Annotated in this window: 58 protein-coding genes, 5 tRNA genes and 3 pseudogenes; 9 read left to right on the top strand and 57 right to left on the bottom strand. The window is 40.4% G+C overall.

What is annotated here, in order from left to right:
* Positions 1-6: 6 nt before the first annotated feature.
* The 5 genes from SORDD15_RS09615 to pbp2a all read right to left on the bottom strand — a co-directional run bounded on the left by SORDD15_RS09615 (position 7) and on the right by pbp2a (position 3,781).
* Positions 7-480, bottom strand: a complete 474-nt coding sequence (locus SORDD15_RS09615; protein WP_061416722.1) for a hypothetical protein — start codon at positions 478-480, stop codon at positions 7-9.
* 120 nt (positions 481-600) lie between these two features.
* Positions 601-1,137, bottom strand: a complete 537-nt coding sequence (nusG, locus tag SORDD15_RS09610) for a transcription termination/antitermination protein NusG (RefSeq protein WP_000376732.1) — start codon at positions 1,135-1,137, stop codon at positions 601-603.
* Positions 1,138-1,194: 57 nt separating this feature from the next.
* On the bottom strand, positions 1,195-1,371 hold the full coding sequence (gene secE, locus SORDD15_RS09605) for a preprotein translocase subunit SecE (protein WP_000505776.1): 177 nt from the start codon (positions 1,369-1,371) through the stop codon (positions 1,195-1,197).
* A gap of 9 nt (positions 1,372-1,380) precedes the next feature.
* Complete coding sequence (gene rpmG, locus SORDD15_RS09600; protein ID WP_001809375.1) at positions 1,381-1,533, bottom strand: 50S ribosomal protein L33; 153 nt, start codon at positions 1,531-1,533, stop codon at positions 1,381-1,383.
* Between the two features lie 52 nt (positions 1,534-1,585).
* Positions 1,586-3,781 (bottom strand): penicillin-binding protein PBP2A, encoded by a 2,196-nt coding sequence (pbp2a, locus tag SORDD15_RS09595; protein WP_061416720.1) that lies wholly within the window; start codon positions 3,779-3,781, stop codon positions 1,586-1,588.
* Positions 3,782-3,867: 86 nt separating this feature from the next.
* Here pbp2a and SORDD15_RS09590 point away from each other — a divergent pair, with 86 nt between their 5' ends.
* Positions 3,868-4,743 (top strand): RluA family pseudouridine synthase, encoded by an 876-nt coding sequence (locus tag SORDD15_RS09590; RefSeq protein ID WP_081102421.1) that lies wholly within the window; start codon positions 3,868-3,870, stop codon positions 4,741-4,743.
* Positions 4,744-4,809: 66 nt separating this feature from the next.
* Here SORDD15_RS09590 and gap read toward each other — a convergent pair whose 3' ends face one another.
* From gap to SORDD15_RS09490, 20 genes are all read right to left on the bottom strand, one after another.
* Entirely contained in the window at positions 4,810-5,817 is a 1,008-nt protein-coding gene (gap, locus tag SORDD15_RS09585; RefSeq protein ID WP_061416717.1) for a type I glyceraldehyde-3-phosphate dehydrogenase, read from the bottom strand.
* A gap of 320 nt (positions 5,818-6,137) precedes the next feature.
* Entirely contained in the window at positions 6,138-8,789 is a 2,652-nt protein-coding gene (gene adhE / locus SORDD15_RS09580; RefSeq protein WP_061416714.1) for a bifunctional acetaldehyde-CoA/alcohol dehydrogenase, read from the bottom strand.
* A gap of 294 nt (positions 8,790-9,083) precedes the next feature.
* Positions 9,084-9,497, bottom strand: a complete 414-nt coding sequence (locus SORDD15_RS09575; RefSeq protein ID WP_061416711.1) for an MORN repeat-containing protein — start codon at positions 9,495-9,497, stop codon at positions 9,084-9,086.
* A complete protein-coding gene (locus SORDD15_RS09570) occupies positions 9,484-9,927 on the bottom strand; it encodes a low molecular weight protein-tyrosine-phosphatase (protein ID WP_057488751.1) in 444 nt (147 codons plus the stop codon). Before SORDD15_RS09570 ends, SORDD15_RS09575 begins: the two co-directional genes overlap by 14 nt.
* Positions 9,928-9,974: 47 nt before the next feature.
* Positions 9,975-10,295: a preprotein translocase subunit YajC gene (gene yajC, locus SORDD15_RS09565; RefSeq protein ID WP_061416709.1), complete on the bottom strand. Its 321-nt coding sequence runs from the start codon at positions 10,293-10,295 to the stop codon at positions 9,975-9,977.
* Positions 10,296-10,412: 117 nt separating this feature from the next.
* Complete coding sequence (gene tkt / locus SORDD15_RS09560; RefSeq protein ID WP_061416708.1) at positions 10,413-12,389, bottom strand: transketolase; 1,977 nt, start codon at positions 12,387-12,389, stop codon at positions 10,413-10,415.
* Between the two features lie 113 nt (positions 12,390-12,502).
* Entirely contained in the window at positions 12,503-13,594 is a 1,092-nt protein-coding gene (gene ulaG / locus SORDD15_RS09555; protein WP_061416706.1) for an L-ascorbate 6-phosphate lactonase, read from the bottom strand.
* Positions 13,595-13,728: 134 nt separating this feature from the next.
* Positions 13,729-15,396 (bottom strand): BglG family transcription antiterminator, encoded by a 1,668-nt coding sequence (locus SORDD15_RS09550; protein WP_061416705.1) that lies wholly within the window; start codon positions 15,394-15,396, stop codon positions 13,729-13,731.
* Positions 15,397-15,545: 149 nt separating this feature from the next.
* A complete protein-coding gene (locus SORDD15_RS09545) occupies positions 15,546-16,244 on the bottom strand; it encodes an L-ribulose-5-phosphate 4-epimerase (RefSeq protein ID WP_061416703.1) in 699 nt (232 codons plus the stop codon).
* Positions 16,244-17,107, bottom strand: coding sequence for an L-ribulose-5-phosphate 3-epimerase (locus SORDD15_RS09540; protein ID WP_061416702.1), 864 nt, complete (start codon positions 17,105-17,107; stop codon positions 16,244-16,246). Before SORDD15_RS09540 ends, SORDD15_RS09545 begins: the two co-directional genes overlap by 1 nt.
* A 3-nt stretch (positions 17,108-17,110) precedes the next feature.
* On the bottom strand, positions 17,111-17,776 hold the full coding sequence (locus SORDD15_RS09535; RefSeq protein ID WP_061416699.1) for a 3-keto-L-gulonate-6-phosphate decarboxylase UlaD: 666 nt from the start codon (positions 17,774-17,776) through the stop codon (positions 17,111-17,113).
* 12 nt (positions 17,777-17,788) lie between these two features.
* Positions 17,789-18,274, bottom strand: coding sequence for a PTS sugar transporter subunit IIA (locus tag SORDD15_RS09530; RefSeq protein ID WP_061416697.1), 486 nt, complete (start codon positions 18,272-18,274; stop codon positions 17,789-17,791).
* A 57-nt stretch (positions 18,275-18,331) separates the two neighbouring features.
* On the bottom strand, positions 18,332-18,610 hold the full coding sequence (locus SORDD15_RS09525; protein WP_061416694.1) for a PTS sugar transporter subunit IIB: 279 nt from the start codon (positions 18,608-18,610) through the stop codon (positions 18,332-18,334).
* 23 nt (positions 18,611-18,633) lie between these two features.
* On the bottom strand, positions 18,634-20,091 hold the full coding sequence (locus tag SORDD15_RS09520) for a PTS ascorbate transporter subunit IIC (RefSeq protein WP_061416692.1): 1,458 nt from the start codon (positions 20,089-20,091) through the stop codon (positions 18,634-18,636).
* Between the two features lie 129 nt (positions 20,092-20,220).
* Positions 20,221-20,844, bottom strand: a complete 624-nt coding sequence (locus SORDD15_RS09515; RefSeq protein WP_061416691.1) for a hypothetical protein — start codon at positions 20,842-20,844, stop codon at positions 20,221-20,223.
* Between the two features lie 55 nt (positions 20,845-20,899).
* A complete protein-coding gene (gene jag, locus SORDD15_RS09510) occupies positions 20,900-21,886 on the bottom strand; it encodes an RNA-binding cell elongation regulator Jag/EloR (protein ID WP_061416690.1) in 987 nt (328 codons plus the stop codon).
* 14 nt (positions 21,887-21,900) lie between these two features.
* Positions 21,901-22,728, bottom strand: coding sequence for a membrane protein insertase YidC (locus tag SORDD15_RS09505; RefSeq protein WP_167747399.1), 828 nt, complete (start codon positions 22,726-22,728; stop codon positions 21,901-21,903).
* Complete coding sequence (gene rnpA, locus SORDD15_RS09500; protein WP_000748120.1) at positions 22,703-23,074, bottom strand: ribonuclease P protein component; 372 nt, start codon at positions 23,072-23,074, stop codon at positions 22,703-22,705. Before rnpA ends, SORDD15_RS09505 begins: the two co-directional genes overlap by 26 nt.
* Before the next feature lie 149 nt (positions 23,075-23,223).
* A complete protein-coding gene (locus SORDD15_RS09495) occupies positions 23,224-24,414 on the bottom strand; it encodes an acetate kinase (RefSeq protein WP_061416688.1) in 1,191 nt (396 codons plus the stop codon).
* Between the two features lie 49 nt (positions 24,415-24,463).
* On the bottom strand, positions 24,464-25,417 hold the full coding sequence (locus SORDD15_RS09490) for a class I SAM-dependent methyltransferase (RefSeq protein ID WP_061416686.1): 954 nt from the start codon (positions 25,415-25,417) through the stop codon (positions 24,464-24,466).
* A 271-nt stretch (positions 25,418-25,688) separates the two neighbouring features.
* Between SORDD15_RS09490 and SORDD15_RS09485 the strand changes: the two genes are divergently transcribed.
* A complete protein-coding gene (locus SORDD15_RS09485; RefSeq protein ID WP_081102420.1) occupies positions 25,689-26,276 on the top strand; it encodes an Ltp family lipoprotein in 588 nt (195 codons plus the stop codon).
* Positions 26,277-26,348: 72 nt separating this feature from the next.
* Positions 26,349-27,698 (top strand): annotated as a pseudogene (locus SORDD15_RS10145) (IS3 family transposase).
* Here the strand turns inward: SORDD15_RS10145 and SORDD15_RS09470 are convergent.
* From SORDD15_RS09470 to tgt, 12 genes and pseudogenes are all read right to left on the bottom strand, one after another.
* Positions 27,692-28,318, bottom strand: coding sequence for a class I SAM-dependent methyltransferase (locus SORDD15_RS09470; RefSeq protein WP_061416685.1), 627 nt, complete (start codon positions 28,316-28,318; stop codon positions 27,692-27,694). The pseudogene SORDD15_RS10145 and the gene SORDD15_RS09470 overlap by 7 nt on opposite strands.
* Before the next feature lie 32 nt (positions 28,319-28,350).
* Positions 28,351-28,764: a competence type IV pilus minor pilin ComGG gene (gene comGG / locus SORDD15_RS09465; protein ID WP_061416683.1), complete on the bottom strand. Its 414-nt coding sequence runs from the start codon at positions 28,762-28,764 to the stop codon at positions 28,351-28,353.
* Complete coding sequence (gene comGF, locus SORDD15_RS09460; protein ID WP_061416681.1) at positions 28,742-29,203, bottom strand: competence type IV pilus minor pilin ComGF; 462 nt, start codon at positions 29,201-29,203, stop codon at positions 28,742-28,744. Before comGF ends, comGG begins: the two co-directional genes overlap by 23 nt.
* A complete protein-coding gene (comGE, locus tag SORDD15_RS09455) occupies positions 29,166-29,468 on the bottom strand; it encodes a competence type IV pilus minor pilin ComGE (RefSeq protein WP_061416679.1) in 303 nt (100 codons plus the stop codon). Before comGE ends, comGF begins: the two co-directional genes overlap by 38 nt.
* A complete protein-coding gene (gene comGD, locus SORDD15_RS09450; RefSeq protein WP_061416677.1) occupies positions 29,431-29,865 on the bottom strand; it encodes a competence type IV pilus minor pilin ComGD in 435 nt (144 codons plus the stop codon). The genes comGE and comGD overlap by 38 nt, the downstream gene beginning before the upstream one ends.
* Entirely contained in the window at positions 29,828-30,151 is a 324-nt protein-coding gene (gene comGC, locus SORDD15_RS09445) for a competence type IV pilus major pilin ComGC (RefSeq protein ID WP_061416676.1), read from the bottom strand. The genes comGD and comGC overlap by 38 nt, the downstream gene beginning before the upstream one ends.
* A 1-nt stretch (position 30,152) precedes the next feature.
* Positions 30,153-31,058 (bottom strand): annotated as a pseudogene (gene comGB / locus SORDD15_RS10600) (competence type IV pilus assembly protein ComGB); the annotation flags it as partial.
* Between the two features lie 66 nt (positions 31,059-31,124).
* Positions 31,125-32,057, bottom strand: a pseudogene (gene comGA / locus SORDD15_RS10595) (competence type IV pilus ATPase ComGA); the annotation flags it as partial.
* A gap of 63 nt (positions 32,058-32,120) precedes the next feature.
* Complete coding sequence (locus SORDD15_RS09430) at positions 32,121-32,486, bottom strand: DUF1033 family protein (protein WP_061416674.1); 366 nt, start codon at positions 32,484-32,486, stop codon at positions 32,121-32,123.
* Positions 32,487-32,639: 153 nt separating this feature from the next.
* Complete coding sequence (gene nagA / locus SORDD15_RS09425; RefSeq protein ID WP_061416671.1) at positions 32,640-33,791, bottom strand: N-acetylglucosamine-6-phosphate deacetylase; 1,152 nt, start codon at positions 33,789-33,791, stop codon at positions 32,640-32,642.
* Positions 33,792-33,930: 139 nt separating this feature from the next.
* Positions 33,931-35,748 (bottom strand): acyltransferase family protein, encoded by a 1,818-nt coding sequence (locus tag SORDD15_RS09420; protein ID WP_061416669.1) that lies wholly within the window; start codon positions 35,746-35,748, stop codon positions 33,931-33,933.
* Between the two features lie 133 nt (positions 35,749-35,881).
* Complete coding sequence (gene tgt / locus SORDD15_RS09415; protein WP_061416667.1) at positions 35,882-37,024, bottom strand: tRNA guanosine(34) transglycosylase Tgt; 1,143 nt, start codon at positions 37,022-37,024, stop codon at positions 35,882-35,884.
* A gap of 116 nt (positions 37,025-37,140) precedes the next feature.
* Here tgt and SORDD15_RS09410 point away from each other — a divergent pair, with 116 nt between their 5' ends.
* On the top strand, positions 37,141-37,998 hold the full coding sequence (locus SORDD15_RS09410; RefSeq protein ID WP_061416665.1) for a DUF975 family protein: 858 nt from the start codon (positions 37,141-37,143) through the stop codon (positions 37,996-37,998).
* A 180-nt stretch (positions 37,999-38,178) separates the two neighbouring features.
* Here SORDD15_RS09410 and SORDD15_RS09405 read toward each other — a convergent pair whose 3' ends face one another.
* The 12 genes from SORDD15_RS09405 to SORDD15_RS09355 form a co-directional block, all read right to left on the bottom strand.
* Positions 38,179-39,297, bottom strand: a complete 1,119-nt coding sequence (locus tag SORDD15_RS09405) for a LysM peptidoglycan-binding domain-containing protein (RefSeq protein WP_061416664.1) — start codon at positions 39,295-39,297, stop codon at positions 38,179-38,181.
* Between the two features lie 168 nt (positions 39,298-39,465).
* A complete protein-coding gene (locus SORDD15_RS09400; RefSeq protein ID WP_061416662.1) occupies positions 39,466-40,083 on the bottom strand; it encodes an HAD family hydrolase in 618 nt (205 codons plus the stop codon).
* Between the two features lie 3 nt (positions 40,084-40,086).
* Positions 40,087-41,367 carry an MATE family efflux transporter gene (locus SORDD15_RS09395; protein ID WP_061416659.1) on the bottom strand — a complete coding sequence of 427 codons (1,281 nt, stop codon included), beginning with the start codon at positions 41,365-41,367 and terminating at the stop codon, positions 40,087-40,089.
* 60 nt (positions 41,368-41,427) lie between these two features.
* The gene (gene thrC / locus SORDD15_RS09390) at positions 41,428-42,912 is read right to left on the bottom strand and encodes a threonine synthase (RefSeq protein WP_061416657.1); all 1,485 of its coding nucleotides are present in this window, start codon (positions 42,910-42,912) and stop codon (positions 41,428-41,430) included.
* Between the two features lie 75 nt (positions 42,913-42,987).
* Complete coding sequence (locus SORDD15_RS09385; protein ID WP_061416656.1) at positions 42,988-44,268, bottom strand: glutamate-cysteine ligase family protein; 1,281 nt, start codon at positions 44,266-44,268, stop codon at positions 42,988-42,990.
* A gap of 360 nt (positions 44,269-44,628) precedes the next feature.
* Positions 44,629-44,805 carry a hypothetical protein gene (locus tag SORDD15_RS10225; protein ID WP_155718790.1) on the bottom strand — a complete coding sequence of 59 codons (177 nt, stop codon included), beginning with the start codon at positions 44,803-44,805 and terminating at the stop codon, positions 44,629-44,631.
* Complete coding sequence (locus SORDD15_RS09380) at positions 44,802-45,428, bottom strand: hypothetical protein (protein WP_061416654.1); 627 nt, start codon at positions 45,426-45,428, stop codon at positions 44,802-44,804. Before SORDD15_RS09380 ends, SORDD15_RS10225 begins: the two co-directional genes overlap by 4 nt.
* Positions 45,425-46,033, bottom strand: a complete 609-nt coding sequence (locus SORDD15_RS09375; protein ID WP_061416652.1) for a hypothetical protein — start codon at positions 46,031-46,033, stop codon at positions 45,425-45,427. Before SORDD15_RS09375 ends, SORDD15_RS09380 begins: the two co-directional genes overlap by 4 nt.
* A 10-nt stretch (positions 46,034-46,043) precedes the next feature.
* Positions 46,044-47,618 (bottom strand): LXG domain-containing protein, encoded by a 1,575-nt coding sequence (locus SORDD15_RS09370; RefSeq protein WP_061416650.1) that lies wholly within the window; start codon positions 47,616-47,618, stop codon positions 46,044-46,046.
* Positions 47,609-47,965: a hypothetical protein gene (locus SORDD15_RS09365; protein WP_061416648.1), complete on the bottom strand. Its 357-nt coding sequence runs from the start codon at positions 47,963-47,965 to the stop codon at positions 47,609-47,611. The genes SORDD15_RS09370 and SORDD15_RS09365 overlap by 10 nt, the downstream gene beginning before the upstream one ends.
* Positions 47,966-47,968: 3 nt before the next feature.
* Positions 47,969-48,247, bottom strand: a complete 279-nt coding sequence (locus SORDD15_RS09360; RefSeq protein ID WP_061416646.1) for a hypothetical protein — start codon at positions 48,245-48,247, stop codon at positions 47,969-47,971.
* Positions 48,248-48,379: 132 nt separating this feature from the next.
* On the bottom strand, positions 48,380-48,826 hold the full coding sequence (locus SORDD15_RS09355; protein WP_061416644.1) for a helix-turn-helix domain-containing protein: 447 nt from the start codon (positions 48,824-48,826) through the stop codon (positions 48,380-48,382).
* Between the two features lie 235 nt (positions 48,827-49,061).
* Here SORDD15_RS09355 and SORDD15_RS09350 point away from each other — a divergent pair, with 235 nt between their 5' ends.
* The 5 genes from SORDD15_RS09350 (at position 49,062) to SORDD15_RS09330 (ending at position 52,542) form a co-directional block, all read left to right on the top strand.
* Positions 49,062-49,523: a hypothetical protein gene (locus tag SORDD15_RS09350; protein ID WP_061416642.1), complete on the top strand. Its 462-nt coding sequence runs from the start codon at positions 49,062-49,064 to the stop codon at positions 49,521-49,523.
* Between the two features lie 206 nt (positions 49,524-49,729).
* Entirely contained in the window at positions 49,730-50,770 is a 1,041-nt protein-coding gene (locus SORDD15_RS09345; RefSeq protein ID WP_061416640.1) for a replication initiation factor domain-containing protein, read from the top strand.
* A gap of 2 nt (positions 50,771-50,772) precedes the next feature.
* Complete coding sequence (locus SORDD15_RS09340) at positions 50,773-51,159, top strand: hypothetical protein (protein WP_061416638.1); 387 nt, start codon at positions 50,773-50,775, stop codon at positions 51,157-51,159.
* A gap of 51 nt (positions 51,160-51,210) precedes the next feature.
* A complete protein-coding gene (locus tag SORDD15_RS09335) occupies positions 51,211-51,405 on the top strand; it encodes a DUF3173 domain-containing protein (RefSeq protein WP_006144810.1) in 195 nt (64 codons plus the stop codon).
* A gap of 3 nt (positions 51,406-51,408) precedes the next feature.
* Complete coding sequence (locus SORDD15_RS09330) at positions 51,409-52,542, top strand: tyrosine-type recombinase/integrase (RefSeq protein WP_061416637.1); 1,134 nt, start codon at positions 51,409-51,411, stop codon at positions 52,540-52,542.
* A gap of 75 nt (positions 52,543-52,617) precedes the next feature.
* Here SORDD15_RS09330 and SORDD15_RS09325 read toward each other — a convergent pair whose 3' ends face one another.
* The 8 genes from SORDD15_RS09325 to SORDD15_RS09290 all read right to left on the bottom strand — a co-directional run bounded on the left by SORDD15_RS09325 (position 52,618) and on the right by SORDD15_RS09290 (position 54,104).
* Positions 52,618-52,869, bottom strand: coding sequence for a hypothetical protein (locus tag SORDD15_RS09325; RefSeq protein ID WP_061416634.1), 252 nt, complete (start codon positions 52,867-52,869; stop codon positions 52,618-52,620).
* 103 nt (positions 52,870-52,972) lie between these two features.
* Positions 52,973-53,278, bottom strand: coding sequence for a nucleotidyltransferase family protein (locus SORDD15_RS09320; protein ID WP_061416633.1), 306 nt, complete (start codon positions 53,276-53,278; stop codon positions 52,973-52,975).
* Positions 53,279-53,330: 52 nt separating this feature from the next.
* Positions 53,331-53,477 (bottom strand): hypothetical protein, encoded by a 147-nt coding sequence (locus SORDD15_RS09315; RefSeq protein ID WP_196756229.1) that lies wholly within the window; start codon positions 53,475-53,477, stop codon positions 53,331-53,333.
* A gap of 199 nt (positions 53,478-53,676) precedes the next feature.
* Positions 53,677-53,760: transfer RNA gene (locus tag SORDD15_RS09310), tRNA-Leu, on the bottom strand.
* Positions 53,761-53,769: 9 nt separating this feature from the next.
* Positions 53,770-53,841: transfer RNA gene (locus SORDD15_RS09305), tRNA-Gln, on the bottom strand.
* Between the two features lie 13 nt (positions 53,842-53,854).
* Positions 53,855-53,927: transfer RNA gene (locus SORDD15_RS09300), tRNA-His, on the bottom strand.
* A 14-nt stretch (positions 53,928-53,941) separates the two neighbouring features.
* Positions 53,942-54,012 (bottom strand) — tRNA-Trp (locus tag SORDD15_RS09295).
* An 11-nt stretch (positions 54,013-54,023) separates the two neighbouring features.
* A tRNA-Tyr gene (locus SORDD15_RS09290) sits at positions 54,024-54,104 on the bottom strand.
* Between the last annotated feature and the right edge of the window lie 11 nt (positions 54,105-54,115).

The raw sequence follows: 54,115 nt of genomic DNA, 5'->3' as shown, positions 1-54,115 counted from the left end.
ACCTCTTTACCGAAATTCTGAAAAGATTAGGGAAAGTTCTCTCAGGAGAGCTTTACGTCCTCTAAAGACTTCTCCTCCCATTAGACGATCTATTAATTCTTGTTTTTCCATACTCTGCTTTGATTTGTAATTCTTTAGAAGTTCGTGAAAGAGATAATAATCGTCCATCCTGAGTCCTTTTTCTCCTAAACGATGGCTAATCTCACTCACCTCTTCATAGGGTTCTTTGTCAAAACGGCGCTTGTGGCTTTCCTGTTTACGGATGTAATCTAGAATACGATTTCTAAATTTTGTTTTAAAGCAGACATATAGTTGATGGCGCTCGCCCTCTAGTAACTCTGGGTTGCGACTCACCAGCTCATACAGACATAACATGCCTTCCTGGTCCCAGTCCTCTTTCTCCCACAGATGCAAATGATAATCTTTGCGACACTTATGGACGATTCCCTTACTTTCTTCATATAAGTCTTTTAGATTCATAGACCTCTCCTTTCTGCCATTAGTTTAGCAAAATGCGCGAGCCCCTGGGTCTATTTCCTCTATTCTATACTTCTTCCTCCCTCAACGGCACATAAAAAGAGAGGCAAAGCCTCTCTGGGGTTATAGTTCTGCAATTTGGTTGAGATTCACTTCTGCAATCGTATCATTACCAAACATAGAGATAATCATCTTCACTTTATTGTTATCAATTTCGGTAATTTTACCTGTGTAGTCTGCAAAAGCGCCATCAATGATGCGGACTGTCTGGCCAACTTCAACATCAATATCGAACTCTTGAACAGTTTGTCCCATTGAAACCAGAATATCACGGATTTCTTGTTCCAATAGTGGAGTTGGTTTTGATCTGTTACCGTGTGAGCCGACGAATCCTGTTACGTTAGGTGTGTTTCGAACGACGAACCATGCTTCATCGGTCATGACCATTTCTACAAGGACATAACCTGGAAAGCGATTCTCTTCAACTTCCTTTTTCTTTCCATTTTTCTCAACTTGCACGGTTTGTGTTGGAATCTCAACGCGTAGAATATTATCCAACATGTTATATGTTTGTGCACGTTGCAATAGATTTTCTTTTACCTTATTTTCATAGCCAGAATAAGTTTGTAGAACAAACCATCCCTTGTCAAAACTATCCATGATATTTCCTTTCATACATATATAGAAGAAAGCTAGCAGAAGTTCTCCACTTTTCTTCTAAAAAATGTTAATAAATCGAATCAAACCTGAAACAATCAACTGGTCAAAAATGTAAATGATGACCACAAAGAAGGCTGTGTATTCCATAATAGAGCGAAAATCTCTCCAGCTTTCTTTGCGAGTTGGCCAAGTTGTTTCTTTAAGAAGTTTAAAAATATCCTTAATAAAACCCATCGTTCTCTCCTATCTCGTTTCTCTATGTGTCGTATATTTTCCACAATGTTTACAAAATTTATTTACTTCTAGTCGTGTTGGCTTGGGGTTCCCACTAATTTTGATTGAGTAATTCCTTGAACCGCAAACTGCACAAGCTAGGCTTGCTTTTTTTAGTGCCATAACGCCTCCATCTTATCTATTATAACAAGAAACCTAGGCTTTGACAAGCCTCTTAACGAAAGAGATTGACGAAAGAGTCCCAGATTGTCTGGGCTTTTTCTTTTATCTTTGCATCCGAAATCGCACGTCCCGCTTCGTCTACAAGATTTTGAGCTCGGCTACGAATATCTTCTAGCGGATCCTCGGACTGGTTCGTTTCATTTTCAACAACCTGCTTTTTCGTATTTTCAGGTTCAATCCCATTTTGTTTATAAGCATTCTCAACTGTAAAAGTGCTACCTGGAGTGTATGGCAAAATGGTATTAGCCATACTTCTAAAGACATGGGCTGCTCCATTTGAGGTCGAACCTGCTAGATAATGGTTCTCATCCGTCGTCGGGAAGCCGAGCCAGTGGGTAATTACCACATCTGGAGTATAACCAATCACCCACTGGTCACTGGTATATTCTGGGTTGAAAACAGCTTCAGTCGTACCCGTTTTACCAGCCATAACGTAATCCGCTGGTGACGAACTAATTCCTGTACCATTGGTAAATGTCCCTAGCATCATACTGGTCATTTTATCAGCTACAGACTTATCAATCACTCGTTTTTGAGAATTTTTATGACTCTTGATGAGCTGACCACTGGCATTTTCAATACGAGTGATAAAATGCGCTTCAGGCATCAGACCTCCATTAGCAAAGACTGCATAGGCTTGCGCCATCTGGAGAGGATTCGTCTCCACACCTCCACCAAGAGCAACTCCAAGAACTCGATCAACATTTTCCATATTCAGACCAAATCTCTCCCCAGCATCAAAAGCTTTGTCAATACCTAATTCGTTTACAGTCGCAACAGCAGGTAGGTTGAGTGATTCCGCCAAGGCCTGATACATAGGTACTTCTGGAGATGTCTTAATACCTGCATAGTTGTCTACTTGATAACTGTTGTACTGCATCGTATGATTATCCAATTGCTTGTTCAAGGCCCATCCTGCTTCTACTGCGGGTGTATAAACGACTAAAGGTTTAATGGTTGAGCCTGGGCTACGCTTAGACTGAGTGGCATAGTTAAAATTACGGAAACCTGGTTTGTCATCACCAGCTACACGACCAACAACTCCACGCACTCCACCGGTCTTGGGTTCTAGAGCGACACTACCTGATTCGGCATGCGTTCCGTCTTCTGCTGTTGGAAATAGCGAAGTGTTTTCGTAAATAACCTGCATGTTTGCTTGGTAGTTTTGGTCAAGCTCTGTATAGATGCGATAGCCGTTGTTGACAATCTCTTCCTCTGTGAGATTATACTTGGAAACTGCTTCGTTGACAACTGCATCAAAATAGGACGGGTAACGATAATCTGAAACCTTGCCTTCATACTTATCTTGCAGTTGAGAAGCCATATCTACTCCAGCCGCTTCGGTTTCTTGATTTTTATCAATATAACCCGCCGCAACCATATTTTGCAAAACAGTATCCCTGCGGTTGGTCGAAGTCTCAACAGAATTTAGTGGATTATACAATTCTGGCCCCTTGAGCATCCCTGCTAGAGTTGCCGCCTGATCAAGCGTTAGTTGTGAAGCCGATACACCGAAATATTTCTTACTCGCATCTTCAACACCCCACACCCCATTTCCGAAGTAGGCATTATTGAGGTACATAGTAAGGATTTGCTCCTTGCTGTATTTCTTGGTCAACTCTAAGGCAAGGAAAAACTCCTTGGCCTTCCGTTCAACGGTCTGGTCCTGGGAAAGATAGGCATTTTTCGCCAACTGTTGAGTGATGGTGGATCCCCCTCCAGAACGACCCGCTGTAAGGATAGCTAGAAAGAAACGACCGTAGTTAATCCCATCATTTTTATAAAAGGAACGGTCCTCTGTCGCGACGACAGCATTTTGCAAGTCTTTACTGATATCTGTCAGTTCAACATAGGTTCCCTTTTGGCCTGATAGGGCTCCTGCCTCTTTTTCTTCGCGGTCAAAAATCAGAGTTCGCGTTTTCAAGGCATTTTGCAAGTCATTGACATTGGTCGACTTGGCTATCGCAAATAGGTAGGTTCCTACTAGCAAACCTGCACTTAACCCTAAAATGATGACGATCTTTGTCAGATGATAACGACGCCAAAATTTCCGAATTGGACCTACTTGGGACAATTTTTTTCTATCGCTCCGTGAACGACGCATGCTAGTAGAATCAGACTCCGCCGATTCACTCGTTTCTTTTTTAAAGAGAGAAAGAAACTTCTCAAATAATTTATCTAATTTCATGCGTTTATTTTATCATCTTCACCATGGGAACTCAAGAATTTAGCTACTCCCTATCCAAATAGGGCTTTTTTTGTTACAATATCTGTATGCAATTCACATTTACATTACCCGAATCCTTGCCTCAAATGACGGTCAAACAATTCCTAGAGGAACAACTCCTCATCCCTAGAAAAATCCGTCATTTTTTGAGAATAAAGAAGAACATCTTAATTAACCACGAAGAGGTTCACTGGAACGAGATGGTCAAACCAGGTGACATTTGCCAGTTGACTTTTGACGAGGAAGATTATCCCAAAAAAGAAATCCTTCGGGGCAATCCAGACCTCGTTCAAGAGATTTACCAAGACCAACATCTCATTATCGTCAACAAGCCAGAAGGAATGAAAACTCACGGAAATCAACCTGGTGAAATCGCCCTTCTCAATCACGTCTCTGCCTACGTTGGCCAAACCTGTTATGTCGTTCATCGTCTGGATATGGAAACAAGCGGTTTAGTGCTTTTTGCTAAAAATCCTTTTATCTTACCCATCCTCAATCGTTTGTTGGAAAAAAAGGAAATCGCTCGTGAGTACTGGGCACTTATAGAAGGGCGAGTAGAGAGTAAAGAACTTGTCTTTCGAGATAAAATTGGTCGTGATCGACACGATCGTAGAAAAAGAATAGTCGATGCAAAAAATGGACAATATGCTGAAACACATATCAGTCGATTAAAGCAATTTCCAAATCAGACTACCCTTGTCCGTTGCAAACTAAAGACCGGTCGAACGCATCAGATTCGTGTTCACCTTTCTCGTCATAAGCACCCTATCCTGGGCGATCCTCTCTATAACTCTAGTTCAAAAGTAAGCAGGCTCATGCTCCATGCCTTCCGACTTTCCTTTACTCATCCACTCACCTTAGAACAATTGAGTTTTACTGCCCTCTCGGATACTTTCGAAACAGTATTAAAACAAAATGGATGACACTATCATCCATTTTTCTATACAAAAAAGCAAGACCAGAAGGCCTTGCTTTTATTGACTCAAGAATTATTTAGCGATTTTTGCAAAGTATTCAAGAGTACGTACAAGTTGTGCAGTGTATGACATTTCGTTGTCGTACCATGATACAACTTTAACCAATTGTTTACCGTCAACGTCAAGAACTTTAGTTTGAGTTGCGTCAAACAATGAACCGTAAGACATACCTACGATATCTGAAGATACGATTGGATCTTCTGTGTAACCGTATGATTCGTTTGAAGCTGCTTTCATAGCTGCGTTCACTTCATCAACAGTAACGTTCTTTTCAAGAACTGCTACCAATTCAGTAACTGATCCAGTTGGAGTTGGAACGCGTTGTGCAGATCCGTCAAGTTTACCGTTCAATTCTGGGATTACAAGACCGATAGCTTTAGCAGCACCAGTTGAGTTAGGAACGATGTTTGCTGCACCAGCGCGAGCACGACGAAGGTCACCACCACGGTGTGGTCCGTCAAGGATCATTTGGTCACCAGTGTAAGCGTGGATAGTAGTCATCAATCCTTCTACAACACCGAAGTTGTCTTGAAGAGCTTTAGCCATTGGAGCCAAGCAGTTTGTAGTACATGAAGCACCTGAGATAACTGTTTCAGTACCGTCAAGAACGTCGTGGTTAGTGTTGAATACGATTGTTTTAACATCGTTTCCACCAGGAGCAGTGATAACAACTTTCTTAGCTCCACCTTTAAGGTGTTTTTCAGCTGCTTCTTTCTTAGCGAAGAAACCAGTTGCTTCAAGAACGATTTCTACACCGTCAGTAGCCCAGTCGATTTGTTCTGGATCACGTTCAGCAGAAACTTTAACGAATTTACCGTTAACTTCGAATCCACCTTCTTTAACTTCTACAGTACCGTCGAAACGACCTTGAGTTGTGTCGTATTTCAACAAGTGTGCAAGCATAACTGGATCTGTAAGGTCGTTGATGCGAGTAACTTCAACACCTTCTACGTTTTGGATACGGCGGAAAGCAAGACGACCGATACGTCCGAAACCGTTAATACCAACTTTAACTACCATTAGTGATTTCCTCCTTATGAAAATCATGAAAATTTTATTGTGAAAAGAGTAACTTGAATCACTACAAATCACCTTTCAACAAACCTATTATATAACTATTTGAGTTTAATTGCAAGTACGGGCGTTGATTTTCTCTCCTGCTTTTCTACTTTTTCTCCCCCCTTTTTATTCATCCATTCTTTTATTTCCAAAGCATATCTCTAGAATCTTTTATAATATCTGCATATTCTCTTCATTATCAAGGTGAAACTACAATTTCAACTCTTTCAGAGTTTACAAAAAAGAGACAGGATTACCCCTGCCTCTAGGCTGATAAACGATTATTTACGACGTCCTGGACGTTCTGCGTAACCATAGTATGCATCTGCCATGATTTCTTCCATGTCAGCTACCATCGGCAAGCGTGGGTTTGCAGGTGAACATTGGTCTTCATAAGCAAGCAAGGCAATTTCATGCAAGCTGTCTTTCCAAGCTTTTTCATCAATTCCAAAGCCTTTGAAGTTCATTGTGATTCCAACTGCTTCACCAAGATCGTAAACTGCTTTGGCATACGCTTCAACCGCTTCTTCTGGAGTTGAGTGAGGCAATCCAAGCATTTTCGCGATGTCTTGGAATTTCTCATCAGCTTTCCAGTAGTTGTACTTAGGCCATGTAGTTGTCTTAGATGGGCGAGTACCATTGTAACGGATAACGTATGGAAGCAAGATTGCATTTGTACGTCCGTGAACAGTATGGTGAACACCACCAATCTTGTGGGCCATTGAGTGGCTCATACCAAGGAAGGCATTGGCGAAGGCCATACCAGCCATTGTAGACGCATTGTGCATTTTCTCACGAGCTTCTGGATCAGCTGTCTTAACTGATTTTTCCAACCATTCAAAAACAAGTTTGATTGTTTGAAGGGCGATACCGTCTGTGTAGTCGTTAGCAAAGTTTGAAGTGTAGGCTTCAGTAGCGTGAGTCAAGACGTCCATACCTGTATCTGCAGCGATGAAGTCTGGAACTGACTCAACCAAAGCAGGGTCAACAATGGCAATAGTTGGTGTCAATGAGTAGTCAGCCAATGGGTATTTGCGGTTGTTTTTCTTATCAGAGATAACGGCAAATGGTGTTACTTCTGAACCTGTACCTGAAGTTGTTGGGATACCGATGTACTTCGCTTTCTTACCAAGTGATGGGAAGCGGAAGGCACGTTTACGGATGTCCATGAATTTTTGAACCAAGTCACGGAAGTCGATTTCTGGTTGTTCATAGAAGAGCCACATTACTTTGGCCGCGTCCATCGGAGAACCACCACCAAGAGCGATAATGGTATCCGGTTCAAATGCTTTCATCACTTCGGCACCACGTTCTACAGTTGTGATGTCTGGATCTGGTTCAACATCTGAGAAGACTTGGATCGTTACACGGTTACTACGTGCATTCAATTGATCGATAACACGTTGAACAAAGCCAAGTTTTTCGATCGATTTGTCTGTAACAATCATAACGCGTTCAATATCTTCACATGTTTGAAGGTATTGGATAGAATTGCGTTCGAAGTAAATTTTTGAAGGAACTTTAAACCATTGCATATTATTTCTACGTTTCCCTACTTTCTTTATGTTTAGAAGGTTGATCGCACTTACGTTATCACCGACTGAGTTGCGTCCGTATGAACCACATCCAAGTGTCAGTGATGGGATGAAGGCATTGTATACGTCACCGATACCACCGAAAGTAGATGGAGAGTTCCAGATAATACGCATTGCTTTGATTTCTGTACCAAAGCGTTTAGCAAGAGCTTCATCTTTTGTATGGATAGCTGCTGAGTGACCAAGTCCGTTAAACTCAACCATTTGACGAGCTTTTTTAAGACCGTCTTCTGTATCTTCAGCTTTTAGGACAGCGATAACTGGTGACAATTTTTCACGAGTCAATGGTTCTTTTGGCCCTACTTCTGCACATTCTGCAGCCAAGATGTTTGTTCCTTCTGGAACGCTAAATCCTGCTTGTTCAGCAATCCATGCTGCTGGTTTACCAACGATGTTTGCATTTAGTTTAGCACCTGCACAGTTTTTGCTGTTAGCTTTCACGCCAAAACAGAATTCTTCAAGAAGTGCTTTTTCTTTCTTGTTTACAAAGTAAGTGTGGTATGATTTGAATTCTTCTACAAATTCGTCATACACTTCTTTATCAATGATAACTGCTTGTTCTGATGCACAGACCATCCCATTATCAAATGATTTAGACATAACGATGTCATGAGCAGCTTGGCGAAGGTCAGCAGATTTTTCTACATAGGCAGGAACGTTTCCGGCACCTACCCCAAGAGCTGGTTTCCCGCATGAGTATGCAGCTTTAACCATAGCATTCCCACCAGTTGCGAGGATAGTCGCAACACCTTCATGGTTCATAAGTGCTCCAGTTGCTTCCATAGATGGCTCTGTAATCCATTGAACACAGTTTTCAGGAGCACCAGCTGCAATGGCTGCATCACGAACGATTTGTGCAGCGTGAGCTGATGATTCTTGAGCTGATGGATGGAAAGCAAAAACGATTGGGTTACGTGTTTTCAAGGCAATGAGTGATTTGAAAATCGCTGTTGAAGTTGGGTTTGTTGTCGGAGTGACACCACAGATTACCCCGACAGGTTCCGCAATCTTTGTCAAACCTGTAATTGGATCATCTTCGATAACTCCAACTGTTTTAACTCCACGCATATTGTTCACTACGTGTTCGCAGGCAAATAGATTTTTTGTCGCCTTATCTTCAAATACTCCACGACCAGTTTCTTCAACTGCATGTTGTGCAAGGATACCGTGCGCGTCAAGTGCGGCAACCGAAGCTTTTGCCACGATGTAGTCAACTTGCTCTTGGTTCAACTTGCGCATTTCATCAAGCGCAACCAAGGCTTTTTTCACGAGACCGTCGACATGCTTTTCAGCAGCAAGTTGTTTTTCCTCTGGTGTTACTGTTTTTTTATCAGCCATATTATCCTCCATAGCCTTTAAGGATATTATCCTTTGTTAATTTTTTCACAAGTTTATTATAACTCTTTTTTTATGCTTTGTAAACAGTTTCATAAACATTTCACAAAGAAATTTTCTAAGTTTGTGATTTTTTCTCAATATAGCTACACAAGAGAGTTTTGACTGGACGATTGTGAAATTATGAAAAATATTTTTTTATTTCACAAAGTTTTTCTAGTTGATAGTTAGTTATCGAACCCAAGTGTAGAAAGCGTTTTCTTTTTGATTTTGAAAAATAGCCTCCTCATCTGGAGACTACTGTTTTTGCTGAAAAACGCCTTGTTTAAAGGTTCCTTCATAGACAACTTCTTGCTCTGTTGTCAACCTTCCTTGACCTTCAGCCTGACCATTTACAAAATCACCCTCGTATTTCCAGCCAGATTTGGACTGGAAGGTTCCTTTACCATTGAAAGCCCCATTGTTGAAATCACCTGTATATTGGTCTCCATTTTCAAAGGTCAGGGTTCCTTGACCATTCATTTTCCCACGTACCAAGGTGCCATCATAAACAAGAGCTCCACCATCAAGTGTCAGGACACCCTTTTTAGGCGTATTTAGCAGAAATACCGAAAGAGTACAGAGTGCTATTACAACTACTGCAATGAGCTCTAACCTAGGACGAGTTAGGTAAACTCTACACTTCTCATAAAATTGTTTAAGCTTTTCCATTATCACTCTCTTTTTCTAATCGATCTAGCCAGCGTTGACATCCACTTGTGATACGAGCATAGGTTTCCTCAAAATCTCCTGTATACCAAGGATCTGGGACACTTTCAGATGCAAAAGAGTAAATCTTGTACTGTAGTTCCTGAGGACACATGTGACGCAGATCTGAAACGTTTGAAGCATCCATACCGATAATGTAATCAAACGATTCAAAGTCTTCCCTGCCAATCTGAAGTGATGTTTTATCTTTGTCATACGGAATCTGATATTGCTGGAAAATTCCTTGCGTTCCCTTATGAATCGGATTGCCATGTTCCCATGATGACGTTGCACGACTCTCAACGTGGTAATCGCTCGTCATGGACTTCATCACAAACTCTGCCATGGGGCTACGACAGATATTTCCTAGGCAAACAAATACTATTTTTTTCATCCCTTTTCCTCTCGTCTCATAGAAAAACGGGAGTGACAGGTCCCGTTTTATTCTTCGATTGCTCCGCCTTCGTCAACAACTGTTCCTTCTGGTGTCACAGCTTCTTTGAGTGGCAAAACGGTCTTAATTGCAGCCAATTCAAAGGTCAAATAAACGCCATCTACATCCAGTACGATTGTACCTTTCTCAGTATCTACTTCATCAACTGTTCCGTAAAGCCCACCAATTGTAATGACTTCATAGCCTTTTTGAAGCTTGTTCAAGCTTTCCATACGCTTTTGTGCTTGTTTCTTTTGAGAACGTTGCATAAAGAACATCAAGGCCATCATACCTACAAGCATGATTAAAAAAGTAATATTTGGATTCATTGTTTTCTCCTTTGTCTTTTACATAGGACTACTATATCAAATTTCAACTGTTTTTACAAGATTGTACCTTGCTTTTATGGTTATAAAAAATCAGAGTTTCCACTCTGATTTTTGTGATTATTTCAAGTTTTGAACGACTTTGACTAGATTTTCAACTGTAAATCCATACTCTGCCAATACTTTTGGTGCTGGAGCAGATGCTCCGAAGGTATCAATACCGAGAACTGCACCATCAAGACCAACATATTTGTACCAGTTTTGAGTTGCACCCATTTCAACTGCAACACGACGGCGAACTGCATTTGGAAGGATTTCTTCCTTGTAAGCCGCATCTTGTGCGTCAAAGACATCTGTTGATGGCATGCTGACTACACGGACTTTTGCAGCTTGACTAGCCAATTCTTTGGCAGCTGCGACAGCTAGATTGACCTCTGAACCTGTAGCAATCAAGATTGTATCAAAGTCGGCTGCATTTTCATAGACAACATAAGCACCTTTTGCCACTTTGTCAAAGTCTGTTCCTTCTTCGACAGTCAAGTTTTGACGGGTCAAGACAAGGGCAGTTGGTGTTTTCTCACTTGTCACTGCAAGGTACCAAGCTGCTTGAGTTTCACGAGCATCTGCTGGGCGGAAAACATTCAGATTTGGCATGGCACGAAGACCTGCTAAGTGTTCAACTGGTTCGTGAGTTGGACCATCTTCACCAACTGCAATCGAATCGTGGGTAAAGACATAAGTCACAGGAAGCCCTTGCAAGGCTGACAAGCGGACAGCTGCCTTCACATAATCAGAAAAGACGAAGAAGGTTCCACCATAAACACGAAGTCCACCGTGAAGAGCCATCCCGTTCAAGATCGTTCCCATAGCAAATTCACGAACACCAAACTGAATATTGCGGTTCAAACGATTAGCATCATCTTGAAGTCCATCCGTTTTGATGTAAGTCATGTTTGAGTGAGCGAGGTCAGCTGATCCACCTAGGAAGGTTGGCAACTTGGCAGCTACAACGTTCAAGGCATCTTGACTTGAGTTACGGGTTGCTTGAGAAAATCCGTTTTCTAAGGCTGGGAAGTCTGCTGCAGTCACTTCAACTGGATCACGTCCGTCAATGATGGCTTCTACTTCTGCAGCCAATTCTGGATGTGCTTCTTTATAGTCAGCAACTAATTTTGTCCATGCTTCATAGGCTGATGCGCCACGGTCTGCAACATTTTCTTTGAAATCAGCATAAACTTCAGCTGGGATTTCAAATGGCTCATAGTCCCAACCGAGCGCTTGGCGAGTTGCTGCAGTTTCATCTGCTCCAAGAGGAGCACCGTGTACGGCATTAGTTCCTTGTTTGTTTGGTGAACCGTAGCCGATCACAGTCTTCACTTCAATCAAAGATGGTTTGCCTGAAGCTTTAGCTGCTTCAATAGCCGCATGGATTGCTTCCAAGTCTGTTCCATCTTCAACCAAGGCAGTATGCCAACCGTAAGCATTGTAACGATCACGAACACTTTCAGTAAAGGAATCCTTTGTCTCACCATCCAAGTTGATGTCATTTGAATCGTAAAGCACGATAAGCTTGTCTAGTTTTTGCAAGCCTGCGTATGAAGCCGCCTCACTTGAGACACCTTCCATCAAATCTCCATCTCCACAGATAACGTAAGTATAGTGGTCAAAGATGTTATAGCCTTCGCGGTTATATTTGGCTGCTAAGAAACGTTCTGCTTGGGCAAAACCAGTAGCAGTAGAAATCCCTTGTCCTAGAGGACCAGTTGTAGCATCCACACCAGCTGTATGACCAAATTCTGGATGACCTGGTGTTTTAGAACCCCATTGACGGAAGTTTTTTACTTCATCCAGGCTAACATCTGCAAAACCAGACAAGTGCAAGAGAGCATACAAGAGCATCGAACCATGCCCAGCTGACAAGATAAAGCGATCGCGGTTAATCCAGTTTGGTTGAGCTGGATTGATACGAAGTTGTTTTGTAAAGAGGCTATAAGCCATTGGAGCTGCTCCCATAACCACACCTGGGTGACCTGAGTTGGCTTTGTTGATAGCGTCAATACCTAGGAAACGAATTGCATTAACAGATAGATTTGACATAGAATTTCCTTTCTATTTGAGGTGATTATTGGATCACACATTCTATTTTACCATTATATGAAAATTATCCGTATCGTGCAACATACGGATAACCTCCAGAAAAATTTTTTATATTAAAGCAAGGCTTTAAATTGGATATTCGATTCTTGCTCGAAGCAATCATCAAAACCACGTGGGTGGTGGTACTCAATCAAGTCTTTATCTTGTGGGTAGGTATATTTACCTCCAACTTCCCAGATAAATGGATGGAATTTGTATTGCAAACGGTCTTTACGCATTCTCCACAATTCGAGGATTTCATCTGTTGAAGCCATAAAGTTAGACCAGATATCATAGTGAACAGGGATGATGACTTCTGCACGCAAGTTTTCAGCCATGCGAAGAAGGTCTACAGAGGTCATCTTGTCTTGGATACCAACTGGGTTTTCACCGTAGTTGTTCAAGGCAACATCAATCTTGAAGTCTTTTCCATGTTTAGCAAAGTAGTTAGAGAAGTGAGAGTCTGCACCATGGTAGATGGTTCCACCTGGTGTTTCAAAGACGTAGTTCACTGCTTTTTGAGCCATTTCTTCGTCTGTAACTGCAAGACCAGCTAGTTCGCCACCTGTTTCGTCAGCACCATTGACTGGAAGAGTCACCAAGCAGGTACGGTCAAAGGATTCCACTGCGTGGATCTTCATGTCTTTAAGTTCAATGGTGTCCCCTGGTTTTACAACGATGATGCGTTCTTTTGGAACACCCCAACCTTCCCAGATACGACCACAGTGGTAAGGACCGATGAATTTGACATGGTCTAATTTTGGATTGTTAAGAATAGCTGCAGCTGTATAGGGATCGATATGATCGCTATGGAAGTGAGATACGAGGTAGTAGTCCAATTCGTTGATGGCAAATGGATCGATAACCATTGGTTGTACGCGCAAGTTTGGTTGCAATTTGCGAACTCCAGCCATGTTGGCCATTTGGTGACCGCGAACCATATCTTTTACTTTTTTAGTGGATTTTCCACGGTTAGACCAAAGGTCCATGACCACGTTAGCTCCACCTGGTGTTTTAATCCAGGTTCCACAGTTTCCAAGCCACCACATGGCAAAGTTGCCTTCTGGCACTACTTCTTCTTCAATTTCTTCATTGAGCCAGGTTCCCCATTCTGGGAAAGTAGCTAAGATCCAAGATTCTCTTGTAATTTCTTTTACGTTTGGCATGATAGTCCTCCTTATGAATCCCTGACTTGGGACACTTATCTTGTTTTGATACATTTAGTATACTCCCTTTTGGGCTACAAAAAAAGACCAAGAAAAACACAGGTTTGTGTTCATCATTGGACTGTCTATTAGATTTACTCATGAAAAGATTGGAAGAGTAATTCTCGATTAATCAAGCCTTGAAGCTCATCTTGAAGCTTCATTACAGTCTGCTTGTCAGAAATATAAGACGCAAGAAGATTGGAAAGTTCATCACGAAAACTCTTCCCATCCTTTCTGAAAACATTATGTTTTAAATAATCTACAATCTGTAAAATGTCCTCTGTTTCAAGAATAGGATTCACTTTTAAAATTGGAAACTTACTCTCCAGATGTTCATTCGTTGTGATGATTAAATCAACCTGAGCAATATCCTCCACACTTTTGAACTGCTCAGTAGTAAAAACTGCCCCAATTTGTTCGTTTGGAAGATAAAAACGACATTGTTTAAGTAGGAGTTTGGATACACCAACTCCCTCATCACAAATAAGGTAAATTTTCTTCGAGTTGACTTGATCCGACGGAGTGTATCTTAAAAATCCTCCTATATGGATTGTTAAATATGCAATCTCATCATCTGTTAAACTTACAAACCAAGCCTCTTCTAAAATTTTTGAACATTTCCTTGTAACAATAAAAAGATCTAGATATTTGGAGCGAATTTGCTTTGTCAATGGATTTTTAGAAAAAATACCATAGGTCTTACGAAACAAGAGCGCCTTGCAATGAATTAATAAATTACGAAGTAAATTATCCTTATTTTCGATTTCCATTTTCATTTGAGATTCGAAGCACCATATAAAATCTTCCAAGGCGACTTTCAACTGATGAAAGTCCTCACTTTCTGCATGAACATCTCTATCTTTTCGATACGAAAGCAAAAGAACAGCTATTAGAGAGATTTTAAGCTCTGATAAAGAAATACCAAAAGTATCAAAAAGTTGCAACCCCAGCTTCTGGGATACACGATATTCTATCCGTTTACGAATTAAAGAAAATTCTTTTTCAATATCGTGGTGTTTTTCTTTATATCGGGCAACATTATCACACCCCAAGAGAAGGTAGGGTAGAACCTGTAACATAAATGTCACCTCGTGATGATTGATTTTTTTCCCTAAACCTTGTTCAACTACAGGAACTTGCTTCTTTAGAAAATAATTTACCTTCTCCGACAAGAGAAGTTCACTTTGAAGGCGCTCTTTAATTTTTTCTTCAACAATTGAAACAAACGCTGAACTTCCTTCTAAAAAAATGTGATAAAGGAGAGATTGAAGATATTGTATTTTATTGAGTGAATGAGCTTGAAGATAGTAACCTTGTGATTTACTAACCTGCAAAGTAACTTGGTACTGCTCTAAACTTAACTGATAACGGATTGTATTCAGATCATTTAATACGGTATTTCGGGAAACCTCAGTTAGGTCCATCAACTTTTCAATTGTGATACGTTCCTTGGCAACGCCTATAAATAAAAGCATTAGTTGCATCCGCTCTTGTCCACTCATAACGTAGTCATAAGGATTGACCTCAGATAGTAGTTTTCTACAAGCAAATTTTTGTGATGTAGATAAACAAATACCTACTCGTGGTAAACTTATGATGTAAAGTTGTGGATCTTCTAACTCATCATTAATTTTGTCAATGTGATAATAGACTTTTCTCCTTGATTGGCCTAGTTCTTTGGAAATTGTCATGATTGTTTTAGGTGTTTCCTGGTTTAAGAGATAGAGTAATAACTCGCAACTCGTTTTATCTAATACCATTGCTCTCCTCCTATCGTTCGGAATTGATTAAAGAACAGTTCATATAGTATCACTTTTATATTATTGTTTCAATTCTAAACCTATTTTGAGAATCTATTTCAAATTTTCGACAAAAGGGAGGCTTGGAGAATACCGAGCCTCTTTTCATTTTATTTTTGGCCATAATAAGCATTTGGACCATGTTTACGGAGATAGTGTTTGTCCATTAAGTATTTAGGTGCTTCTTCTACCCGTGGATTGATCTGTTCGGTGAAGCGAGCCATTTTCGCTACTTCTTCTAAGACCACACTATGGTAAACAGCTGCCTCTGGTGTTTTACCCCAGGTAAATGGACCATGATTGCGGACAGTGACCCCTGGCACTGCCATCGGGTCAATCTCCCGTTCCCGGAAGGTTTCGATGATGACATTTCCAGTTTCGAGTTCGTAGGCAGTATTAATCTCATCAGCTGTCAGCGAACGAGCTGCAGGAATGGGACCGTAGAAATAGTCCGCATGAGTTGTTCCGTAGAAAGGAATATCGCGACCCGCTTGAGCCCAACCGACAGCTTCAGTTGAGTGAGTGTGAACAACTCCCCCAACTTCTGGAAAGGCCTTGTAGAGGGCTACGTGAGTTGCCAAGTCAGAAGAAGGATTGAGGTCTCCTTCGACTACCTTTCCATCCAAATCAGTGACCACCATATTTTCTGGCGTTAATTTTTCATAGTCAACGCCACTTGGTTTGATGACGATATAACCAGCTTCCCGGTCAATAGCCGAAACATTTCCCCAAGTGAACTTAACCAAATCGTGTTTTGGAAGAGATACATTAGCTTCACAAACACGTTTGCGTAAATCTTCTAGTAACATTAGCGTAATCCCGCCTTTTCTATCAATGGGTAAAGGAAAGCTTGAGCTTCTTGAATGGCTTTTTTGGTTTCCTCTACAGTTTCACAATTTTCAGACCACATTTCGATCAAGAAAGGTCCCTTGTAGTTGGTTTTCTTGAGCACATCGAACATACCTTCCCAGTCGACACTTCCCTGACCAAATGGAACATCACGAAATTGTCCTTTGGAGTTTTCCGTCACAGGATAGGTATCCTTGAGATGGAGAGCCGCTAGGGACTGGTGACCTAGTAGAAACTCGCTATAGATGTCATTGTGCCAGGCAGATACATTACCTGTATCTGGATAGACAAAGAGATAAGGAGAGCTGATCTCTCTTTCAACTGCCAGGTATTTCTCAATGCTATTGATAAAAGGATCGTCCATGATTTCAATAGCTAGAATCACTTGGGCTTCTTCGGCCCAGTCACAAGCCAGGCGCAAGTTTTTCAAGAAGCGCTCTCTAGTAGTTGGTGATTTTTCTTCGTAGTAGACATCATATCCCGCTAGCTGAATCACTCGAACCCCCAAGTCTTGGGCTAATTCGATACAAGCCTTCATGGTTTCAAGAGATTTTGCTTCCAAAACAGGATCGTTGGAACCTAAAGGATAGCGACGATGGCCTGAAAAGCAGATAGAGGGAATGCGAACACCAGTTTCATAGATGGCTTTGACCAGTTCCAAACGTTCTTCCTTGGTCCAGTCCAAACGGGCCAAGCGGGCATCCGATTCATCCACAGACATTTCCACAAAGTCAAATCCTAATTCCTTGGCAAAGGCTAAGCGTTCTTTCCAAGTGAAATGCTTAGGGGTTGCTTTTTCATAAATTCCGATTGGACGTGCCATAGCCTACCCCCAGATACGTCTGATTTCATCCTTGAAGGCACGCGCAGCTGCAGCAGGATTTTCTGCCTCTGTGATGCCACGACCTGCAATGAAGGTAAAGACATCCACTCCTTCAAAGAGTTTCAAGGTATCCACATCTAGTCCTCCTGTAACGGATACACGGAAGCCCATGTCGATCAATTTCTTAACCTTATTCAGATCTTTTTCACCCCAAGTTTCTCCTGCAAGGAGGGCATCCCGTGATTGGTGATAGATGGCTTGAGAAATACCCGCATCTAACCAGGTTTGGGCTTGTTCAAAGGTCCAATCTCCGTAAAGTTCGATTTGGATTTCTCCGCGTTCACCACGTTCTTCGGTGATGGCTTTGAGAGCTGCCTTCATCGTTGGAATGGTCGCACAGCAGATACAAGTCATCCAGTCTGCACCTCGTACTGCATTGTTTTTAGCTACAGTCCCCCCAGCATCGGCACATTTGGTGTCCGCAACAATGATTTTGTCTGGGAAAAGGCTCCGCAAAACTTCTACGAGTTCGCTTCCCACCTGTAGCAAGCAGACCGTACCGGCCTCGATCACGTCTACTTCGTGACCAACTGAGACAGCAGCTTTAATCGCTCCTTGAAGATCTGAATGGTCAAGGGCAACTTGTAAATTTGGAATACGTTTTGTCATGGTTTCTTCCTCTTAGCTTTCTAAGTCAAGTCCTTCAAGATAAGGACTGTTTTTGGATTCTTCGATAAGGGCTAATACTTCTTCTTCAGACTTGCAAGCTTCTAAGCGGGCAATAGAATCTTCCAATTCAAACAAGGCGATAATTTGCGGAATCGCAACACTTGTATGAATTTGCGAGCTGGTTGCTGCAAGGGCTAGCAAGACCGTTACTTCCTTGCCATCTGAGAAGGTGACAGGCTCTGTCAAGGTAATGAAAGAAAAGGCATCTCTTTTTACCCCTGCCTCTGGTCTAGCGTGAGGCATAGCCATTCCCGGCATGAGAATGTAGTAAGGGCCATATTCTTCAGTTGATTCAATAATAGCATCGTAGTATTCTGGTAAAACTGCACCACTTTCAACCAAAGGATCAATAGCTAATTTAACCGCTTCTTGCCAGCTACTTGCTGAAAGTCCGAGGCGAATAGAATTGTTTTCTGTTAAAGCTTGTTTTAAATTCATCTTTTGTCTCCTACTATGGGGAAAGTCTGGAACACATGCCCCAGACCCCCTCTTTTTTTATAATGCTTGGCTCAATTTTTCTGAGATTTCTTTGTCATCCATGAGGTTGTCAAGACCAATCAATTTTCCATTTGTCCGTCCGTCTAGTTCATGGATAAGGTGAAGAGAGGCGATGACGATATCGTAGCCTGATGCTAAACTTTTTGCTTCTCCGACACTGCAAGAGTTAACGGTGAAGTCAGATTGGCCGAGATTTCTAAGAGCATTTTCAACTTTCATTTTGATCACCATTGATGATCCCATGCCATTCCCACATGCTGCTAATACTTTAACCATGTTATTTTCTCCTTTTCTAGATTCTATGCTTCTTCTTGCACTTCGCCATTGTAATATTTATCTTTATCTTTAGCTTTTGCAAATTGCAATTGTGGAATGACTAAGAAGAACAAGCAAACCAATACAAATCCGATGATACCAAGGTATTTGAAGATGTATCCAAATCCAAGCCATGGGAATTCAAAGTCGATATTTCCATGGTAACCGCCATAAGATGCTAGATCAAGCAAGCCTACACAGAGGGCACCCAAGGCAACTTGAAGCACACCTGAGATGAAGGAAAGACTAAGCGCTGCTTTCCATCCACCGCGTTTGTCGGCGTAAACTGCGATGGCTGCATTGTCAAAGAAGACCGGTACAAATCCTGTGATGATCAGAACTGGGCTCTTGAAGAGAATCAAGAGAACGATGGTGATCAACTGACCGATCAAACCAAAGGCAAATCCTGAAAGTACTGCATTTGGTGAACCAAATCCATAAGAAGCTGCAACGTCGACCGCCGGGAAAGATCCAGGCAAGAGTTTGCTTGAGATTCCTTGGAAGGCATTGGTCAATTCAGAAACGAACATTCGAACCCCTTGCATCAATACAAAGAGATAAACTGAGAAGGTGAAGGCTGTTTGGATGATGTACATGTAGAAGTCTTGTTTAGCTGGGTTAAACAAAGTACCTGATGTGATAACTTCTTTATTGGCCATTACATCTGGACCCAAGATCAAGAGGATAATTCCGAAGAAGACGAGCATCAAAGTTGCAGATGCAATGACTGTATCGTGGAAGATAGACAAGAACTTAGGAAGTTTCAAGTTGTCCAAGTTTTCTTCTTTTTTACCAAATTTGCTTGCAACTTTATCTACAAACCAGATAGCAAATTGTTGTTGGTGACCGATGGCAAAACCACCACCACCTGTCAAGCGTTGAGTTGCTTCAACAGTCATATTTGAGCTGACTGCCCAGTAGAGACCACAGATAACACCGATGGCTAATGTTCCCCAAGCATTGCGAAGTTGTGGAACCAAGAACAAGACCATCAAGGAAACTGTTGCTGCTTGTTGCACCATGATGTGACCAGTGATGAAGAGGGTCCGAACTTTGGTGAGTTTGCGGAAAGCAACGAGTAAGATGTTAATCCCAAACCCAATCAAGAGAGCAGTTGTCGCAGTTCCCACAAAGTCTGGGAAGTCTGCTGCGATTTTATTATTGGCTGCTGCAAGACCGAAGTAAGGGTCGATAACAGCCGCACCAATTTGGAATTTAAAGTTGAGGGCTGCAAGGATGGGACGGAAGGTTGTGACCAAGCCTCCTGCACCAACGTTAAGGAGCATATAACCGACTGTCGCTTTGACAAATCCAGCATAGACATCATGAGCTGGTTTTTTTAAAAGCGCATAGCCGATCAATACTAAGAGACCGACGAAGAAGGCTGGGTTCTGCAAAATATTGCTAGAAAACCAGTTTAGAACACTTGAAATGACTTCCATAATTGTTCTCCTTTTGAATTGTTTTTGTAACTTCATTATATAATCTGAAAGCGCAAACAAAAAGACCAAGAATTACACAGCGAACTGTTCACTCTTGGACTGTATGATGAATAATAATTTGTTAAAAGTCTATCCTCTCGTCACTTCATAGTACGGGAGCAAGCGAGTATAAGCGCCTTCTAGTTTCTCCAATATCGATTCTACTGACTGATTTTCAATAAAGGAAATATCTGACTTGACCAAGGCTTTACGGACTTCCTGACTTCTCACCTTCTCGCGTAAAGTACGACGGTTCTCCTCAGTAGCCTCCATCTTATGATTTTCCCCATTTGAGTAGACTAGATAATAGATTCCTTCTACCACTGGAATTTCTAAAACCTTGGCTTGCTTGCCTAAGGTCTGTTCGTCTTTCTTACGCTCGATGAAACTGACTTCCAAAGAAATCCCAAAGTCAGCAGGTGTTCCATACAAACGAAGAGCCATCATAGGTTCTGTCACTTGTCCATCTCTCTGTAGATAAGCCCAGAAATGCGGTCGCAAACGCTGCGCTTGGTTCATCCACTGACTAGTCTGTTGGAGTTGCCATTCTGGATGATTGGCTTGAAAGGTTTTAGCCAGTTCTGTGAAAGCCTTTCGGGCTTCTTGACCTTTTTGCCGCAAGACCGACATCTTTTCTCTTTCATCGCCAGCTTTATCAGGATTACGGTACTGGACTCCTGCAAATGATAGGTATTCTCTAACTGCTTTCAGCATATCTGAATCTTTCCTTTCCTAGCAAAAAATCAGGATGAACCTGATTTTGCTTTGCTTATTCTGCATCTACGACAACATAGCGATTTGGCTCGTCACCTTCAGAGTAACTCGTCACGCCATCCATGCGTGAAATAATGCGATGGATAATCTTGCGTTCGCTATTTGACATTGGATCTGTTTGTTGGCTACGTCCTTCTTCTAAAACGCGAGTCGCCAATTTTTGAGCGTAGGTTTGCAAGACTTCTGCACGGTGCTCAACGTAATCATTGACATTGATTGTGATGTAGAAGGTTCTTGAATAGCGATTGTAAAGGTAATTTTGCGCTAACAGCTGAAGAGCTTTCAAGACTTTTCCGTGGTAGCCGATGATACGACCTGGCTCGTTAGTGTCAATTTGAAGATTGATAGTGCGGCGATTGTAGTCGCTTGAAATCGTCCCTTCAACATCCATATCATCCACAATGGTTTGAACGTAGCTAGCTACTTCAGTTGCCACTTGTTCGATGTCATAACTTGGTTCTACTTTCAAGCCTAAATCTTCCAAAGATTGACTTGTTGCTTCCTGGGTTTCAGTTTCTTTTTCTGGAGCAGATTCCACTTCCTCGGTAGTATCCTCTGGTTCCAATTCATTTAAAATTGAAATATGGCCTGTTTCTTCCAAAATCGTGCTGGCGTGCTTTTCATTTTTCAGGATTTCAGCCTTGACCTCTTCAGAAACACCTTGACCTTCTTCTTCAATCTTCTTGATCGCTTCAACTACATGCCCCAAATCAACAGTTGCTTCACTTACTGTTTTCACGGGTTCATTTTTTTCATTAACTTCTTTTGGAACACCCTTGACGGCCTGCTGATTGGCTTTGATTACTGTCGTTTCACTAATGGCTTCGATATCAACTTGAGCTGGCTTCTTACCAAACAAGCCTAAGAATCCTTTTTTCTCTTTCGAAACAACCTTGATGTGGGCCTTCATTCTTGGAATATTTAATTCTTTCAACCCTTTTTGGATTGCTTCTTCAACCGTTGAACCTGTAAATAATACCATTACCAGATTCCTCCTTATTTTTTCTTTTTCTGTGCTTTTTTCAAGGCTTTTCTCTTCTTGCCTTCCAAATCCTTCTCTGCTTGCGCCACTGCTTCTCTTTCAGCGATAATCTTGAAAGGATTGTTCAAGAAATAGGTTTGCAGAACTTGGTAAGCATTGGATACAGCCCAGTACAAGGCTACACCACTTGGGGCGGAGATGGCAAAAACAAAGATCAATACAGGCATACCATACATCATCCCTGTCGTAGCTCCACTTTTTTCGGATAAAGCTTTATTTGATAACCAGCTACTCAAGAAGGTAAAGACTGCCGCCAAAATCGGAAGGACAAAACTGGTATCCACTCCTCCCAAATTAATCCATAAAAAGTGACCTGTTTTCAAAAAGTCTACTCGACTCAAGGCTTGAAAGAGCGCCAAGAGAACCGGCATTTGTATTAAAATCGGCCAGAGAGAGGATGAATGTTTGATTCCTAACTCTTTATAAACCTTGCGCATCTCCTGGTCTAGCTGGGTTCTACTTTCCATATCACGACCCGGATATTGCTCTCGCAAAGCCTTGATGCGCGGTTGAGCCTCTTGCATTTTTCTAGAGGCAACCATCTGTGTCTGAAAGACCGGCAATAAAATCGTCCGAATCAAAATCGTGAAGAGGATAATCCCCACTCCGATACTAATGTCAAAGGACAAAAAGCGGATAATTTCAGCAAAAAAATAGACGAATTTGCTCCAAAAGTCTGTCGAATCTGCTGTTATATCGCTAGCTGTACCATTTGTTGCACAGGCTGTCATGATAAACAAGGACAAGCCCAACAAACTAGTCAACTGTAGTTTCTTTTTCACTCCCATTTCCTTCCTGGTAAATCTTTGATAACTTTAATACGTGGAGTAGGTTTTTCTCCATCTCTGCATATTCTAAGGTTTCCACCCCTTTTCGGGCAATTACGACAAAATCAACATGCTCTACTAAACTCCCTTTTACACTTTGTAGAATGTGCCGGATTCGTCTCTTAATTTGATTTCTGGTAACTGCATTCCCCAGCTTTTTGCTGACGGACAGTCCTACTCGAAAATGGTTTTGCTGGTTTTCCAATTGGTAGACAACAAATTTTCGATTGGCAAAACTTGTTCCGTCCTTGAAAATCGCCTTAAAATCTTTCTCTCTTTTTACACGAAAGCTTTTCTTCAAAACTCAACTCCATCTATTAAATTACTACTATTATACCATATTTTTTGAAAAAGCCAATAACAGCAAGGTTTTAGACATTTTCTACATAAAAAAAGCTGGAAAATCTCTTCTCCAACTTCTTTCTACAATCAAATTTTACGTGTATTTACTTATTTTTTCAAGCGCTCAACATCGCGTGCAATCACCAATTCTTCATCTGTTGGAATAACCAAGACACGGATTTTCGCTGCGTCCGTTGAGATGTCTCCCGTTACGCCAAAGACGTTCTTTTCTGGATCCACATCACAACCAAACCAAGAGATACCTGAAATGACATCCTCACGAACCAAAGCTGCATTTTCACCGATACCTGCTGTGAAGATAATCGCATCTGCTCCATTTAGGACTGCAAGGTATTGGCCGATATGTTTTTGGATACGATCGACATACATTTCATAAGCCAAAGTCGCATCATGGTCTCCTGCTTCCATGGCAGCAATCACATCACGCATATCGCTTGACTGACCAGAAACTCCCATGAGCCCTGATTCACGATTGAGAACGCGACTAATATCTTCAGGGGTATTGAAATCCTCTGTATATTGCATGAGATAAGGGATGATAGCAGGGTCAATATCTCCTGTACGAGTTCCCATCATCACACCGCCGAGTGGTGTGAATCCCATAGAAGTATCCACAGACTTCCCACCCTTAACAGCTGTGATAGAAGCCCCGTTACCAATATGGCAGGTAATCAATTTCAAATCTTCTATAGGACGGCCCAGAAGTTTCGCTGCTTCTCCTGCAACAAACTGGTGGCTTGTCCCGTGGGCACCATATTTACGAACCTTGTTATCTGTGTAGTATTTAGTTGGTAGAGGATAGCGATAAGCCTTCTCTGGCATGGTTGTGTGGAATGAGGTATCAAATACGACAACACTGGTAATATCTGGCAGCAGTTCCTTAAATGCGCGAATTCCAGCTGCGTTAGCTGGATTGTGAAGAGGAGCCAAGAGTCCCAATTCCTCAACTTTTTCTAACACATCCCCCTCAACAACTGTTGATTCCTTGAAATATTCACCACCTGCAACGACGCGGTGTCCGACACCTGTAATCTCATCGTACCCTTTGATAATGTCAAAACGAATCAAGTCATCCAATAAAATTTTAACGGCTTGTGTGTGGTCTTCAATATCAAGAATTTGTTGCTCCGAACGACCGTCAAATTTTACAGTTGAAATTGAATCTTTCAAACCGATACGTTCAATCAAACCTTTCGCCAAAACTTTCTCTTCTGGCATTAAGTATAATTGCCATTTTAAACTTGAACTTCCTGCATTGATTGCAATTGTTTTTGTCATAACAAGACTCCTCTTTTAAGCGTTTTCATCTATTATAACAAAATCTATTTTATATTTCAGTACCTTGAGTCCATTTTTGAAAATTTTCTTTAAATTTCATTAAAATACTTGCATCTTGCAAACTAGCAAGTGGATAAACAAAAGGCTCTACCGCTACTTCTCTTTTTTTCTGTAAGACAAAAATACTTTTAGCTTGGCTTGCAGTTGAGAAAATATCCTCTGGCAGAGCGATGATAGCAGCCAGACTCACTTCGTCTTTGAGCCACCCTTTTAACAAATCACTTTGAGGGCTGGTCAATAAATCACTCGGAGCTAGAAAAATAGCATAGCCATCTGACTTAAGGTACTTGAGGCCTTGTTCCATCAGCAAATGGTGGGCATAGGTATGCTCTTGACTAGAAGCCACTTGATAGCGAGAAGCGATGGCATCGTCTGGGTAATAGCCTACAGGCAAGTCGCTGATGACCACGTCGCTTTCTTTAAGCATTTGCGGACGAACAGCATCTCCTTGGACAAATCCAGCCTGTAAACCAATCACATCTGCTATACTGGCTGCCAAATCAATCAGCAAGTCATCCACTTCGATTCCCAAGTAATCTACTTTTTTAGCGAGAGAAGTCAAGAAAGTAGCCCCCAAAATCCCCATACCAGAGCCTATTTCGAGGATGCTAATTTCCTCTTTGTGAAGCAACTCTTCTACAACAAGTACCAAGAGGAGGGAGATGGCATCTGGTGTAAACTGGTGATTGGCCTGTAAAGGTTCCGTTTGTCCTGCCTTCATCAAGAGAAACTGGTAAGTCTTGAGCCACTCTTCCTTGCGAAGTGCTAAGCGTTTAAGGGCTTGATTGTTCTCTTTGACCTGTTCTAGTTCGGTCTCGCCATCTAGGTAGATACTATTTTGCTCTACCAAGGCATCATAAAAGTTGGTCGCCAAATCACTTTGGATGACTTGGACATTCTCTAGTAAATACGTATAAGCTTGTTCAATTTTTTCAAAATCCATATTCCTATCTTATCAAATTTCCCTCCTTTTTTCCATTCAGCATCAAGAATGCGTGTTTTTTGCATGAATAAACTCAAATTGGAGGCAGTTATACAAAAAATAGAGGGAAATTTTAAAAATTGCAGATCTAGAATTTGATAAATATGTTTTTGGATTTAAGAAAGAGGCGGATAGAACATGTTAAGGATTGCATTTTTTAATAAAATATATTAAAATATAAAGAGACGTGCAAAAAAACTGAACCACGTTAAAAGCTGATAGAGAGAGAAAAATGAAAAAAATTACAACTATTCTTTTTGTTGGTTTAGCTTCGATTGCTTTGGTTGCTTGTTCATCAAAAACTGAGAAGAAAGAAGCTTCAAAAGCTTCTGAAGCAAAAACTGAACAAACTTCTTCATCAACTACTACAGAAGACCAAAATGTTTCTTCTGAGTTTAAGGCTGCTTTAAAGAAAGCCAAGTCTTATTCTAAAACAGCTCATCTTTCAAAAGAAGGTATGGTTAATCAGTTGACAGAATTTGAAAAATTCCCTGAAGATGCTGTTCAATATGCAGTTGAAAATGCTGGTATTGATTGGAAAAAAGAGGCAGTTGAAAAAGCTAAGTCTTATTCCAAAACAGCTCATCTTTCAAAAGAAGGTATGGTTAATCAGTTGACAGAATTTGAAAAATTTACTGATGAAGAAGCTAAATATGCAGTTGAAAATGCTGGTATTGACTGGAAAAAAGAAGCAGTTGAAAAAGCTAAAAGTTATCAAAAAACTGCTGGCTTATCAAATGAAGCATTAAAAAATCAGTTGACAGAATTTGAAAAATTTACTGATGAAGAAGCTCAGTATGCAGTAGAACATTTAGAATAAAAAGCAGGACTGAAAGTATGAACTGCACTCCAAAAGTTAGACAAAAAAATCTAACTTTTGGGGTGTTTTATTATGAAATCGAGTTATGAATATAAAGTTCAAATCTATGAACTAAGAAAACAAGGAAAAAGCTTCAAGCGACTGTCAGATAAATATGGAATGAACCTTTCAAATCTTAAGTACTTAGTCCGATTGATTGATCGTTACGAAATAGAAATCGTCAAAAAAGGGAAGAGTCATTATTATTCTCCAGAACTAAAACAAGAAATGATGGATAAAGTTCTGTTGGAAGGTTGTTCACATAGAAGTGTTAGTCTTGATTATGCTCTTCCAAGTAGTGGATTACTTTCGAATTGGCTGGCACAATACAAAAAAACGGGTATACTATTGTTGAGAAAACAAGAGGGAGACCAGCTAAAATGAGACGTAAACGGAAGAAAAATCGGGAAGAAATGACAGAACTAGAGCGACTTCAGGAAGAGAATGAATGCTTACATACTGAGGTGGCCTACCTAAAAAGTTAAAAGAGTTAGAGGAAAGGGACGAGGCCTTAGAGCGAGAAAGGCAGAGACAATTAGAGAAATGGTTTCAGGAGGATTTCGACTAGATTTGCTTCTTGAAACAGCACGTTTAGCTCGCTCAACCTATTATTACCACTTAAAACAGCTGGATGGGGTTGATAAAGATAAAGAGTTTAAAACCGAAATTCAAACCATTTATAATGACCATAAAGGAAATTATGGCTATCGTCGGATTCACTTGAAACTAAGAAATCGTTGTTATGCGGTCAATCATAAGAAAGTTCAACGATTGATGAAGGGCCTTGGTTTAACAGCTCGTATCCGTCGAAAACGGAAGTATTCTTCCTACCAAGGAGAGATTGGCAAGAAAGCAGAGAATCTTATTCAACGCCAGTTCGAAGGAGCGAAACCGATGGAAAAGTACTATACAGATGTGACAAAGTTTGCCATTCCAAATAGCACACAGAAACTCTATTTATCGCCAGTTTTAGATGGCTTTAACAGTGAAATTATTGCTTATAGTCTATCTACTTCGCCTAATTTGAAACAAGTGAAAACCATGTTGGAACAGGCATTCACAGAGAAACACTACGAGAATACGATTCTCCATAGTGATCAGGGGTGGCAATACCAACACGATTCTTATCATCGGTTCCTAGAGAGTAAGGGAATTCAGCTATCTATGTCACGAAAGGGCAACAGCCCAGACTACGGTATGATGGAGTCCTTCTTTGGTATTTTGAAATCGGAGATGTTTTACGGTTATGAGAAGCATTTTAGGTCTTTAGAAGACCTTGAACAAGCTATTGTGGACTACATTGATTACTAAAACAACAAACGAATCAAAGTCAAACTAAAAGGACTTAGCCCTGTACAATACAGAACTAAATCCTTTCAATAATTATTTGTCCAACTTTTGGAGGTCAGTACATAGTCAGCGAGTGATTTTTGGGCTACTGTTAAAAAGAGCTCTGCGTAATTTCCTAGGAAAAGACCTTCTGCACTGTAGAGAATCTGACTGCCAATGCTCGAAAAATCATTCTGAGCGAGCTTGGTTTCCAGTTCAGCTAAATCAAAACCATGATGGTTGGTATCTGTCTTGACAAAATCAGCAATGAGGACTTGTCCATTCTTCCTAAGGTGATGGCGAAACATGGCAAGAGTCGCATCTAGATCAGGCATATGATGAAGAACCCGACTGACTACAATTAGGTCAAATTCTTGCTCCAAAGGATTCACCAGTAAATCCTGCTCCAAAAACTGGATATTCTTGATATCTTGCTGGTCTGCTTTCAAACGTGCTTGCTCCAGCATTTTCTCTGAAATGTCTACAAGGGTAACCGACTTGGCCTGCTGAGCCAGGGGCAAGGCTAATAGACCCGTCCCACCACCAAAGTCCAATATTTCCTTGTCTGGTAGAAGAGCGATTTGTTTTTCAACTGCTTGACAAACCAAATTTGCAAGAAAGATATTTTTGGGCGAATCAAAAGTTTCTGCTTTGTGATTAAAATCATGTTTCATATTTTTAGTTTAACACAAAGAAGTTAAATTGACTAGGATTTGTCTTTCTTTTCAGGCTTTTCTTCTGATTTTTTCTTCCCTGCTTGATTGCTTGAATCAGTCGCTACCTCTTCCTTTTTAGCTGTTTTCTTTTCTTGGTTTTTCATCGGAGGAAAGAGAAATTCATAGTTGCCCTTATTCATACGAACACTTGTTGCAAAACCTGTTTTCGTATTGCGATACCTGACTTTTCCTAAGTTGAAGACTCGTTCCCCACTTTCTTGCTCAACCTTCTCTTTGCTTCGCTTGGCCATGGCAAAAGCTGCCAACTTTTCTTTGTTTAGGGCAAAATCTTTGTGATGGGCTACTTGCCGATTCAAATAAAACTGCAACAAAAGGCTAAAAATGGCTGCCATGGTGACTGCGTATAAAAGAACGCCTGCCTTAACTTTTTGTTTTTTCCACACGATAGATAAACTCCCTTTCTAAGCCCTTTTGAAATTGGAAACGAAAGCGAACCAATTGATTTTCCTCTGTAATTTGAGCTGATTTGAGTCCATAAACCATAGGTTGGTAGCCCCGTCCGCTGGTATCCGTTTTTCGAAAATCATCCGATTTAGACTTCCCTATAGAGATAGCCTTACCATCCTGCTTCATGTAGAGGCGATTGCCTTCTACCTTTTCAAACTGCGAACGCTCTAACTCTACCTCCAGTTGATCCACAAACAAGAGCCACTCCTTTTGCTCGCTTTGCTGCTGGTAACGAACTTCTGAAATGAGGAGCTGACTCATAGCTTGAAAAAGGAGCAAGCCTCCGCTAATGACGATAAGGGCAATCAGAGATTCTAAAAGAGTGAAAGCTCTTACCTTACTGCTCTTTAAGGTCGAGCAACTTCTCTGAACCATGATAAACCTCCAATCCTTTCTCACTAGCAAATACCTGGATTTCCACTCCATTTACCCTCACTTGATTTTGACCTGTTTGCAAGGCCATCTTCGCCACACGCAAGACTTCTTCCTTTTGCAAGATTTCTGCCTCTTCTTGTCTATTTTTCTGGATTTGTCCCAAAAGAAGGGTCGCAATGCTGGCAAACACAGCCAAAGCTACTACTGCTTCTAGTAAGATTACTGCCTTAATTTTTAGTTTCCTTAATGCGTTTAATTTTTCCATTTCCTAGATATAATTGATAGCGAATCGCTCCTTTGCTAGTCTGAAATTCAACCTTAGCCAGGGATGAATTGCCCCCAGCTCGGTCAAATATAATGCTTTGTCCTGATGGCGCCTGAATTTCTTTAGGAACGGTCAACTTTTGACTGCCATTGCTGATCGTCTGCCCATCTAAGTTTAGACTAGTCTTTTGCTGACTGGCTACACTGCGTTTTTGCGTTTCCCGATAGAGTTCTTCAAACTCCATAAAGAAAATCTGCTCTTCCACCGCTGCAAAACTGGACTGAACAGAACCGGACAAGCCTAAAGCAAGGATACTCACAATTCCCAAAACCAAGAGACTTTCCAGCATAGTAAAGGCCTTAATCTGCAACAGTTTGACTTGTTTTTTGTTTTGCATGGTAGTCTTTATAAGCTTTAGCTTGCTCAGCTGTGATACGACCGTCCGCTTGTAATTTGCTGAGGCTGGCATCATCATTTTTATCCAAACGATAAAGTTCTGCCTGGCTTTCTACGACCTTGACAACAGCAGCTTTTCCTTTATCATCTACGGCATCCTTTTGCTTGGTCAAATTGGGTACAAAGAGCAAGAGAAGAACGCTGATGATAAGCAAAACCACTAACATTTCTACCAAAGTGAAAGCTTTAGCCTTGGCTTTTTTTAAATTTGTCATGAGTTTTTTCATTTTAAAAATTTACCTCCATATTTTGATACATGGGCATAAGCATTGCCGCATAAAGTAAAACGATAATCAGAGCCACAAAGATAAAAACCAGTGGCTGCACCAGATTCATAGTGCGATTGACTCGGGTAAAAAAGGCTTCCCAAGTTTTCTCAGCATAGATTTCCAACTCACTCCCCAGCTTGGACTTGACTTCCCCATACTCGATGATGAGACTCAACTCCTTTTTAAAGAAAGGATAGGTTCCTATAGTCTGAGAAAATTCCCGGCCATTTTGCAGGGCTTGAGCCAGATCTTGACCGATTTCTTTAAAGAGCTGGGAACCTTGTTCCTGCATGATCTGAAAAATCTGCGTCAGCTCCATTCCTTGCGAAATCATATTGCCCCATTCACGCGCATAATAGGCTGTCAGATAGGTCTGGACAAAGATTCCCAAAAAGGGAAGGCGTGCTAAGATAGAAAAGACCCGCATCTTAGAACTTCTTTTATAAAAAGTTAGTGCTAAAAGGACACCTACTGAAACAAACCCTACCATTCCCAGAAATATTTGTGGCAGATTGCCAATGATTTGGGTGGCGATATTGCTACTGTCCAGTTGGGGAAGTAGATAGTTTCTCAACCCCAGCATGATTAGCAGGAGAAATCCCAGCAAAATCAGGGGATAGGTCGCCACTTCGATTAATTTTTTCTTGACCTTGGCCAGATTGTCTAGATATTCTTCTATCTTTCCCAAACTCAGGTGGAGATTTCCATGAACTTCAGCTAGAGATAATTGGGTCACAATGGCACTTGAAAAGCCCAAACTGTCCATCATTTCTGAGAAGGATTTCCCCTGAGACAAACCTTGGTGCATCTGGGCCACATAGTCCTTTTCCAGCAAGGCACTTCTCCCTAAGAAAGAAATAATTTCCACCAAATGAAAGCCACTGGAAAAGAAATTGTTAAACAAGGTGATGATTTTCTTCTGCTTAGCTGTAGCTAATTTTTCCGTTTCAGCCTGAAGACTTGTGATATGTCCATCTTTAAGAAGCTGGTCAATCTGCGCATTCCAGCTGGTTGGCTGGTGTTCTTGATAGTCTTGGTTTGCAAAGTCAACGATTCCTCCTCCCCCGATTAATCTCTGGTAGCAGACGCCTTGCAGAACAACTGCTAGTTCCTCCTCCGTCACACCCAACTCCAGAAGGCGTTCATAAACTCCTCGGATACTCTTGGCATGAATGGTTGAAAAGACTGTTGCCCCTGTCAAACTAGCTCTGACCACTGCACGCGCTGTTTCGCTATCCCGAATTTCACCAATAATCAAGAGGTCCGGACGATGCCGGAGAGACAGTTTGATCAGATTTTCATAGGTCAAGCCAATCGCTTCATTCAACTGCAACTGGAGCATGTCTTCCTGCTTGATTTCTACTGGGTCTTCGATAGACATGACTTGTTGTCCCTTAAAGAGGGATTTGGCTAATTCGTGCATCAGAGTCGTCTTGCCACTTCCGACTGGACCTGCAAAGAGATAGAGCCCCCGTTGCCGGTACTGTTCACCCAGTTCGTTCATATCCTGAAACCAGAAATGCAGGTCCTGCTCCTCATCGTGCAACAAACGAATAACCAAACTCTCATGCCCCCGATAATCTCCCACGGTAGACAAACGCAGAGAAGACGCCTTCTCCCCATGCTGATAGTCGCAAGAGCCCAGCTGACTACGTCTCTTCTCTCCTACGTTCATACCCGCCACAAACTTGAAATGACTAATCACAGCAGCAAATACCTCAAAATCATAGGAGTCAACGAGACACCGCTCGTCTCCAACCCGCATGTGAAGCTCGTAGGACTTTTCCTTGGGGATAAAATAGATATCCTGAGCCTTCTTTTCTTTCGCAGTCGCAATAATTTTCTGTGCAATTTCTTGTACCATACCACCCTCCTTATCTAACTATTCGCAAAAAAATAAAAAAAGCAACTTAAAAAGTTACTTTTTTTATCTCCATTTCATACGGCAAGAACGGTGTTTTTCTTGACCTGTTTGTTTTTCGTAGCCTGGACGTAGCTTTTCATCGGGGATGACTTGCTCATCCTGTAAAAGTGCCAAAGAATGGTACTGCTGCAAATACTCATCGCACTCATCACACCAGCGTTGGTCAGCGGGATCCCAAAAAATAGTCATCAAATCACTCCGACTCTTATAAAGGGGATTTTGTTTTTCCAATTCAAACCAGCATGATTTATAATATTTCAGGGCATCATAGTACTTGTCAAAAGATTGACTCATGATAATATCTTTTTCCCAACCCTCTATGAACCACCACGGTTCAAAATCCCCGTACATTTCTATAACACGATACATTTTTACTACTTCCTTTGCATTGTATATTATAACCAATTTTTTTAAAACAAGGGAAGAATTTTGCTCACCTCCCCCATCAGGTAAGCTTCTTTAAACCTGCTTTTCCAGCCTAACAAAAATAGGAGTCCTTTATTGACCCCTATTTTTATCTTCTTAGGCTTGATAACGTTTCACACCATCTAGGTAGGTTGCTACCAATTCCAAATCTTTATCTAGTACGATAAAGTCAGCGTCGTAACCTTCACGGATTTGACCACAGACATCATCGATGTGAACAGATTTTGCTGGGTTGAGGCTGGCCATCATGACTGCTTCATGCGGATTCGCAATGCCCCATTCGACCACATTTTTCAAACCATCTTTGAGTTTGAGGATAGAACCTGCCAAATTGCCTGTCGATTTGAGGCGAGCAGTTCCATTGGCAACTACTACTGGGAATTCTCCCAACATGTAGTCTCCATCTTCCAAGCCACCAGCTGTCATACAGTCTGTGATAAGGGCGATATTTTCTGTTCCTTTTTGCTTGAGCAAAATATCACAGGCCTTTGGATCTACATGGTGACCGTCACAAATCAATTCTGCGTAAGTATGTGGCAATTCATACATGGCTCCCACCATACCGAGCTCACGGTGAGTCAAGCCACGCATTCCGTTGTAGGCATGTACCCAAACGCTCGCTCCAGCGTCGACTGCTTTTTTAGCTTCATCAAAAGTCGCATTTGAGTGTCCTAGAGCAACAGTCACTCCTTCGCCCGTAATCGTACGAACAAAGTCTTCTACACCTTCGCGTTCTGGCGCAAGGGCAATTTTATTGAGCAAGCCGTTGGCTGCTTTTTGCCAAGCACGAAACTCATCCATACGAGGGTCTTTCATATAGGCAGGGTTTTGAGCTCCCTTGTATTTCTCTGTGAAATAAGGCCCTTCAAAATAGATCCCACGAATCTTGGCTCCACTTGCTTCCTGGTAACGAGCACCGATATTTTCAGTTACCGCAAGCAACTGCTCGTAAGAGGAAGTCAAGGTCGTTGGCAAGAAGCTGGTAACACCCGTGCTAAGCAATCCTTCACTCATGGTATGAAGGGTTCCTTCGATGTTATTGTCCATGACATCCACACCACCAAATCCATGAATATGGGTATCCACAAGTCCTGGGGCAATGCTATAACCGGTATAGTCAATCACCTCAGCTCCTTCAGGAATCTGATCCACATGTTTGCCAAACTTGCCATCCACAAGTTCCAAGTAACCGCCACGACGAACTCCGTGTGGGTAGAAAAACTGATCCGCTTTAATATAGTTAGGCATAATGATAACCTCCTTGATAGATTGATGCTAGAATTATTATGTCAATTACATTATAAACCTTTCTTTTTCATTTGTAAATGGTATAGACCTATTTTTCGTGGATATTTTAAAAGAGCTGGATTTCTCCAACTCTTTGATCTTATTTTGATTTTACAGGCAGTTCTTGAGCAGCCTTAACAGCAGCTGCAATCGTCTCTGCGTAAAGTTTAGCACCTTCTTCAATCATGTTGCCATCATTGCCAAAGTGAACTTGGTCAGTTCCAGCCCAGATTTCAGGGTGCTCCTTAGCAACCTTATTCCAGTCAGCGATGCTCACATATGGATTCTTTTCAGCTAATTCTCTCGCATAAGCCGCATACTGTTCCACTGATGTGTAAGTGTCCTTGCTCTTGTCTCCCTCATAAGGTGTCACCAGTATCAGATGGTGTCCTTTCGGTAGGTTGTTCACGATACTGTCCAAATCATTCTTATAACCTTCAGGATTGTTGACCCCTGTTGCAATGACGACTGTTTTTAGCAGCGCCTTGTTCTGACTGTTATTGAGCATGATGTCATTGGCTTGCTTGGTCGTTCGACTAACCTGGGCATTGATATTCGCTTCAGGAAGTGCCTCTTGTAAGGCTGTATTGGCACGCAAGGCTACCGAATCTCCTATTAGGCTTGTCCCCTCAGAAATTCCTAGACGACTCAGTTCAGCTTGTTCAGCAAGAGTCTTTGTTTGTCCTATATTGGTCTGGGCTTGTTTGAAACCATTGACCATCAAGTCTGTCTCAAAAGCTCCAACTTGAGGAGCCACAGCTATGATAATCAAGGTAATCAAGGTAAGAATGCCAGCACCAGCAGCACTAATTGGTTTAATATGAGGCAATCGACTAATCTTCCGTATTAAAGGATTGGATTTACCGGCAATCAACGGCTCAATAATATAGAAGGATAGGATAGCAAAGAAATAAGAAAAGATGATTGTCAGAATAACAGCGGGTAGATTACTCATCAACTGAGAAAAGATAATATAAAAAGGCCAGTGGAAAAGATAAACCGCGTAGCTAGTATCCGCTAGAAATGTGATTATACGAGGTTCTTGTATCTCAGGCGTTTTCTCATGCAAGACACGCGCAGCAAGAATCATGGTCACGGCCGCTAAACTTGCTAGCAAGAAGCCAAATAAGTACGCAAACAGGTAAGTGAACTTGACAAAGAAAGTCAAGAGCACTAACACCAAAAGCCCCGCAGCAAACACCAGTAGATTCTGACGAAGATCCCACGTTCGATCAAACTGCTTGACTAAATCGCTCGTCTGACGAACCCCCACAACTGTCGCCAAAAAGCTTCCTAAAAAGAAGGGATAGACATGGGTCAAACTTGAAAAGTAGACAGATGAATAGGAACTCGCCATTAGACTACCAATAAACATGGAGAAAAAGCTAATGATGAAAGCCCCAGCAGAAAGAAGAAAGACCATCCCTCTCAATTGACTACTAGATTTTGAACGTTTCGATAAGAACCAAACCGCTAAGCCCCAAAGGATATAGTAGTGAACCTCAACAGCTAGACTCCAATTATGAACAAAGAGATGCGGAATGAACTGGGATTCGTAACTTCCCCCTGTTAACATTTCGTAGAAGTTGGTCATAAAACCGAGAACTCCAGCTATCTGGCCACCAATTCCAGCAACATAGTCTTGGCGAACCAAGAAAGTAAAAGGCATTGTCACCAAAACCATCAGCACCACAGGTGGTACGATGCGGTAAAATCGTCTCTTAAAAAAGCCCAGTAAATCAATCTGGCGTGCCTTCCCAAATTCTTCTAAAAGGAGGGAGGTGATCAAAAATCCTGAAAAAGTGAAAAAGACATCTACCCCAAAGAATCCTCCAGGAAAGATCGTTTGAAAGAAGTGGTACAAAAGCACCAAAAGTAAACCTGTAATCCTAATCAAGGAAAACCATTTAATACGCATACGAGTCTATTCTCCATTAAATTAGGAAGCAAAACACCACCTAATTTCCATTCCATTATACTCCCTATTCTATCAAAAAAATAGGAAAAATCCTAAGAGAAAACTTAGGATTTTGGCATTCTATTTTTACACTTTAGAAATTTCGCCCTGACTTGTTGTAACCATATTTTTCCACAAAATACTCACGAAATTCCAAGAGATTGTCATCCATGATGGCTTGACGTACTTGCTTCATCAGATTGAGCAAGAAATAGAGATTGTGATAGCTAGTCAAGCGGATACCAAAGGTTTCATCAGCCTTGAGCAGGTGGCGAAGGTAGGCGCGTGTATAGTTCTTACATGTGTAGCAGTCACACTCAGGATCCAGTGGCGTAAAGTCTTCAGCGAATTGGGCATTTTTGACAACCAAACGACCTTGGCTGGTCATACAAGTCCCGTTACGAGCGATACGAGTCGGCAAGACACAGTCAAACATATCCACACCACGAATGACCCCATCGATCAAGCTATCTGGCGCTCCCACACCCATCAAATAGCGAGGTTTGTTTTCTGGGAGAAGTTGGGTTGTGAAATCCAAGACTGCATTCATCTCTTCGTGGGTTTCCCCCACTGCCAAGCCCCCAATCGAATATCCTGGGAAATCCATGCTGACAAGATCGTGAGCTGACTGACGGCGAAGGTCGTCAAAGCCTGCCCCCTGCACAATTCCAAATAAGCCTTGGTCATGTGGACGACGATGAGCCTTCAAACCACGCTCAGCCCAACGGCTGGTACGCTCGATTGATTTCTTAACGTAATCGTAAGGTTGGTAAAACTGAGGACATTCATCAAAAGACATCATGATGTCTGAGCCTAGATTATTCTGAATAGAGATGGCTTTTTCTGGTGATAGGAACATCTTAGAACCATTGAGATGGTTTTTAAAGGTTACGCCTTCTTCGGTGATATTTCGGCTATCTGCTAGGGAATAAACTTGAAAACCCCCACTATCCGTCAAAATTGGCTGGTCCCAATTCATGAACTTGTGGAGACCGCCTGCGCGTGCGATGAGTTCATCTCCTGGACGGAGCCAGAGATGGTAGGTGTTGGACAAGATAATCCCTGAGCCCATTTCCTTTAACTCCTCAGGTGACTGAGTTTTGACAGTGGCTTGGGTCCCAACTGGCATAAACATAGGTGTAGGGAAGGTGCCGTGGGGGGTGATAATCTCTCCCAAACGAGCTCCTGTGTGTTTTTCTTTCTTAACCAAACGGTATTTGATTGGTGAATCTGACATTTTTTACCTCCGAAGCTGGGAAAAACAGTCCCAGTTCATACTTTGTGCCCAAGGGCATACTGTATGATTTTATCAAAAAAAGGAAGAACTGTCACGAACTATGGTATAATGAGAGAATGAAATACCCAAAAATTGATTTAAAAACCATTCGTCTGCAGACGAGGCAATTTCAGGCTGAAAACCCCCGCCTCTTTCTCGTCTATCTCTTACCTAGCATACTGGTCATCTTATCAGGCTTTCTCACCCCCTTGGCTCGTCTCCAGGAAAGTGTTTTAGAGCAATCCTTTTTCAGCATGCTGGCACAAGTGCTCCAAGCCTATCTCTTCCCACTAGTGGTTTCTTTTATAAGCGCAATTTTTCTAGCAGGTGCTGCCTTTGCGACACTTCGACTCCTCAAGGATCCTGATACAGAACTCTCAGTAAAATCAAGTCTAGCCCTCTTTGCTGAAGAGCGCTTCTCGCAAACCTTCCTAACCCTGCTCCTCAAACGTTTCTACCTCTTTTTATGGAGCATTCCAAACTTAGTAGGCGTTTATTTTCTCTTTTATAGCAATCTCTTAGCTCGGAGATTTGTCGCCCTACATCCTGAATTTCCAAAATTAGACCTCTCATCCGTTGAAACAGAGCAGTTCCTTATGACCTTTGGCCTCTACTTTTTCGCGAGTCTCATCTTGATGATTGTAGGGAACATCCTCTATGTTCCGCAACATTATGCCTACTCGCAGGTAGAATTCCTCCTCTGCGATACTCTGGATTTAGGACAGGCTAAATCCCGTCAAATCCTGAAAACCAGCCGTTTCTTGATGAAAGGTTACAAATTCCAGCGCTTTGTCCTCGACCTACAACTACTCCCTTGGTACTTCCTCAACTGGATCACCTTTGGAATTGCTAGTTTTTCAATCCTTCCCTACATCCAAAACAATCATATCTTCTTTTACAGTGCCCTACTAGCCCGTAAACGTCGAAATGGATAAGAGCATACAAAAACCAGCGTCCTGAACGACGCTGGTTTTCTTATTTCAAAAGTAACATACTCAGCAGAGTCAAAATAGTAGGCCCACCTTGCTTCAGAAGAATCTTCTTGTTTATCCTGAAGAAATGACACGCAAAAAAGAAGCGGGAACTTAATCAGTTCCCAACTTCCATTTTAATGATTAGTTCATTGAAACGTGAACGTGGTCATAGTGGTTTTCGGTTACGCTACCACGGTCTGGCATTGGATTCCAAGTGTAGGCTGGTCCATATTTACTATCATATGGAGCGTAGAAACGTTGTTTCCAGATGATGTAGTTGATACCACGGCTAGCCATATTTTGGACTGCATATTCCGCGATTTGATCACCAAGTGCTGAACTCACTGGAACCATAAAGTCGATGGCCAAACCTTTACCATGGTCCCCACTATCACCAGGACGGTAGCCACTAAAGGATGTGATGCCAAACAAGTTGGCTACTTCTTCTTTAAAGGCTGCCGTTTGTGGTTGAAGACCAGCATTCTCAGACTTAGCTACAGCAAGTCCTGCATAGTCAGGAGCCGCTGGAGCTGAATATGTTCTTGAAGGAGTTTGGCTTTGCTCTGCTTGATAAGTCGAAGTTGCAGTGTCAGAAGTTGCTGTTGATGCTGCTGTTTCTTCTGTTGCACTTGATCCTGTTGTATCAGCAGGCGTTTCAGTTGCTGGCGCAGCTGCTACTGGTGCTTCCGCTGGAGTCGTTTCAGCTGTTTCTTCAGCTACAGGTGTTTCTGTAGATGGTGTCTCTTCAGCAACTGTCGCTGTCTCAGAAACTTCTGAACTTGGCGCTACTTCTGCTGTTTTTTCAGTCTCTGTTGCAGTTGGAGCTTCCTCAATTGGTTGAGAAAGGTCTTCTACTTGAACTGTTTGTTCATCGACTGTCACTTGATTCGTCGTCAAATCAGCTGTTGCAGTCGTCACTTCTTCACTAGCATCTGATTGAGGAGCTTGGATTTCAACTTCCGTTACCTCTTCTGCTTCATTGACAGTTGTAGTGAGGACAGTATCTGGGAAAATCAAGTCCATATTGGTGATTTTGTTCAAATTAGCAAGAACCGTCACATCTACTCCCAAAGCTTCTGCAATCGTGCTCAGGGTATCACCATACTGAACTGTATAGCTGTTTTTGTTTTCGTTTTTCGTCACATCATTTTGGATTTGCTCAACGCTACGTGCAGTCCAAAGGACTTCTTCTGCTTGGGTTGCCAATACTGGGGCAAATGACAAGGCTACTGTTGAGGCAAAAATAATTCTTTTCTTCATTCGTTCATATTCCTTTCAAATGAGTACCTGTCTATCATAACACAAAAAAAGCAGAAAAAAAGCCCTCTCGGGCCTATTTAATAGAACTGTCTATTCCTTGTAACAAACTCGATTACTTGAAATAGTTTGTTAGGTCTCTGTCACAAAACTGACACAATCTTCTCGCTCCTAATCCTCAAAAACGCGAGTAATATCTGCTAGTGCTTGAATCCTATGATTCCCTTCATAAGTCGACTCTAAAAAGTTGATACTTTGAATTCCACTATTCTGAGCAAATTCCACATCCAAAGTTCGGTCTCCTATATAATAAGTCTTCTCAGGATCCAACTGATACTTGTCTAACAGATAGGTAGCCGCTTCCGGATTAGGCTTGCGCGCAAAGCCACTCTGACTGGTTAAAATCTCTGTAAAATAGGATTCCAACCCCAAATCTCTGAGAATGGTAAAAGCATTGTCTCCCTTATGAGTATAGACAAACTGCTGAATCCCTGCTTGGTCTGCCCAAGCTAGCACTTCAAGCGCACCTGGTATCAAAACTACCTGGGCATTTTTCTCAGACAGGCTCTGGGCACGCACCTGGTTGAGCACTTCCGCATCCAGTTTTCTCTCTTCTGCCACCTGCTCCAGCAAATCCTGCACAGAAAACTTGAGGATAAACTCTCTCACTTTCTCCTTATTATAAGGAATAGAAAACTGAGCAAAGGTCTCCTCAATCCCTGACAAAATCGCTTCGTAAGAGTCCAATAAAGTCCCGTCTAAATCCCAAATGAAAGCTGTTTTTTGCATTTTCTATCCTTTCAAGCTCATATAACGCTGGTAACGGTAACGTAGAAATAACCAGCGAAAACCATTATCCAAAAGTGTCCCTGCCCAAATACCAGGCAAGCCCCAACCAAGAACAAGCCCCATCAGATATCCTGTCCCAATGCGGATACACCACATCCCAATACTTGTCGCATAAAAGGGAAGGCGAGCATTTCCCAATCCCTGCCAAACTGCAGTATAGATGACTGTTCCTATCGTCATAGGAGTTCCAAGTAGTGAAAAAAATGTCACTAGAACACTAGCCTCAACAGCTAGAGAATCCGTCGTATAGAGATGAGTAAGTGGCACCCCCAAGGCATAGATACTGAAAGTTAAGGGCAGCATGAGAAGCAGAGAAAGCCAAAAGGTTTGCTTGCTCAAACTATCTACTCTTTTACAATCATCCTCTCCAACCGCTCGAGCCACCTGCATGACTGTTGCCGTAGCCACACCAAAGGCAGGCATATAGTTAAACTGGGTCAAAACTTCTCCGACTGCATTCCCTGCTACTGCCTCCGTCCCAAAAGAGACGACCAAGGCAATGATAACTACATCTCCAGCCCGCATCATGAGACGTTCTCCTGCTGCTGGTAAAGCCAAAGTCAATAGTTCCTTATCTAAACCAAAAGTCGGTTTCTCAAAAGGTAGCTTTAATTGCGACCACAAAATCACAAGACCGACTAAGCGAGACAAGATGGTCCCCCAAGCAACACCAGCTATGCCCATATCAAGGACAAAAATAGCAAGACTTGAAAAAAGAATATTCAAGACATTGGATAAAAGACTAACATAGAGGGGGAGACGCGGATTATGTGTTGCACGAATCAAGGCACCCAGACTGGTCATCAAACCCAAGAGAACAATCGATCCACCCACCAAAGATAGGTAGAGCCCACCACTCTCAGCCACCTCCTGCTCAGTTCCCAAAAGTCCTATCATCTCTTGCCCAGCAAAGATGGATAAAGCGCCTAAAAGTGCACTCAGCAATAGGGTTATCTTGAGAGCCTCTGTCACGTGATAAGCCAACTTGGACTGATCTTTCTGCCCTATATTTTTTGAAATAACACTGGAAATAGCAGCTCCTAGAGCGATAAAAATCGCCTGGTAAATGGTGATAATATTGCCAGCAACTGAAACACCTGAAATAGCTATCAGTCCCAAGTGAGCGACCAGGTAACTGTCCACCATTCCCATGAGCATCTGCAAAAAGTTTTCACCCATAGCTGGCAATGCAATGTTAAGAATGTCTTTATTTTTCTTAAACAATCTCTCCTCCTGATGAAAAGAAACTCAGTTGGTTTCCCAACCGAGTTTACGCCCTCTGTCTTAAAGTCCTAGATAAGCCTCAACCGCTGCTTGCATGTCAGCAGCTGCTACTGTTGTTTTATGACGAACTGGAGCTGTTTCAAGGCCATCAACCGCTGGTGGCACTGCCACTCCTGAAATGTCATGTAATTGAGCCAAGGCTTCAAAGTCAGTTAAGCCTGCTTTTCCTGTTACAGCTTCTACGGCAACCACTGGGAATTTGTAGGGACTAGCTGTTGAAGCAATCACTGTCTTAGTCGCATCCCCAGTAGCCGCTTTGTATTTTCTATAAACTGCTGAGGCAACCGCCGTATGTGGATCCTCGATATAGGTATCTGTTTGATAAACACGTTTAATTTCTGCCACAGTTTCTTCCTCAGTCGCATATTCAGCTGCAAAGAGTTCCAAAATCGCTGCATCAAAGTCTGTCAATTCATATTGTCCTTGTGTACTCAAGGCATTCATGAGTTCAGCTGTCTTAACCGCATCATTCCCCAAAAGATGGAAAATCAAACGCTCCAAGTTTGAAGATACTAAGATATCCATAGATGGGCTAGTCGTTACCTTAAACTCACGTTTCTTGTCGTAAACACGTGTTTTAAAGAAGTCAGTTAAAACATTATTGTCATTTGAAGCACAGATCAATTTACCAACTGGAAGACCGATTTGTTTAGCATAAAAAGCAGCCAAAATATTTCCAAAGTTTCCTGTTGGTACTGTGAAGTTGACCTTTTCACCAGCCACAATCTCACCAGACTTGATCAACTGAGCGTAGGCATAAACATAATAAACAATTTGTGGTACCAAACGACCAATGTTCATAGAGTTAGCCGATGAAAATTGCAACTTGTTCGCTGCCAATTTTTCACGAAGAGCTACATCGTTGAACATGTGCTTCACATTTGTTTGCGCATCATCAAAGTTTCCATCAATGGCGATAACATGAGTATTGTCGCCAGTCTGAGTGGTCATTTGCAACTCTTGGACCTTGCTGACACCGTCCTTTGGATAAAAGACGATAATCTCAGTACCGGGTACATCTGCAAATCCAGCCATAGCAGCTTTCCCAGTATCACCAGATGTGGCTGTCAAAATGACGATTTTGTTCTCCAAGCCATGTTTCTTAGCAGCAGTCGTCATAAAGTATGGCAAAATAGACAAGGCCATATCCTTAAAGGCAATTGTTGAACCATGGAACAGTTCCAAATTGTATTGGCCGTCCAGTTTCACCAATGGCGCAATAGCTGGAGTATCAAACTTGCTATCGTAGGCATTGTTGATACAGTAGTCCAACTCCTCAGCTGTAAAGTCATCTAAAAAGGCTGATAAAACTAATTTAGCCACTTCTTGGTAAGAAGCATCTTTTAATGTTTCAAAGTCCAAATCAACCTTTGGATAAGTAAGTGGTGTAAACAGACCACCATCCGTCGCCAAACCTTGCAAAATAGCCTGGCTGGCAGTTACTGTATTATTGGCATCACGCGTTGATTGATAAACTAATGTCATGAATCTCTATCCTTTATCTATAGTCTCTTCCATTATATCATGATTTTTCAGAAAATTCTCCCTTTATAAGAGAAATTATAATCCCAATTCTTTCTTCAAAGGCTCTAAATAAACCATTTCTTGCTTATCTCTTTTCTCCAGTCCTTCCTCAGCTAGGGTGAGTAAATCTTTAGAAAACTCTATAATCGCAGTTTCTTCCTGATCTGTAAGCTTTTTCTTAGAAAATTGTCGCCTTAAAAGCTTATAATCACGACCAGCTGTGGTAAAAAATGGAGCAGTTCGCAAGTAAGCTTCAAGCTTGTCTAAATGAACCAACAAGCCCAAATGAAAGGCTGTAGAAGCAAAAGTCCTATCAAGTGGCTGAGTACAAACACTACGAAACTCAACTGTTCCTCGAGTCGTTAAGTCTTGGTACTGATAACTACGATGAGTTTCAAAATCTTTCTCTTGAGGGTAAATAATAACCCCATCCCCATTTAGAGCAAATGCCTGGATTTCAGGTCTAGCCAAATAGTCCCTAGCCTGAATCGGATAAAAATAATAAGTCTGCTCGTCACGTTCCGCAGTAAAAATTGCAGAATGATCTAGATAATCAAAAAAATCCTCCTCATCATCAAAAAGTCTAGCATTAACCCCAACATTCTCTGAATAAATGCCATGCATAGACTCTTCCCAGAAAATATCCCTTGAAATTTTCGTATCCCAATCCTCACCTGAAAACTCAGAGTTTGCAAATAAATAAGCCTTAGCCGCTTCAATTTGAGTAAAAGCATTAATCACCCGTAAGTAGTTGGATTTTGAAACATCCAGTTGAACCTGACTACCACAGATAAAAGCACCATATTCAGGGAAATGATGTAAATCCGACTTATTAGTGATATTTCTACTCAAATTCAAATAATCCATCAACATCCGATAACGTGGATAAGCCACTGGACAATTCTCATTTTTATCCCAGTTGGGATGAATGCCACAGCCAACAATAGCATGATTAGCTTCACCCAACTTAGTCTGAATCGTAGCCATATAGAAATTAAAGCGTTCTTCTACCTCTCGGATAGATTCGGCCTTTCCGAATGCAAACTCAATCGTCGTATAAGCAACCTCAAACAAGATCGTATCTTGGCTGACTGGGTCAAGCAACTGAATTGGATTCCCAAAATCATCCACTTTCTCGATAGTAAATCCCAGTACTGATGGTAAATACCGAAAGAGAGCCTTAACAACTTCACCATTTGTAGCCTTACCCTCTAAATTTACAATAGGAAATTCTAACTCAATCCCAATAAATAAATCTGGGTTCTCTTTTATATTCTTTAAGTAACGTTTCTTTAGTAATTCAACAGACCGAGACATTAATCACCAAACTCTTTCATAATCAAAATAAATTGTGAATAAGTAATATTATACCAAAAATACACTAAAAATGATTAGAATAAGAAGAAAAAGATCATTCATCAGTTATCTGTACTTAAAGAAAAAATATCAAAATCTTCACTAAATCAAAAAAACAAGGCTCGAAAACCTTGTCGTTATTACTATACCGGCGGCCGGGGTCGAACCGGCACGTCCTTGCGGACACTGGATTTTGAGTTCAATTCCTACATTTTTTGAAACTTACAACCTTAATTTAACAATGTTTTAGGACTTTTAAATTTTATAAAACAGATTCTTTTTTCAAATTTCAGTAACTTTTAGGTAACAATTTTCCCCTTCTTACCATTTAGGATTCATAATTGATAAATTTACAGAAAAATCATCTTGTAATGCATCATTATTCCCAACATTTGAGTAAGAAACTTGCTCATCCTCTGGAAACCACATTTTACCAGCTAGTTCCAAATAACCATAAGGTACTCTTTTTGTATAATCGCCTTTTAAGTATAATTTCATTCTTCCTCGTCGTCATAAACTGGCTCGCCATGGATTTTGATGTATTCTTCATTCCTGCGGTCGTCTTCTTCCCAAACTGGGTCTCTTACATCGTCCATAAACGGAATTTCTTCCAAACTCAGATCATTAGCTTCTTCATAACTCATCGAAAGAATATCTTCATGTCGGTTTTTAAATTCTTCCACACTTAACCAGCTTTTCTTATCATCTTCACTAATCTGACCATCAATAGCAGTCGCAATTTCAATGGCCATAATATACATAGCTCGTTTATCAACAGTGAGAAGATCAAGGTGGGTAGAAGCTAAACGTAGACAGTCTCCTTTTTCTCGATAGTCTGTTGCTGGATTATCTTCAAAATCTAATTCAAGGTTTTCATATATATGACTTCCAAATTCGTTGGTAATCCCTTCTTTCAACCGAACATTATTCCATCTATTATCATGCATCCACTTATTCAATTTCAAGTGAATAGTTGGGTCTGTTTTAAATGGGCGAGTATTTCCAAAATGAGAAAAATCTACTCGCTTACCATCTTTAGTATCAAACCACATTCTCTTCGCTAGTTCTAAATAATCAAACGGAATTTCTTTGGTGTAATCACCTTTGATATATAGTCTCATAAATCTGAGATATCGCCTCCATGTGCTAGTATATATTCTTTTCGACGAGCAGCTTCTTCCTCCCAAAGAGGGTCGTCTACAACATCCATCGTTTGAATTTCTGTCAAACTTAGTTCATTTGCTTCTTCAAAAGTTAGAGATAGAATATCTCCATGTTTTCTTTTAAACTCCTCAATTGTCAACCAGCTAGCCTTATCATCTTCGCTAATTTGCCCGTCAATGACCGTCGCAATTTCCATCGCCATAATATACATAGCTCGTTTATCAACTGTCAAAACTTCTAGATGGGTAGTTAAAATACGAAGATAGTCCCCCTTTTCATTATAATCTGTAGCAAATGCGTCTTCAAACTCTATCTCAATACATTCCTCAATATGTGAAAAGAGGCTTCGTACCCCTTCCTTTAGGGGGACACTAGACCATCGCTTATCTGCAGTACTTTTCCTCAAGGATAAATTTACAGAAAAATCCTCTTGTAGTTGCTCATTGTCTCCAGCATTTGAGTACGATACTTGCTTTTCTTCTGGAAACCACATTTTACCAGCAAGCTCTAGATAACCATAAGGTACTCTTTTTGTATAATCGCCTTTTAAGTATAATTTCATTGTTCACTCCTTATTGCATCAACCAGTTAAATGCTTTCCACATATTTTTGATAATTTCCTCTTTTGCACCTTGACCAAGTCCTTTTAGTTCAGACTGTTTATTTACCCATTCTACAATATCCTTTCTGCTTGAAACAGTTGAAGCTTCGATATCTATGTTGAGGTCATAACCTGACTTTCCACTCCCTGACTGAACTTGGATTTTCCCACTATTTGGCTCGGCATCAACTCGAATGTTATCAAGCTTTTTACCTTTAACTCGTCCAGAAACTTTTTTTCCAAAAGTCTTACTCGTCGGTTTATTGGCCTGCCAGCTATCGTAGTTGCTAGAATAATTAACCTGAATTTCGCCATTTTGTAAGGCCGTCTTTGTGATAGCTGATAAGCTAGTTACTGCTCCACTAGCTATCAGTACATTCCCATATTGTACCCCTGTTACGGATACTGCCGTACCAGCTACGAGACTTCCTCCCATTGTTGGCGGACCAGCCATGATACTCAAGACTTCGAGAGCACCACTCGCAAAGTAAACTCCTAAACCAGAGAATATTTGAGCTACTCCACTCCAAAATTCAGCTGAATTTGCCTCAAAGTTTTTCGCCTTCAGTTCTTCAAACTCTTTATTAACCAAATGAGTATAATCGGCATCATATTTTCCATTTTTTGATACAACATAGCCTTGTTCAAATGGAAAAATGTCAATGATATTTCCTGTTTCATCAATCTTAAGAGTGTGATTATAGTCGTCAATTATCTTATCCCACTCGGACTTGTCGTGACCTTTTAAGCGCTTCTTTAATTCGGCACGATAGTAGGCATCACCATCTTCCGATAGCATCATATCCCTAGAAGCTTTATTGATGGCACGAGTTTCTGAGTCTTGATAATCTCTTTTGGCATGCGAAACAATCTTCACATCCTTCATCTTCTGCACCCAGCTCATGTCCACACCGTCCGCAGAGTAGTTACCATCGCTATCGACAATGATTTCACTTAGTTGCGTAGCTCCTTGAATCGCTAAGCTAAGGACTTCTAGACTATCGTTGAAATACTGGGAAACCTGTGAGACAAAGAATTCTAGTTTTTCAATCTTGTCCTCCAAATCCTGAATACCTGACTCGATTTGAGACTTGGTATTGTAGAGGATGGTCTTCTCAGAGAAAGTTTTCCCCCAATTAAATGTAAAGATATCTTTGATTTCGTTTAGCCAGTTTTCCCTCGCTTGAATCTGAGCTTCTACGATAGCTAACTGCTCTTCCCTCAATTTTTTCAGTTCCTTGAGTTGGTCTAGGTCCAAATCACCATACTCTGAGACTTGGGCATCCGCATTTTTGTATGATGTCAACTCTAGTTGGATATCGTCTATCGCTGCTTGTAACTTCTTGATGCTGGGGATGATAATCTCTGTAAAGAGACCTTTACCAGCTGTGTAAGCTGCTCCTGTCAGCTCACCTGAGTCTAAGGAGGAAATCAGGTGGTCACATCCACTAGATAAGCGGTCTGTGACTTCATTTGCGACTCGGAGGTTGTTAGTCATGGCCTGAATCAATTCTTGGGATTCTTGTGCGCTGTATTTTACTCCCATGGTAGCCGATTCCTTTCCGCTATCAGTTCTTCTCTGGCTTCATCGAAAGACCGACGAGCCTTCTTCGTTTGTTTTTCCAATTCATCCAGCTCCTCTTCTACATAAGAGTTGGTCTGTCGTTGAATGGTTCTATTATCACTTTCGATTTGCTCTATCACTTGACGAGAACTGGGTGAGAGAGACAATAGAGTTGCCATACGATGGTGAATGCTTTGAATATCCGAGTAAAAGTTAGTCAACTGCTGTTCATACTGCTTTTTAGTTGCTCGGAGTCTGTCTCCCTTATCTTCTATCTTGACAATTTCTCGCCAAAGTTTGTAGCGCTTTTCTTCATTTCTATCTGCCATTCCTTAGTGACTCCATCTCTTAGCTTGCTCTATATCACGTTTTTCAATCCTATGAGCAATTTCTGGAAACTTATTTGCTTGGGTCAAAACAGCCGAGCTGAAATCACTGACTGCCTGAAGCATTTGATTGCAGGCCTGACGTCCCACTTCCATCCCAGCGATTTCAGAAGTATACGAAAATTCTACTTGCTGATTAACTTTCTCAGATACATCGATACCAGTTAACTCACTAATGGCTGATTGAGCTTCTATTGTATTAGATTTAATTTTTTCTGACGCCATGTTATCACTCTCTTCTACTATTATAAATTCTACATTGTTCTTAATTTTGTTAAAACATAATTAAAATCATGAATAATAGAAAATTCCTAACCTTCTATCTAGGTTAAGAAATTTATTTTATTTATCAAACTTTTAATCAGTATTAAAATAGTCAAAGACCTCTTTGAAAAGTGTGTTCATTATTTCTTGTTCTTCTTCATCCAAATGATTTTTAGTTACCAAGTCATCTCTCAACTTGAATAAACCAACCATATCATTTTTAGATATTACTTCAAATAGAATCGCAAATTTGAAACTATCTCTTCCTTCCTTGTCCCAATTTTTAATATCACTCACATCATAGTCATCCAAAAATCTAACTAATATAGCTTTAGAATATACTGTTTGACCTAATAATTCATCAGTAGTTGTCCCAAAAACTTGAGCAAGTTTTACAACATTTCCTAGTTTTGGCTCTGTCTTTCCATTCTCCCAATCGCTATACGTATTTCTCTTTATTCCTAATATCTCTGCTAATTCTTGTTGTTTTAGCCCTTTATTCTTTCTTAATCTCTTTATATTATCTCCAAAAATGCTCATATTTTCTCCTAATTAATTTAAAATGTCGAAAATAGCGACATTTTTCTTGACAATCTCTAAAATCGGGTGTATTATAATTATGTCGGATAAATCGACATTTCTAAAAAATAAAAATTTAAACGGAGGTAACCGCCTATGATTGTATTAAAAAGTCTTTGATAATCACGACAAAATCAAAGACTAAATAAAATTTCTATAATACCATTATACCACACTTTCGTTAGAACGGGGGAATATGGATATAAATAAACTTGTTTCCTTGGTTGACGGTTTAAACTCTGTCAGTACTGCTAAAAAATGGATAACCTTGATAAAGGAAATTAGTGGTCATGAGTTTAAAAAAGTTCAAGCAAGGAATAGTAGGCAGTTTGTGAGTTTGTATAATTTCACTGATAATGATGTTGAGGATTTCAGAACAATTGCTTATTTGAAAAACGAGATGCCATTAAAAGATGCTATAAGGGCAACTTATGGAGATATTCATAAACATAAGGAATACACCCTTACTCAGCAACTCGAAACCCTTAAAGAAGATTTTATTACCTTGAATGATAATTTTAAGAATTTGTATTCTAGTAATAAAAAACTGCAAATAAAATTTCAACGATTGGAAAAAGAGCAAGAAGAAATTCTCTCAACACTTGAATTACTTCCATTTGGTGCTTGGGAAAAAGCTCGTAGGAAGTTCGGCAAGTAGGTTTGTTACGGTCAGCGAGTATGTTACCGCAGACCGTAACAAATCGTAAGCGCAGACGAACAACAAAGAGCTTTTTCTAGGTTGGTGAGGGTGTGTAGTAACACCACCCTCTGCAAGTCAGGTGCATAACCGATAGAATGCAGTATTATCAAGGGGTTCCACGATTTTCAAGGTAGTGAAATTAGGCAAAAACTTGATTCAAATTTATGGCAAAAAACGAGAATTTACGTTCTGTTTTTGACTGGATTCAAATCCAGTTCAATACATTCGACTTTTCACTAGAAGAAATAGTTGAAGATATCTTATTTCTTGATACAGAGCTATTTATAATAGATAAAGGCAGTCTTAAATACTATGAATATGACTCTCAGATAAACTATGGTAATATCCGTATCTACTATGGTGATGAAGAAAATTCTTTCATGCTTGTCATGTCAGGACAAGCTTTAGAATTCTATCGAAATATGGTTTTAACCCCAAAAGGACTTTCTGAACGACACTTCTTGGATAATCTATATTCCAATTATAAGTCATTTTCAGTCAGAAGAATTGATATCGCAATAGACGATTTTAATGAAGTCCCTTACTTCACTCCAAATCAGCTTGCTAAACTTTGTAAGAAAAATCGATTCCTATATGGTAAGAGCAACTTCTACACTACATACGGAGATGAGAAAACAGGGCAGACCTTATATTTAAGAAGGGCTTCTGATGATGAACGGCTTAGAATTTATGATAAACGCTTAGAACGAGCTTCAAAGCTCGGTGTTAGCAAGAGATTTATCAAAAATTGGATAAGAACGGAGTTAGAACTACGTAAAGAGAAAGCCCACTACTTCATTCAAGAATGGCTAAAATCAGAAATAGATATTCTAAACTTCACAAAAGGATATTTAAAGGATAAAGTGAAGTTCTATACTGATAGTCTCTTTACAAAACCACTAAGGTCTTGGGAAAAATTTTTAGGTTCATCAAAGCCGGTGACTATTACTGTATCAAAAACAAAAACAGAATTAGAAAAAAAGTTAGAATGGTTTGTCTTTAAAGGTTCTGGAGCCATTCTAAGAGCATATAAGATTCTCTATGAAAATGGACTACTATTTGAACTAGAGAAAGAGAACTTTGAAAAGTTAGAAACTTTGGAGTTTCCTCCGGAGTTAGCAAGTCAACTCATAGAAAGAGCAATATCCTTCAAAAGAGAAGACTTAATACCAAAAATTAAAGAGAATATAAAAAGGAGAAATTAACTATGGCAAAAATGCTTTCACAAAATGACTGGGATTTTAATAACATTGGAACTAAATTTGAATTGGATGAGGTGCTTCCAAAATTTGAAACTGAAATCAGAGCCGATGAAAATGGCGAGATTATCAAAAATAGTGATGGAAGTGAAAGACGATTTAACACTCAAAATATCATTGGTTGGAAATATAATATCACTATCAAAGATGGACCATTTAAAAAGAAATCAACACAAGTATCTGTTGACAACCCTGAACCATTAGTTGATAATGATTATATTCAAGCAATGGACGAAGTCCCAGTTACATTTGAAAACCTTCGAGCTTCAATGATTAGTAAAACGATGTATTATAAGGCTGATGCTATTCACTTAGTAGACAAGAAACAAAAATAACTACTGAATCAAGGGGAGTTAGTCGCTCCCCTTAGTTTACAAGGAGAACCAATGATTAAAACAGTAACAAAAGATGATTTAATTGAACTTGGATTTAGTCCTGGTACTGCTAGAAAAATTATACATACTGGGAAAGTGCTATTAGTCAATCGTGGCTTTGCTATCTATAACAATAAACGAATAGGAACAATTCCCGCAACCATAGCTGAAGAATTACTAGGAATAGAATTACAGAAAGAAGCATAGTAAATGGCCGTTCGTAAAAGCAAAAATGGTACATGGATTGCTGATGTTTCTAGTGGAACGAACCCTATAACACTACTACAACGACGAATTGTTAGAAAAGGATTCAAAACAAAAAAAGAGGCTTTGGAAGCCGAGCGATACTTGAGAAGTGTTGAACTAAAAGAGAAAAGCTTTAGCACCAAAATAACAATAGATATGCTTTATCAATTGTTAAAAGAAGAGGATGAAATAAACAATAGAAAAAAGAGCTATATTGATACTCAAGAAAACAATTATAATAAACATATCAAAGACTATTTTTCAAAAGTCGATAATATAGATAAACTAACTTATGAAGATATCTATCAATTTAGGGAACATTTACGAGAAAAGAATACTAGAAATTCTGAGAAAAAATTGAGTCCAAATACTATTAATAAAATCATAGTTCTATTAAAGAAAATACTAGATGTTGGATTAAGAAAAGGATATTACAAGGAACATCCAGTAGGTTTATTAAAAAAATTACCGATAGAAAAAAGAAAAATGCAATTTTGGACAGTTAAAGAATTTAAACATTTTCTTTCTCTATTCAAGGATGATGAATACAATCTTGAATTACTATTTACAGTACTTTTCTTTACTGGCTTACGACTTGGAGAAGCACTCGCTCTTACTTGGAAAGATATAGAATTTTCGACAAGTACAATACATGTTAGTAAGTCAATGTACGTGAATAAAGGTGAAGAACACATTAGTTCTACAAAGACAAAATCCGGTACTAGAAGAATCATCATAAATAAAAAACTTATAGAAACACTAGAAGAATGGAAAAAAGAACAGACAGAAAGACTAAGAGAATTTTCGACTGATACAGAAAAACTTCAAGTCTTTCAGGATAGTCCAATCACTCTAACAAAAAATTCTATTGAGAAACAATATAAAAAGATTTTAGCTAGAGATAGTTCTTTAAAGAAAATAAGGATTCATGATTTTAGACATTCCCACGCTTCTCTTTTAATAAACCAAGGCGAAGACTACTTAATTGTAAAAGAAAGACTAGGACACGCTTCTATAACTACAACAATTGATACTTACTCTCACTTATACCCAAGTAAACAAAAAGATTTAGCAGATAAACTAGATAATCTATTATAAAAAGAACAGCCAAAACAAGTGCTGTTCTTTTTCTTATTAAAAATATTAAAAACTCAGTTCTACAAAAAAGGATACTTAGGCATGTAATATCCCCACGTAGTCCTTCCACGTTTCAAGGTAGTTATCACGATTTAATTCAATTTGTCTTTGTGCAAATCGTATATCATAGTCTGCTAAATCCAAATTTTCTATAACTTCACCTGTAAGAATACTAAACGTTCCAATCAATTCTTCATCATCATACATCCGCAGAATAGGAATGTTAGGATTTTTACAAATATCATCTTTGGATATTTCTAAATTTGTAACACCAAACTCTTTAATCATGGTTCCTTCTCCTTTCACTTTCTATAATTGCCTTTTGAGTGAATTCAATCAAATATTTAAAATAATTTTAGTTGTTCATTAAATAAATAACAATTTAAAAAATCTATTTATGGTACAAAAGAACTCTATCATGTAAAAAATTCTTTTTTACCAATGTTCCTATATTGGTTCTAGGGTTAAGTAAATCATTAACTAACAGAATATCTACATCACAATTAAAAACTCTAGAAAGAATCCCATAAACATCCATATATTGTGATTCATCTTCAATTTCTAAAGCAATATCTATATCACTATTTTCATCCTCTTCTCCTCTTGCATAGGAGCCAAACAAATAGACTTTTGATACGTTATACTGTTTAGCAATAGGATTAATCTTAGCCTTAATTTCATCTATTGTATAAACCACGAGAACCTCTTAATTACCGATAAAAAATACTTCTAACATCGAAAAATAAAAATTATTCATTATCAAAAAATTCCAGTACATCTTCCTTATTACTAAAATCAAGTTTAACAAGTTCTGACTTTTCTTTCACTAGAGATTTAATATCTCTTTTTGCTTGTTCGACTTCGAGCTTTGAATAGTTTTCTTGATTGTTTAACATGAAATCTCTCCTAGAATGGTATATATATATATATTGTATATTTTTACACAAAACGAATCAAGTTTAATTCAAAATATGTTAAATAATTTCTTCTAAATTTTGCAAAAAAATTCTTTTAAGTAATTTTAAGTAACTCTGAAAGAAAAAATTGGAAGAAAAAATAAAAAGACAAGGCTCGAAAACCTTGTCGTTATTACTATACCGGCGGCCGGGGTCGAACCGGCACGTCCTTGCGGACACTGGATTTTGAGTCCAGCGCGTCTGCCAATTCCGCCACGCCGGCAAATAGTAACTGGGGTAGCTGGATTCGAACCAACGCATGAGGGAGTCAAAGTCCCTTGCCTTACCGCTTGGCTATACCCCAATAATATAAAATAGGCGAGTGATGGGGATCGAACCCACGCATGCCAGAGCCACAATCTGGTGTGTTAACCACTTCACCACACCCGCCATAATCATATTAACACGGGCAGTAGGAATTGAACCCACACTGAAGGTTTTGGAGACCTTAGTTCTACCTTTAAACTATGCCCGTAACTAAAGTAATGGAAGGGGAGGGATTCGAACCCCCGAACCCGAAGGAGCGGATTTACAGTCCGCCGCGTTTAGCCTCTTCGCTACCCTTCCAAGTTATAAAT

Source organism: Streptococcus oralis, assembly GCF_001578935.1.
GTDB lineage: Bacteria > Bacillota > Bacilli > Lactobacillales > Streptococcaceae > Streptococcus > Streptococcus oralis_R.
This window is presented reverse-complemented; position numbering and strand designations above follow the sequence as displayed.

Excerpts from the sequence above, each read along its gene's own strand:
- SORDD15_RS09540 (WP_061416702.1), bottom strand. The coding sequence starts at position 17,107 with ATGGCACGTCCAATCGGAATTTATGAAAAAGCAACCCCTAAGCATTTC.
- secE (WP_000505776.1), bottom strand. The coding sequence starts at position 1,371 with ATGGGTTTTATTAAGGATATTTTTAAACTTCTTAAAGAAACAACTTGG.
- tgt (WP_061416667.1), bottom strand. The coding sequence starts at position 37,024 with ATGTCAGATTCACCAATCAAATACCGTTTGGTTAAGAAAGAAAAACAC.
- pbp2a (WP_061416720.1), bottom strand. The coding sequence starts at position 3,781 with ATGAAATTAGATAAATTATTTGAGAAGTTTCTTTCTCTCTTTAAAAAA.
- ulaG (WP_061416706.1), bottom strand. The coding sequence starts at position 13,594 with ATGCCAAACGTAAAAGAAATTACAAGAGAATCTTGGATCTTAGCTACT.
- SORDD15_RS09520 (WP_061416692.1), bottom strand. The coding sequence starts at position 20,091 with ATGGAAGTCATTTCAAGTGTTCTAAACTGGTTTTCTAGCAATATTTTG.
- tkt (WP_061416708.1), bottom strand. The coding sequence starts at position 12,389 with ATGTCAAATCTATCTGTTAATGCAATTCGTTTCCTAGGTATTGACGCT.
- SORDD15_RS09350 (WP_061416642.1), top strand. The coding sequence starts at position 49,062 with ATGGATATAAATAAACTTGTTTCCTTGGTTGACGGTTTAAACTCTGTC.
- SORDD15_RS09490 (WP_061416686.1), bottom strand. The coding sequence starts at position 25,417 with ATGGATTTTGAAAAAATTGAACAAGCTTATACGTATTTACTAGAGAAT.
- SORDD15_RS09345 (WP_061416640.1), top strand. The coding sequence starts at position 49,730 with ATGGCAAAAAACGAGAATTTACGTTCTGTTTTTGACTGGATTCAAATC.
- SORDD15_RS09420 (WP_061416669.1), bottom strand. The coding sequence starts at position 35,748 with ATGCGTATTAAATGGTTTTCCTTGATTAGGATTACAGGTTTACTTTTG.
- SORDD15_RS09535 (WP_061416699.1), bottom strand. The coding sequence starts at position 17,776 with ATGACAAAACGTATTCCAAATTTACAAGTTGCCCTTGACCATTCAGAT.
- SORDD15_RS09590 (WP_081102421.1), top strand. The coding sequence starts at position 3,868 with ATGCAATTCACATTTACATTACCCGAATCCTTGCCTCAAATGACGGTC.
- comGE (WP_061416679.1), bottom strand. The coding sequence starts at position 29,468 with ATGGAAAAATTAAACGCATTAAGGAAACTAAAAATTAAGGCAGTAATC.
- SORDD15_RS09335 (WP_006144810.1), top strand. The coding sequence starts at position 51,211 with ATGATTAAAACAGTAACAAAAGATGATTTAATTGAACTTGGATTTAGT.
- SORDD15_RS09365 (WP_061416648.1), bottom strand. The coding sequence starts at position 47,965 with ATGGCAGATAGAAATGAAGAAAAGCGCTACAAACTTTGGCGAGAAATT.
- comGC (WP_061416676.1), bottom strand. The coding sequence starts at position 30,151 with ATGAAAAAACTCATGACAAATTTAAAAAAAGCCAAGGCTAAAGCTTTC.
- SORDD15_RS09405 (WP_061416664.1), bottom strand. The coding sequence starts at position 39,297 with ATGAAGAAAAGAATTATTTTTGCCTCAACAGTAGCCTTGTCATTTGCC.
- jag (WP_061416690.1), bottom strand. The coding sequence starts at position 21,886 with ATGGTATTATTTACAGGTTCAACGGTTGAAGAAGCAATCCAAAAAGGG.
- SORDD15_RS09530 (WP_061416697.1), bottom strand. The coding sequence starts at position 18,274 with ATGAATTTAAAACAAGCTTTAACAGAAAACAATTCTATTCGCCTCGGA.
- SORDD15_RS09355 (WP_061416644.1), bottom strand. The coding sequence starts at position 48,826 with ATGAGCATTTTTGGAGATAATATAAAGAGATTAAGAAAGAATAAAGGG.
- SORDD15_RS09370 (WP_061416650.1), bottom strand. The coding sequence starts at position 47,618 with ATGGGAGTAAAATACAGCGCACAAGAATCCCAAGAATTGATTCAGGCC.
- SORDD15_RS09385 (WP_061416656.1), bottom strand. The coding sequence starts at position 44,268 with ATGTCTCGGTCTGTTGAATTACTAAAGAAACGTTACTTAAAGAATATA.
- SORDD15_RS09325 (WP_061416634.1), bottom strand. The coding sequence starts at position 52,869 with ATGATTAAAGAGTTTGGTGTTACAAATTTAGAAATATCCAAAGATGAT.
- yajC (WP_061416709.1), bottom strand. The coding sequence starts at position 10,295 with ATGAATCCAAATATTACTTTTTTAATCATGCTTGTAGGTATGATGGCC.
- SORDD15_RS09485 (WP_081102420.1), top strand. The coding sequence starts at position 25,689 with ATGAAAAAAATTACAACTATTCTTTTTGTTGGTTTAGCTTCGATTGCT.
- gap (WP_061416717.1), bottom strand. The coding sequence starts at position 5,817 with ATGGTAGTTAAAGTTGGTATTAACGGTTTCGGACGTATCGGTCGTCTT.
- SORDD15_RS09570 (WP_057488751.1), bottom strand. The coding sequence starts at position 9,927 with ATGAAAAAAATAGTATTTGTTTGCCTAGGAAATATCTGTCGTAGCCCC.
- SORDD15_RS09515 (WP_061416691.1), bottom strand. The coding sequence starts at position 20,844 with ATGCTGAAAGCAGTTAGAGAATACCTATCATTTGCAGGAGTCCAGTAC.
- SORDD15_RS09495 (WP_061416688.1), bottom strand. The coding sequence starts at position 24,414 with ATGACAAAAACAATTGCAATCAATGCAGGAAGTTCAAGTTTAAAATGG.
- SORDD15_RS09575 (WP_061416711.1), bottom strand. The coding sequence starts at position 9,497 with ATGGAAAAGCTTAAACAATTTTATGAGAAGTGTAGAGTTTACCTAACT.
- SORDD15_RS09550 (WP_061416705.1), bottom strand. The coding sequence starts at position 15,396 with ATGGTATTAGATAAAACGAGTTGCGAGTTATTACTCTATCTCTTAAAC.
- SORDD15_RS10225 (WP_155718790.1), bottom strand. The coding sequence starts at position 44,805 with ATGAAATTATACTTAAAAGGCGATTATACAAAAAGAGTACCTTATGGT.
- comGF (WP_061416681.1), bottom strand. The coding sequence starts at position 29,203 with ATGGTTCAGAGAAGTTGCTCGACCTTAAAGAGCAGTAAGGTAAGAGCT.
- SORDD15_RS09470 (WP_061416685.1), bottom strand. The coding sequence starts at position 28,318 with ATGAAACATGATTTTAATCACAAAGCAGAAACTTTTGATTCGCCCAAA.
- SORDD15_RS09545 (WP_061416703.1), bottom strand. The coding sequence starts at position 16,244 with ATGTTACTAGAAGATTTACGCAAACGTGTTTGTGAAGCTAATGTATCT.
- SORDD15_RS09315 (WP_196756229.1), bottom strand. The coding sequence starts at position 53,477 with ATGTTAAACAATCAAGAAAACTATTCAAAGCTCGAAGTCGAACAAGCA.
- SORDD15_RS09525 (WP_061416694.1), bottom strand. The coding sequence starts at position 18,610 with ATGGTTAAAGTATTAGCAGCATGTGGGAATGGCATGGGATCATCAATG.
- SORDD15_RS09615 (WP_061416722.1), bottom strand. The coding sequence starts at position 480 with ATGAATCTAAAAGACTTATATGAAGAAAGTAAGGGAATCGTCCATAAG.
- SORDD15_RS09340 (WP_061416638.1), top strand. The coding sequence starts at position 50,773 with ATGGCAAAAATGCTTTCACAAAATGACTGGGATTTTAATAACATTGGA.
- rpmG (WP_001809375.1), bottom strand. The coding sequence starts at position 1,533 with ATGGCACTAAAAAAAGCAAGCCTAGCTTGTGCAGTTTGCGGTTCAAGG.
- adhE (WP_061416714.1), bottom strand. The coding sequence starts at position 8,789 with ATGGCTGATAAAAAAACAGTAACACCAGAGGAAAAACAACTTGCTGCT.
- SORDD15_RS09375 (WP_061416652.1), bottom strand. The coding sequence starts at position 46,033 with ATGAAATTATACTTAAAAGGCGATTATACAAAAAGAGTACCTTATGGT.
- SORDD15_RS09430 (WP_061416674.1), bottom strand. The coding sequence starts at position 32,486 with ATGTATCGTGTTATAGAAATGTACGGGGATTTTGAACCGTGGTGGTTC.
- nagA (WP_061416671.1), bottom strand. The coding sequence starts at position 33,791 with ATGCCTAACTATATTAAAGCGGATCAGTTTTTCTACCCACACGGAGTT.
- SORDD15_RS09330 (WP_061416637.1), top strand. The coding sequence starts at position 51,409 with ATGGCCGTTCGTAAAAGCAAAAATGGTACATGGATTGCTGATGTTTCT.
- comGD (WP_061416677.1), bottom strand. The coding sequence starts at position 29,865 with ATGCAAAACAAAAAACAAGTCAAACTGTTGCAGATTAAGGCCTTTACT.
- SORDD15_RS09400 (WP_061416662.1), bottom strand. The coding sequence starts at position 40,083 with ATGCAAAAAACAGCTTTCATTTGGGATTTAGACGGGACTTTATTGGAC.
- SORDD15_RS09360 (WP_061416646.1), bottom strand. The coding sequence starts at position 48,247 with ATGGCGTCAGAAAAAATTAAATCTAATACAATAGAAGCTCAATCAGCC.
- thrC (WP_061416657.1), bottom strand. The coding sequence starts at position 42,912 with ATGACATTAGTTTATCAATCAACGCGTGATGCCAATAATACAGTAACT.
- nusG (WP_000376732.1), bottom strand. The coding sequence starts at position 1,137 with ATGGATAGTTTTGACAAGGGATGGTTTGTTCTACAAACTTATTCTGGC.
- SORDD15_RS09380 (WP_061416654.1), bottom strand. The coding sequence starts at position 45,428 with ATGAGACTATATATCAAAGGTGATTACACCAAAGAAATTCCGTTTGAT.
- SORDD15_RS09410 (WP_061416665.1), top strand. The coding sequence starts at position 37,141 with ATGAAATACCCAAAAATTGATTTAAAAACCATTCGTCTGCAGACGAGG.